Here is a 55,272-nt window from a genome sequence, read left to right on the forward strand (position 1 = left end):
CTACCTTAATTACCAACAGGACATTAGTATTAATGAAGTCTGAACCAGAGCGCGTTCTCTAGCTAAACTGGCAGCAGGTTCTCTAGCGGGGTTTCTATGGCACGGTCACCAAAGACGTCAACGTCTCCAGTTATCGGCACCGTTAAAGGACCGGGGGAAAACGGCAATCAGTACGTGTTTATTACCGCCAATAACAACCAGGTCAAAATCGGCGAATTTGTGTACTACACCGTTGATTTGACCGATATTCCCAACGCCCAAATTTTAGGCAAGATTTCTGACCGCCGCCTGATTGACCACCTGCCGGATCGCATTTTTGCCGACCCCGACATCGACCCGGAGGCGATCGCAGCCCTAGTCGGCTTCGCCCACCCCAACCCCGAAATTTATGAAGTCACCGTCGATGTGGTGGGCCACTTTCACCCCGCTTTGGGGTTTATGAACCCCCGCATTGCCCCCAACCCCGGCGCTAAGGTGACCCTGGCTGACGACGACAGCCTGCGCCAAATTATCAACAAAAAGCAGCAGGAAGAAGTTGGCTCGGCTCATATCGGTTCGCTGCTGCTGCGCCCCGGCAATCGAGTGCCCGTGACGCTGGATGTGAAAGAACTGGTCAGCACCCACATGGCAATTTTGGCGGGCACTGGCTCCGGTAAAAGCTACACGGCGGGGGTATTGATTGAGGAACTGCTTCGCCCTTACAACCGGGCGGCGGTGCTGATCTTTGACCCTCACGGTGAGTACGGTACCCTCACGGACATGCTCGGACATCCCAGCTTTGCCGCTGATGATGGTTACAGTCCAGAAGTGAAAATCTTGACCCCGGATCAAATCCGCATTCGCATGTCGTCGCTGGACTACTACGACATACTGACGTTGCTGCCCGATATGAGCGATCGCCAGCAGGCCATTCTCAACAAGGCTTTTAGTCTTTTAGGAAAACATAAATTTAGTAATCAGCGTTGGGACGCACAGGATCTCATTGCGGCCTGTTATGAGTCAGACCGTACTACCGACGACGAAGGCAACGAAAAAACTGGATCCTCTGCTCCAGCTCTAGAGTGGAAACTGAGCAAGCTGGAGCGCTCAGAGTATTTCCATCGTATGGAACACCTGGCTCCTAAAGATCTTTTTGCGCCTGGTAGGGTGACAGTTCTCCAAATGAACGAAATTAGCCAGGAGGAGCAGCAGGTAATCTGTGCAGCCGTGCTGCGCCAGAGCTACCAGGCCCGCATGAACACCGCTAAAGACAAGATTACCGCCGAAGACGAAAACTACCTGCCCTACCCGGTGTTCATTGTAATCGAGGAGGCTCACCGCTTTGCACCTGCCAACGACCCAGCTCGCTGCAAGCAAATTTTGCGCACGATTCTCAGCGAGGGCCGCAAGTTTGGCATGGGGGTCGGCCTAATTACTCAGCGCCCCGGCAAGCTCGACTCCGACGTGCTCAGCCAGTGTATGAGCCAGTTTCTCATGCGCATTGTCAACCCTGTTGACCAGGACAGCCTCAAGTACGGCGTTGAAGCCGCCGGGCGTGACCTCCTCAAAGAGTTGCCCTCCCTAACCAAAGGCCAGGTGATTGTGTCGGGGGCCTGCGTCAACACTCCGGTGCTGTGCCAGGTGCGCAAGCGACTGACCAAGCACGGCGGCGAAACCATGAATGCCCCAGAAGCGTGGCTCAGCCATTTTCAGCAACACCGCCAGCAGGCCCGACAGCTCGAAAAAGCGGCTCCAGCCCGCATCGGGAAAAAAGCTGAAACCTTCGGTGGCGTGAGTATTGAATAACACCCGCTGGCCCAGGTCATTCCTCGTCTTTTCCCAGATGGCAAGCCGTAAAAACCTGTTTAATCCCGTCCACTCAGAGCCCGTGCGGTTTCGCGACCTTCCTGCTTGCGCTTGAGGCTTTCGCGCTTATCGTGGAGTTTTTTGCCCTTGGCTAGAGCAATGGTGGCCTTGACCCAGCCCCGCTGTAGATAGAGTTTGAGCGGCACCAGGGTCAGTCCTTTTTGCTCAACTTTGCCGATCAGCTTGCGAATTTCATCGCGGTGCAGCAGGAGCTTGCGCGTGCGCTTAGCATCGTGGTTGTAGGCCTTGTTGGTCATGGTGTAGGGAGAAATGTGCACGTTGTGCAGCCATAGCTCTCCATCTTTAATCGAGGCGTAGCCGTCGCGCAGGTTGACCTTGCCCTGGCGAATCGATTTGACTTCCGACCCCATCAACTCTAGGCCAGCTTCGTAGGTTTCTAGAATTTCGTACTCGTGGCGAGCCTGGCGGTTGTCGCTAACTATCTTGTACCCGTCGCTAGAATCGGCCACAGCTTTATCCTCCTACTCCACCACCACCCGCCATTCATGCAGCTCATACTCGACGCAGTGGTTTTTAATCAGCGGGTCGGCGGCTACGATGGCGCGGGCTTCGTCTAATGAACTGGCCCGAAACAACAGCATACCACCCCCAAATTCTGCCCAGTAGCCACTTTTAGCAGCGTGGCCCTGGGCAATCAGGTCTTTGACATAGGCCACGTGGGCGGGCACAAACTGGTCAAAGGTAGCTTTGTTAACAACGCCTTTCTCAATTTTAACGAACCAGGGCATAGCGTGCGATCGCAGAATACTCCTGAAAAAACTAGCTTAGGACAGATCAGCTTGAATATCGTCTTCACTGCCCAAGTGAGTGGTTTTGACCCAGCGCAGCCGCTTGGGCCGCACCGATAACCGCATCGTCATCGTAGCAATCACCAGCAGCCAGTGCAGCATGTAAAGATTGCCCCATAGGGTTTGCAGGCCGCTCACCCATACCGACTGCTGCCGAGTGCGCCGCAGCCCGCAAAACATCCCTACCATCGACAGCGTCAGCGCCAGGCTGGAGACCGGCAAAAACAGCGGCAGCCGGTGCCGCAGTAGCGCCATCACAAAGTCAGGCAAAGCCACCGTAGGCAACCCGTACTGAATCATCCAGAAGGCGGCCATATCGAAGGTTTTGGCCGGAGCCAGTCGGTGCTGAGCAATCAGCCGCCAGTAGTCGAGGTAGCGCTGGTAGCCCCCCTCGGCCCAGCGGTTGCGCTGGTGCCACAGACCTAAGGGCTGCTCGACCCCTTCTTCGCCCACCGCAGGGTGCAGCAAAAACTGAATCTCCCAGCCGCCAAAGTGTAAGCGCAGAGTTAAGTCGAGGTCGTCGGTAATGGTTTCTTCGTTCCAGCCACCGCACTGGGCCAGGGCGGCTCGCCGCACAAACTGGCCGTTGCCCCGCAGTTCACCAATGCCGCCCAGGCTAATCCGCTGCTGCTGAAAGTAGCTGTCGAGCGCCATCTCGGCCTGCTGCCCCCGCGTCCAGAGGTTTTTGGCTCGGTTGACGACGGCCTTTTGCATCTGCACCGCCCCTACAGCAGGCTGATCAAACATCGGCACAATGTGGCGCAGCAGATCTCTAGGGACTCGGGCATCGGCGTCAAAAACACCAATGATGTCACCTTTGGTGTCGGGCCACACCTGATTGAGCGCCCCTGACTTGCCGCCGCTAGCCCCGGCACTGCGGCGCAGCACCCGCAGTTGGGGATAGCGATCGCGGAGGGTCTGCAGGCGGCGGGCCGTGCCATCGGTACTGTTGTCGTCAATAATCCACACCTCATAGCGGCAGGCGGGATAGTCAAGCTGGCACAGGGCAGCGACCAGCGGTTCAATGACGGCTTCCTCGTTTTTGGCGGCCACCAGCAACGATACGTAGGGCCAAGCCTGCCAGGCATCGATCTCAGCGGTGGGGTGAGCGCTGGAGTAATCGACTGGGGGCAGTGGGGCTGGCGACAGCACGGGCCGAGTGAGCAAAATGCGTAGGGCATGGGTGCTCAAAATCGCCGTCAACCCTAGCACCAGCCAGGTGCCCCAGGACACCAGGTGCAGCACAATGGTGGCCCCCCACAACAGACTTAGAGTTAGGGCAGCCTTCGATCGACGACCAGAAAAGCCTGGAAAATCTTCGATCTCTAACTCGTCAAGGGGCGTAAAAAAGCGTCCGGCGGCAAAGCGTTCAGGAATATCAGCCATGAACTCAGGTAGTGAAGCACAACAAAACGGCAACGGCCAGGTTGCCGTGCCCGGAGAGAATACCCTACTCTAAGCGTGCCCCTGGCCCAGGTCTATCATCCCCGATTTTGCAGGAAAATATTGGTGATACACCCAGCACCATCCTAGGGAATGCTAGCTGTGTGTAAAGAATCATCGGTTAACCAGGCAGAGTGGGTATCTAGTATCCTAAGCAGCTAAACCCGATGAACGCCGGCATGATCGTTGGTTAGAACTCGACCTAAGGCCAGACCCATGAGTATGACGTTTGAGGCAATTCAGCCCGCAGGTAAACAAGATATCAGCGTTTACATGCCCTACTACCAGGGCAGCAAACGCAATGCGCTGCCCTACGCCATTTCTCTCTATAAGCAGGGCAACCTGGAGGGGGAGCGCCAGATTGAGGGGGGCAACAGCATCGCCTTTGTCGCCACCTGGAATGTCTCGGTGCTGCCCGCCGATTTGACCCGCTGTCGTATGCAGTTTGATGGTGATAGCGATCTGAGCTACGAAATCACCATGGCAACCTTTGAATTTGTTGACTTTCTGTTTGACGTTATTGTGGCTCTGCGGCAAAAGCGCTCAGCCGATTTTTCCCAGGGATTTTACCGAAAACTGCTTCGGCTCGACGATTAGGCTGCCCATTTCTATCTGGGCTAAAGGGTTTTGCCGAGGCCTAACGCTGACATCCGCTAAAGTGGCAGAATGAGTGTGGTACTGTGCCTACTGGCGTCACATCGTTGGATTAATGTGGCGCTGGGCTGCTGTACGGCAACAACGCCCGGCAGTCAGAGAGCAGTGCATTGCCCCCACGGAGGAGTTGCAGCGTGCCCAGTTTAGCAAAGCCCAGTTCAGCAAAACGTTTAGTGATTGGTTCAACCGAGGCCTACAGCGGCAAGTCGGCGGTGTTACTGGGCGTTGGGCTTCAACTTCAGGCTGCGGGCCTCGATATTGGCTTTGGCAAACCCATGGGCAGCTCTATCGGCGGCAATGAAGCCGACCCCGATCTGGACTTTATTGTTGAAACCCTGCAGCTGTCAGCAGCGCGGTTTTATCCACCCTCCATTTCGCTGACCGAGGCGGCGGTCGCCGATCGCCTAGCGCTCGATCGCCAAGCCCCAACCCACTACAGCCTGCAGGGCTACACCGAACATCGAGGCGAAGACCTGCTGCTGCTAGAAGGGCCTGGCAACCTGACCGAAGGCACACTGCTAAGCCTGTCTGTGGCCCACATTGCAGCGGATATTGATGCGGCGGTGCTGCTGATTACCCGCTACGACTCGCTGCTGCTGGTCGATCGCCTGCTGGCGGCCAAAGCCCAACTGGGGGCACGCCTGATTGGGGTAATTGTCAATGACATTCCTACCGATGCCGCCGAGGCCTGTGCCGAGTTGGCCCGTCCCTTTTTAGAAAGCCAGGGCATTCCGGTGCTGGCGCTGCTGCCGCGATCGCCGATTATGCGCAGCGTTACGGTGCGCGAGATTGTGGCTCGCCTCAATGCTGAGGTGCTCTGCTGCCCTAACCGCCTCGACTTGATGGTCGAAACCCTGACCATTGGGGCGATGAACGTCAATTCGGCGCTGCGGTATTTCCGCAAAGCGACCAATATGGCGGTGGTAACCGGGGGCGATCGCACCGACATTCAGTTTGCCGCCCTAGAAACCTCTACCCAGTGCCTGGTGCTAACGGGTCAAATTCCCCCGACCCCAGAGATTTTGGAGCGCGCCTCCGACCTGGAGGTGCCCATCGTCTCAGTCGACTCTGACACCCTCTCTACGGTAGAGCGCATTGATGAACTGTTTGGCCAGGTGCGGCTGCACGAGCCCGTTAAGGTGCGGTGCATTCAAGACCTGATCGCCACTCACTTCGATATGGAACGGCTGCTGCAGCTGCTCGATCTGAAGCTGCCCGTGTCCGCTAGCTAAGCCAGACTGGCTGCCTCTGTAGCCTTACCCTCGCCTTCTGATACAATTAGCGCGTTATTCTCGCATTCGGTGCAGCCTTTGAGTCAGTCCATTGAAGCGTCGTCGGTCGATTCCGCTAAAGTCGACACGTTTTTGCAGGAACTCGCGGCTATTCAACAGTCGGGGTCTAAGCGGGTGGCCATTTTGGGGTCGCGCCATGTGCCTATCACTCACCAGCAGCTGATTGAGCTGATGACCTACGCCCTGGCCCTAGGGGGCAACCGCATCATTACCTCCGGGGCCACCGGCACCAACGCCGCCGCCATTAAAGGGGCGATGCAGGCAGACCCCAATCTGCTCACGGTAATTTTGCCCCAGAGCCTGGCCCGCCAGCCCCGCGAGTCGCGCGACCAGCTAGAGCAGGTCATGCACCTGGTTGAGAACCCGGCCAACGACGCTATGTCTCTCGCCGATGCTAGCTCCCTGTGTAACCAGGAAATTATTTCTCGCTGCCAGCAGCTGGTCTGCTTTGCCTTTCACGACAGCCACACGCTGCTCAAAACCTGTCAGGATGCTGAAGATCAGCGCAAGATTGTAACGCTGTTCTACTTCGACTAGACGTAGTCCGTTTAGAAAAACGTCCTGACCATGGACGCGAATCCAGCCTTTTGGGTCGATCGCAGCGAACCCTCAGACAGGTTTAGCTGGAATACCTTAAAGCGCATCTCGCACCATAACGTGTTGTTAGAATAGGGTTCTCATGGCATTTCTTTTTACTATGCCGGGCTTTTTGCTGGTCAGCATTGGGCTAGCGGCGCTGCTGGTGTATCTACCTTTTTTGGTGGTGGGCTACGGTCGCTTTCAGGTGGGCTATGACCAGGCGGCACCGCGGGCCATGTTGCCCAAGCTGCCCCCCTACGCCCAGCGCGCTACCTGGGCCCATGAGAATGCCTTCGAGTCGATCATTCTGTATGCTCCGGCGGCGCTGATGGCCTACGTTACCCAGCAGCAGTCGGACTTGGCCTTAGGGGCCGCGATCGCCTACCTGATCGCCCGTACCCTGTACCCAGCGGCCTACATTTTCAACCTGCCGATCGGGCGATCGCTGATGTTTGCCGTCGCCAATCTGAGCACCTTTACCCTCTACTTCTTGAGCTGTCGGTCGGCCTTGATGTAGTCTGTTGGTGCGCAGGTATCCAACATTGTCCTATGGCTTCTAGCTATTCCTTTGATATCGTCAGCGATTTCGATCGCCAGGAGTTGGTTAACGCCCTCGACCAAACCCGACGAGACGTGACCGGCCGCTACGACCTCAAGGACACCAAGACCACCCTTGAGCTGAGCGACAGCACCATCACCATTGAGACCGCCAGCGACATGACCCTGGACGCGGTGAAAGATTTACTGCACCAAAAGGCAGCTAAGCGCAATCTCTCTCTGAAAATTTTTGAGTACGGCGAGGTGGAAGCCGCCAGCGGCACTCGCGTTCGCCAGGTCGTGACCCTCAAGAAGGGCATTGAGCAGGAGATGGCTAAGCAGGTTACCAAGCTGATTCGCGACAACCTCAAGAAGGTGACCGCCGCCATCCAGGGCGATGCGGTGCGGGTGACGGGTAAGTCTAAGGACGATCTTCAGCAGGCGATGCAGTTGGTTAAGCAGGAAGACTGGCCGGTGGCGGTGCAGTTTACCAACTACCGTTAACTTTGATTTGAGCGTTTCATAGCTCGAGGGTCATAGGCGATCGCCCCCGTTTGGGCAGGCTAAGGGTAGCCACCTGCCGGAGCTATCCATGACCGCCGAACTGAGCAAAACCGAACTGGGCACCCTGGGTGAAACTTTGGTGGCTAACTGGCTGCAAACCCAAGGCTGGCGACAGTGCGATCGCCAATGGCACTGCCGCTGGGGCGAACTCGATTTGATTGTGGCCAAAGGTCCTGCCAGTCGCGACGGCCAGCTGGCCTTTGTGGAAGTCAAAACTCGCAGCCAGGGCAACTGGGACGCCTACGGCCTGATGGCGATTACCCGCAGCAAGCAGGCCAAGTTGTGGAAGGCCGCCCAGCTTTACCTGCTCCAGCATCCCCAGTGGGCCGAGGCTGCCTGCCGCTTTGACGTGGCCCTGGTAGCCTGTCGGCATCAGGCAGGCGGGACACCGTTAACCTCAGCCAATTCGGCTCGCCAGATGAGGTTAGACGATCGCCGCTACCTGGTGCTGCAAGACTACATTGACAACGCTTTCGACGGGCACAGCCGGTAGAGTGGAGCCCTCTACGGCCAACTTTTAAGTAAACAATAACGCTCTATTAACAGCATCTAGCCAGTTATAGCCTAAGCTGCTATGTAGAGGTACAGTCGTTGGCCTGCCTCTATCCCTAGCGTCTGCACATACCCAGTGGGCTAGAGCAGGCTCAATACCATACTTCCTAGCCCGTTGTTTCTCTGGGAATGCCATGACCAAGTTTGCTATTTACGTCTGCCCGACCGGGACCCTGGCCGAGCAGATCAAGCGGTTTCTGGACCAGAGTGGTGATGCCTCCGGAGGCAAGGGCGCTAGCGGCTCTGAGCCTGGCTTTACGCTAATTGAAGGATTTGAAGAGCAGGGCAGCGCAGCCCCCGTCTACACCCAAAGTCTCGATCGCGCCTTTAACCGGGGGCTAAAATCGCGCCCTTCCCCGGTGGTAACGATGGACGGAGTCGTGACCAAGCCCGACGGCTGCGGTATGGCGATTACGGCTCCCTGGCTGAAGCAGGTGATGGTTAACTTTGCCTGCACGGTTAAGTCGCCCACCCGCAAAATGCCCCTCCGCATTCAACATGAGTTGGGTATGGCGCTGGCCAGCGGCGTTGACCAAAAGCAAATTGATGCCATTGTGGCCCAGGCCGAAGCCGCCATCGACTGCCAGACGCCCACCCAGTGGGAAATGCGGTTTTACCAGCGATCGCCTAATCAAGACTGGGTTTGCCACCGCAGCTGGGATCTCGGCGACAGCCAGCCCCTAGTAGACCATCAGCAAACTAGAGAAATTCTCCCCGACCTGTAGCGTACCTGTAGCCTTGGCGATCGCCCCCGAGTCTAACCCCGCCATCCCCCACACGACCCTGGTGCTGGCCATGAGCTTGGACGGCAAAATTGCCGATGTTCAGCGGGGGGCGGCAAGGTTTTCATCCGCCGCCGATTTGACCCACCTAGAAGCACAGGTGGCGGCGGCGGATGGTGTGCTGTTTGGCGGCGGCACCCTGCGGGCCTACGGCACCACCCTCAGCGTGCGCAACGCCGAGCTTTTGGCCCAGCGACGGCAGCGAGGACAGCCCGAGCAGCCGGTTCAGATTGTCTGGTCGCCCTCGGGAAACCTCAACCCTGAGATGCGTTTCTTTCGACAGGCGGTGCCCAGGGGCTTAGTCACGACAGCGGCGGGAGCCCAAGGCTGGGAGGTAAATCAGTTTCAGCACATTTGGACAATCCCCGCAGACAAGACTCATCCCTGGGACTGGAAATGGGTCTTAGCCCAGTTCAAGCAGGCTGGAATCAGCTCCCTGGCGCTACTGGGGGGCGGGGGGCTGGCTGCAGACCTGCTGCGCTGCCATTGCATACACGATATTTGGATCACCGTTTGTCCCCTGATTTTGGGCGGCACAACGGCTCCGACGCCGGTGGAGGGGGCCGGTTTTTTGGCGGATCTCGCCCCCCGACTCAGGCTGGTTTCGCACCGTACCGTGGGCGATGAGGTGTTTTTGCACTACCGGGTGCTGCCCCTGCATAGAACCGCAAATTCCTTTACCCTGGAGAATAACCAACCGTCTCCTACCGGCTAACCACCCATGGGCTACCCCGCTGTGCCGTCGCTGACCGCCACCTGGCTGCGTTCTATTGAAGAGGTGCCCGAAGCGGTGTGGGATGAGCTGGCTCTGCCCCTGGCCACACCCTTTTTGGAGTGGAGCTGGCTGCACAACATGGAGCGATCGCACAGCGTGGGGGCCAATGCGGGCTGGCTGCCCTGTCACCTCGTTCTCTGGCAGGGCAAGACTCTCGTGGGGGCTGCCCCCATGTACCTGAAGGGGCACAGCCGGGGCGAGTTTGTGTTTGACCACCAGTGGGCCGATCTGGCCGAGCGGCTGGGGGTAGAGTATTACCCAAAACTGTTGGGCATGTCGCCCTTTACCCCCGCCGAGGGCTACCGATTTTTAATTGCCCCCGATGCCGATGAAGCGATGATCACCCGAGCCATGGTCGAGGTGATTGACGACTTTTGCGATCGCAACAGTATCTCTGGCTGCCACTTTCTCTACGTCGACCCCCAGTGGCGGGCTACCATGACCCAGCTGGGTTTCTCAGAATGGCTGCACCACAGCTATGTGTGGCAGAACCAGGGTTTTCAAGACTTTGACGACTATCTGAGCATTTTTAACGCCAACCAGCGCCGCAACATCAAGCGCGAACGCAAGTCAATGGAGACAGCGGGCCTGCGCTTAGAAGCCATTGCGGGTGACGCCATTAGCAAGCCGTTGTGCAATCAGATGTACGACTTTTACGCCGACACCTGCGACAAGTTTGGCTGGTGGGGCAGTAAGTATTTGAGCCGCAAGTTCTTTGCGCTGCTGCACCACGACTACCGCCACCGCATGGTGTTTTTTGCGGCCTACGGCGAAGACGACAGCGACCCCGTTGGTATGTCGTTTTGCCTCACCAAGGGCGATCGCCTCTACGGTCGCTACTGGGGGTCCACCATGGATTTCAACAATCTGCACTTTAACGCCTGCTACTACGCGCCGATCGAGTGGGCGATCAACCACGGCATTACCTCGTTTGATCCGGGGGCTGGGGGTCGCCACAAAAAACGGCGCGGGTTTCCGGCCCTGGGCAACTACAGCCTGCATCGGTTCTACGACGCGCGGTTGGCAAAGCTGCTAAATCGCTACATTACTGAGGTCAACGAGCTAGAGCAGCAAGACATTGACGCTATAAATGCCGAACTACCCCTCAAGCTGCCCTAGCCAGCGCAATAGCCGTTGGCGTTACCGCCCCAGCGGGGCTAGATTGGCCCAGTAGGGCCATCGCCCTCTAACTGTGGGAACCCTAAACGCAGCGACGGCAGGGCAAGGAACGGACAGGGGCAGTGGCAGAACTGGAAAGCGCAGAACTAAAAAGCATCGAGCGCAGCCTGCGAGAGCTGGCACCCGCTGATCTCTACGCAGCGCTGTGGGTTGACCCTTCGGCCCAGACCCTAGGCAAGGTATTTGACCACCTGCGCACGCTGCAGCACGTGCTGATTGACTACGTGCCGCGCGATGTATCCCAGCGGCCCCCTACCCGATCGCAGGTGCACCACCGCTGGTGTCAGGGCAGCCTGTTGTTCACCGATTTAGCTGGGTTTACTCCCCTGTTTGCGGCCAATGCCGCCGCCGGGCAAGCAGGGGCCGAGGCGCTATTGACCATCATCAACAACTACTTTGCCCAGATGGTAGAGCTGGTCAGTAAGGCTGGCGGCAATCTGCTGGAGTTTACCGGCGATGCCATGCTGGTGCAGTTTCGCCACGAGGCGTACCAGTCTGATGGCGATGCAGAAATGACCCAGGCTATCTACGCTGGGCTGCGGATGCAGCGAGCCATGGCCCAGTTTGACAACCTTGAGACCGCCCAAGGCTCGCTGTCGCTGCAAATGCGGCTGGGCATTCACCCAGGGCCGTTTGTAGCGGCCAATATTGGCACCCCCATGCGCCGCGCCCACGTGCTGCTGGGTCAAACGGTGCTGGCGGCTAAGCAAACCGAAGCAGCCGGGGTAGTGGGCCGGGTCTGCCTGAGTCAGGCAGGGTGCGATCGCCTGCGGGTCAACTCACTCCTGCATCTGGAGCCTAACCTAGCTGGCGGCAGCCTGGTGGTAGACGACCTCAGCACTAAAACCCTGGGCGAATACGACCTGACCCTAAACCGTCGTCGGGCGGCTAGCTCGGTGTTGTTTGACCGCAGCGTGCCCGGCCTAATACAGGAAATTGAGGCCAGCCTGCAAACCCTTGAGCCACTGGCCAGCTACCTGCCGCGATCGGTACTGCAGCTGCTGGTCAACACTGCTGCCGCCCGCCGCATTCCGCCCGCGTTTCCGACGGCGGCGGTAGCCTTTGTCAACCTGATTGGTCTGCCCGAGGCGGTAGACGCCGACTACCCCGACGATACCGACGGCATTGTTAGCTGCTTTTCCCACGCCTTTGCCCTGATCAACGGGGCCGTCGAACGGCGGCGCGGCATTTTGCAAAAGGTGACCTACCACTCCATCGGCGCAGACATGCTGATTCATTTTGGCGTGCTCAGCCCTGAGACCGACGCCCCCCAGCGGGCGGCCGAAACCCTGCTGGCGATTCGCGATCTGGTGGATAGGTTGTGCCTCCCCACTCGCCAAGGCCAGGCTTTGCCAATTACCTGTCGCATGGGGCTGACCTACGGCCAGGTGTTTGCCGCTGAAATTGGTGAACCCCGTGGACGGCGGGAGTTTAACGTGCTGGGCGATACGGTTAACACCGCCGCCCGCCTGATGAGCCGCGCCACCCACAACCAGATTCTGCTAGATGTAGCGACCTATCAAGCCCTTGCTGCTGAGTCAACCTACGACTGCCGGTTTTTGGGATCGTTGGCACTCAAGGGTAAGGCTGTTCCCCAAGCGGTCTACAGTTTGACCAGCCGCCTCTGAGCCTAGTCGCGTGCCGGGAAAGCGTTGGCCAGATAGCCCAACGCGCTACCATAGAGAGTCTTGACCCTGTACAGGCCGCGATCGCTGCGCCATCCCGCGATGACTCTACCCTCTAGCACTCAGCCCATTGATAAAGCCCAGCGCCAGGCTCTTGATGACCAGCTCTCGAAGCGCTACATCGAGCTGGACCCCGGCGGCTACTTTTTAATTTATTTGGATGTAGAGCAGGGGCTGATCTGCGCCAAACACTTTGCCAACATCATTAACGACAAAGGGCTGGCCTGCGATCCAGTTACGGGTAAGCCTCTACCCGTACGAGGCACCGTAGAACGGGTACCCACCCACACCTACAGCGGTCGCACCGCCAAAGAACTCTGCATTGCCATTTTTGAAGACCCTGCCCTGCCCTGCCCCATTACCTATCTAGACCATGCGGCCTACTTGGGACGCGAGTTTGTACGGGCCGAAGCAGCCCTGTCAGCAGGTGAGCCTTATATTCAAGATTAAAGGACAAGCCCATAGGCCGGGCCCCTCGTGCGCCATCAGCGCGGACCAAACGTTTACTACCTAAAAACGTGTCGGTTCAGAGGTTAACCCAGAGCCAGATTTATTGTGACAAAAACACTGACAAGCGCTGTGAGTAGCCGGGCTTTAACCGTAGCGGCCGCCAGCGATAGAGCAATCAGCCCTGGTGCAGCTCTTGCACCAGCTTCATTCACGGAGCTACTGCGTCAGCTTAATGGACCCGAGTGGCCAACAGCTGTTCTTCTAAAGCCGCAATCCGATTGTAGGCTGCGGTGAGCTGTGCAGTCAGCCGCTGAATCTGAACGTCTTGGGAAAAGGTAGTCTCTGTATTCTGGCGGTCTAGGTCTAAATAGCTGCTGTCTAGCAAAACGTCTTTGTGTTCGCAAACGCTGTCTAGCAGGCCAGGATTGTGTCGAGAAGACTTGCCGTAGGCAAAACGCCCAGACCCAGCATCGTCGGGTGTAATGGCACAGGCCTGGGTGGCAATTAGCGCAGAAACCTGATCGTTAACCTGATCAATCATGTGATGCAGGGCGTCAATCTTGTTTGTCAAAAGAATGACTTGGGTTTGGATAGAGTCCATGTGACGCCTGGTTTTTTAATTTCCCCATCATCCTAGACTCCAGCCTATGGATCACGGCGGGTCTCCTGAATCATTTAACCTTTATTAGCAAGGGTTGATACAAGATCTAAAACCTCTGCAGAGACTAACTCTCAGCTTAAAAAGTAGTGAAGAGAAGCTTTGCTTTGTAAACTTAACCTCCAGGGTTGTTACATGCTGACATCAACCAACCAGAGTCAATTTAGCAGTTTATTCTGCTCAAAGAAAATTAGATTTTGGTTCGATTCTAGATAATTCGATGGAGTTGAGCGATGTCATCCCTTGACCTTGCAGAGGCTAAATCAGCCTAGAGAATGCTGGGGTTGCTATCAACTAGCCACTGATGGCTCAGGAGCTGATCGTTACGGCCCCCAACCCGGTTTTTGGGCTCAGGCGTGGTAGCGCTGGTGTCTTGAGAATATTGGCCAGAGTCGATGATATGCCTAGGCCTGAGCTACCTTCACTCTGCCGCTTAGGAAACTAAAGGGCTGATCAAAATGCCGATAAAGGCGATCGCCCCTAGCCCCGTAAGAATATAGGCCACGACCAGGGCTGGAGAACGCCGCGATCGATAGACCAAATCGTTGCGCTGAATGCGCTGTAGCTGATAGTTGTGGTCGAGAGCGGCACTCAACAGGGCAAACGTACCCAAAGCCACAAACGACAGCCCCAAAATGCGAGACAGGCGCAAAGGATTAACGGTATCTCCCAGGGTTTGGTGAATAGCGGCAACAATACGCTCAATACCAAACCCAAACCCAATTAGCGCCAGGGAGGTACGAATCCAGGCCATCAGAGTGCGCTCTTCGGCGGCACGATTGCGCTCTTTAGCCAGCTCTGTCGCCGGGTTTGGACCTGGGTTAGACGCACTCATAGCAGCACCAGCCTGAATAAATACGCAAAAACTTAATTGAAGTACCCTCAGGGTAGCTAAATCTTGTCTCTAGGCAGCGCTCCGATGCCAAGTCCGAGTTCAAAAACCCCAGTTTAAAACAGGTATTCCGTAGGGACAAACGGTCGTTTGCTCTTGGCCAAGCGGAGGTAGGCAACCAGCATCCAGTACTATGCTGCAGTTTCTCGCTAACCGTTCGCCTACAAAGCCAAAGCCCCAAATTGATACCAGATCTATGAGTGACGCACCCCTGCCCGAACAGGTGACTATCACCAACGAACTCGCCCGAGAACGCACCCGCGCCGCCGCCGAACGCACCCTCAACGCCTGGATTGGAACCTGCCTGAGCCTGATTGGCTTTGGGGTTACCTTCGAGCAGATTAGCCGCCGGCTGAGGCAGCAGGCGACTCTCGAGCTGGCACCAACCAATCCAGCTGTGGTGAGTATCGGCTTTGTTGGGCTGGGGGTAGTGCTGCTGGGGTTGGCGCTGGTTCAACACCGGCTGGCTTTACGGGCTATTGAGCAACAAAACTACGTGCTGCTGCCCATTCAAACGTTGAATCGCTGGGCTGTAGTCACCATTGTGCTGGCGGGATTGGCGGGGTTGGGGGTAACGCTGCTGTGGCCGTAGCCGTCGATGGTTATATCGCTGGTTCAGTGCGCTGAGAACGTGAATAATTGTCGCTGGCAAAGCTTGGGGCGGCGCACTGCGTAAAGCTATGCCCAAGCGCAGCGTGAAAATATTCTGCCAATTCTAGCGATCGCATACCTACGGCAGCAGTTCTAAACTTAACCAACCCAAGGCCACCGCACCAGTGACTAAGACCGCCAGTCCGGTGGCCTCAGCGATCGACCACCGGGGCCGGTAACAGTAGGTGGGCGATCGCAGCCGCCTTTGCTCAGCCTGGTAATCGGCTAGGGCAACAACCAAACTCAGCACCCCCAGCCCCACGTAGACCAGGCTCAGGCTATAGACCCAGGTATCGATCGCGCGATCGCCCGCCGCAAGTGCCGTCAGAATCTGCTCAAGCCCAACGCCAAGGCTGATGAGGGTCAGACTGCTGCGCACGAAGGACAGCAGCGAGCGATCGGCGGCTAGGCGGTTGCGATCGCGAGCCAGCTCAGCCTGAACATTGGGCAGGGAAGGGCTTGGCATAGGGCAGGCTAGGCCAGAGGGCTACTGGGGCGCAGCATCGAGGGTTTGGCTGGCGCGCTCAGCCCAGTCTTGCCCCACCCGAATGGTCAGGTCAGAGCCAAGGTCGCCGGTTGACTCCGACAGCGCTCGGCCCGTCCCCAACAGCGACTGAACCACACGAGCGCTCTCGACATCGCCCTGCTGAGCCAACACTTCAGTGCGGGCTATGGTGCCAGACCAGTCATCGATTATATAGACGTTGCTAAACCCATTCTCGCGCAGGTAGCGGGCCATTGAGGCCGCCTGCTCAGGCTGACCAGAGGCATTTTGAACCGCGATCGCCAAGTCGGCCACGTAGCGCCCCTGGGAATTATCGGCGTAGACGCCCACTTCTTCCGCCGCAAAGAAGTTTTGCATCACCGTGGCCGAAGCTTCCCAGTTGGGTAGCCAGTAGCTAGCGTTAAACTCGGCCGGGGTGCTAAATCGACCGGGCAGCATGACCATTTGCAGCTGATCAGACTCGATTTCGAGGCCAAAGTTGGCGATCGCCAGCATTTCTTCCAGAGTCAAATTGGTATCGACGTAGCGCTGCAGCACCCGAATGGCCTGAGGCAATTTAGGAATAACCGTGGGGTTGGTCAGCCGCTCCCGCAGGGCTTTGAGCAGCATTTGCTGACGCTGCACGCGGCCAATGTCGCCGCTGTCTTTGCGGTAGCGGGCAAACTGCTCGGCCTGGTCGCCATTCAGGGTTTGCCAGCCCGGGTAGAGATCGATGTAGAGGCCCTGGGTGCGATCGGTGTACTCCATGCGGGTGGGCACGTTCACCTCAATCCCCCCAACCAAGTCAACCATCTCCCGAAAGGCGGCGGTGTTGATGCGCACGAAGCGGTCAATTTGAATGTTGCCCAGGTTGTAGCCCAGGGTCTGGGCGACCAGTTCTGGCCCCCCCAACACGTTAGCCTGATTGATTTTGTCCAGGCCAAAGCCTGGTATCTGCACTCGGGTATCGCGGGGAATTGACATCACATTGAGAGTACCGGCCTCGGCATCGACCCGTACCAGCAGCAGCGTGTCGGTGCGGCCCGCAAACACCTCATCTGAGGTGGGTTGGGCGTCAGGAACTTCATCGATTCCCATGACCAGAATGTTGACCGGTCGCGTCACCTGGTAGCGAAAGCCCGCCTGCCACAGATCGCCAAAGCTGGCAGCGCCGTTGGTATCGCCCCCTAAAAAACCTGGCAGCGGCACCGTGAGCGCGATCGCAGCCCCCAGCACCGCTGCCGCCGTAGCTGTACCGGCAAACACGCCTCCCCAGAGCAGCGAGGTGAGCAGACGCCGGGCCGAGCTAGGCGGAGAAGTAAGATTGACCGTAGTCGCCCCCGTTTGGGTAGGATAGCTAACTGAAACAACAGGCTCGGCCTGTTCAACGGTTGGTTCAGGACCGGCGGATGAATCGGGGTCAACGGGGCTATCTTGCTTAGACTCGACGTTCTGCAAAGGGGTTGTCATGGATACCTACTTAACCTGCTGCGACGCCCTACCAACATAGCCCCTGTTACGACGTGCCACTGTAGCCCCAGCATAGGTTTAAAGCTAAAAAGGCAGACAGGGTGGGCTAAACCATCCTGACAAGCAGGCCTGGATTTACCCCTAAAACCCTGCTAAATCTTCGCAGCAGGTTGATGTGTTAATCAATATTAAGCGAATTTTGCCCTGAATTCTCCCCCTAGGGGATAGGATCAAGCCACTTGTGCCGGTGAATTACAGGCCGATGGGCGCTCAGCGGCGACTCTAAACCCACCTGAGACCAGCCGCTTAAGCTGCTTCAAAATCACCGCTGCACCGCTATAGCCACGTAATCTTTAAACTTTAGAGACAGAAATATTATGGCTGCACTTATTCCTATCATTTTGGCCGGGGGCAAAGGCGAACGGTTTTGGCCCGTCAGCCGACTGGCGCGCCCCAAACAATTTTTGTGCCTAGACGGCAGCGATCGCAGCCTGCTACAGGCCACCGCCGATCGCCTGCTGCCCTTAGCCGAGGGCTGGGAGAATATGTGGGTGATTACCGCCGCCCACCTGGCGGATCGCGTGCGCGAGCAGTTGCCCGAGCTGCCCGAGGCCAACCTGCTAATCGAGCCGGTGGGGCGCGACACCGCCCCGGCGGTTGCCTGGGGCACCCTAGAAGTGGCCCAGCGCTACGGCGACGATGCCCTGGTGGGCTTCTTCCCCGCCGACCACTGGATTGCCGATGAAAACGCCTTTTGCCAAACCCTGTGGGCAGCGGCAGAACTGGCGGGCCAGGGGGCGATCGCAACCCTGGGCATTTCGCCCACCTACCCGGCCACGGGCTATGGCTATATCGAGCAGGGCGAGGCCACCGGCACCTACGACTCGCTCAGCGCCTACACCGTCAGCCGCTTCACCGAAAAACCCGACGCCCCCACCGCCCAAACTTTTATCGACAGCGGCCGCTTCAGCTGGAATAGCGGCATGTTCGTCTTCCCGGCTGGCGTCATGATCGACGAGCTTAAAACCCACGCCCCCGACTTGATGCAGGCGCTGATGGCCAAAGGGGTAGACGCCTACCCCAGCCTCGACAAGCTCAGCATCGACTATGCCGTCATGGAGCACACCGAACGCGCCCAGGTGATGCCCGTCACCTTCGGTTGGGACGATCTGGGCGACTGGAACGCCGTCGAGCGCCTGCTGAAGCAGCCCGGCGATCAAAATGTGGATCTGGCCACCCACGTGGCCTTAGATACCGCTGGCAGTATTGTCTACTCGGCCGACCCCGACGAAGTAGTGGTCACCATTGGCCTAGAAGACGTGGTGATTGTGCGCGACGGCAACGCCACCCTGATTGTGCGCAAAGACCGCACCCAGGATATCAAAGCCGCCGTCAAGCAACTCGGCGCTGAAGACCGCTTTCAGCACCTGCTGTAGCCGGGCCGCAGATCACTGCTGAGCTCCATTCAAACACCGCCGTAGGAGTGGAGCTCAGCTTCGGGATCCTCAGCCTTTTCCTGAGAACGTTCCAGGTGGGGCAACGGTTGATATAATTTCGGGATCAGTCGTTTATACCTGCGCTATGCTGCGGAACTCTGTGGCGTGCGGCAGCTTTGAGCCATGCATCCAACCATCGACGACATCGACTTCCAGGCCCGCCAGGGAAGTGTAGCTGCCATTATTCAAATTTTGAATGAGCACTTTGCGGAGGAAGGCATTCGCACCCGCGCCATTCAAGACAGCGGCATTCTCCAGCTGTTGGTCGAAGCGCCCAGCGCCGATGCCCTACCCCGAGAAGCCGTGGTCGATCAGGTCCGCCACGTACTAGAAACGATTAGCCCTCGGGGCATTAGCCGCGTCAATATCAACAGCCGCATTGTGCAGGAGCAGCAGCTGCTGTGGCTCGACGAAATTAAGCGCGATCCCGAAAACAGCCTGCTGTGGTCAGAGCCGATCGTGCTCAAGCGCCCTAACCCGGCAGCTCGCCTGTGGCGCGACCTGCGTGCCCCTCGCCAGCGCAACCCTTTCTTAGACGACGTATATAAGAAGAAGCCGACGTCTAGCCGCAGCGCCTTCTGGCGCGGAATTATTGGCGGCGCTAGTCTGGCGCTGCTGCTGCTGCTGGTGGGATGGGCCACCAAAGACTGGCTAGGGGTCGATCTGAGGCTGAACGCACAAGACGACAGTTCCAGCGCCGCTGATCCGGCCCCGGCCCCTGCTGCCCCAGTGGGGCAAGACCCCTTTGTGCTGGCGGTACGCATTGCCCAGCAGTCGGTGGAAGATGGCAAGTCGGCTACCACTGCCGCCGAATGGCTAGACCTAGCCGTGCGCTGGCAGCGGGCAGCGGATTTGATGGGTGAAGTGCCGCCCGAGGATGAGCGCTATGCGATCGCCCAAGACCGGGTGCAGACCTACTCTGCCAATAAAGCCATGGCCCTAATGGAAGCCGAGAAATTTTAGGTTTTTGGTTTTTGGGGTAAACCTGGGGCAATCGTCGTGCCCTATGCAAGACCTAACCAAGTTCATGCAAAGGGCGCATAATGCCGTAGCTGGTGACTGGGGAGATTTGTTATATCAAAGCTATAGAAGCTTTATATATTGCCATGTCTACCTTAAAATCTTCGCAGCCCACCTCGACCCCCGCTCGCAACGCCCTCGAAAACCGCGAAGACTTCAGCCTCTGGGCCGAAGCTGTCAAGCAGCAAATGCTGGAAGCCCTGCAAAAGCGGCAGCGCAGCTAGGGCATTGTCAAACACCAAGCCGCAAGATAAATGGCGTTGCTGAGTTGAGGCATGAACTTGGGTAGAGGCAAACAGCCGTTTGCCCATCTAAGCAACGCTTAAGTTTTGATTTTTGCCTGAGGTCAGCAACCCCAAACTAATCATTCCCAGAGTTAAAGGGCTGCCAACCCTGGCCTCGGTAGCCATAGCCAGCCCTCTCTGGGTAAAAAATTTCCGCCAAAATCTCTAAAGAATCGACCAGGCGAGGGCCAGGACGGTTGAAGTACTGGTTGCCATCGGTCAGGTAAACCCGACCCGTTTGTGCTGCTTTGAGCTGCGACCACTGAGGATGCGCCATCAGTGCCGCACTCTCGCGACGGGTGACGGCCAGGTCGTAGCCGCAGGGCATGATCACAATGACGTCTGGGTTAGCGGCGACCAACTCATCCCAACTCAACCAGGGGGAGTGCTGGCCGACTTGGCCAAAGAGCGATTTGCCCCCAGCTAACACCACCAGTTCGGGCACCCAGTTGCCGGCGGCCATCAGCGGCTCTGTCCATTCAATGCAGGCGACGGTGGGGGAGGGGATGTCGGTGGTGCGATCGCGACAGGTTTGCACCCGCTGCTTGAGCCCAGCTAAGACAGACTCCGCCTGTGCCTGCCCTGCCTCCCCTAGCAGAGCTATCCCGGTTCTATAAATGTCGTCCCAAACATCGGCTAGGCGGTTGGGGGAAAGCGAAATTAGCTGCGGCTGGCTCTGGGTGAGTTCGGCCACAGCGGCTTCTACATCCCCTAAGCTGACGGCACAGACTTCGCACTGAGCCTGAGTGATGATGTGGGTAGGTTGCAGCACCTCTAGCCTTTCAACATCAACCCGGTAGACACTGAGGGCCGAGGTGAGTAGGTCACTCACCCGCTGGTGAATTTCGCCGCTGCTGCCCTCGGGGTTAAACTTGGGCGCAGTGCAGACGGGCAGCGCTTTGACGGCGGGCGGAAAGTCGCACTCGTGGCTGCGGCCCACCAGGAATTTCTCTAGCCCCAGGCTACAGACAATCTCGGTAGCGCTGGGAATGAGAGAGATGATTCGGAGGGGCGGTTGGGTCATGGAAGATGCCAATTGAATTTCAGACTCATCCCTAACTTAATTGTCTCCACGCCCCAGTGCAGGAACATGCCCGTGCACGCTCCAAACAGTTGTGCCAGTTGCGTTTAGAGACCGGGTGCCTGCTGTCTCGACCCAAGCCGTTGCTAGCAGCAGAAGGCACCCGGTCTCTTTGGGAACAGCTACTCAATGAGAACCGTTCTGGTGAGAATGACCATCCACGTCTCGACTCCGCTCGACGACCCGGCGGCTGTTGCTCTATCGACGCTGGGGGGCGCGGGGATGGGGTCGCTCCAGTCGTTGGGGTCGGCGTAGCCGAGGGCGTGGAGGATTTTGATGGTGCGATCGATGCCTGCCAGGCTGCCAAAGAGCATGTGGCGCACCTTTTCGGGATTGATGCCTTTGTTAATGGCTCCAGACCTGGGCGGGAGCGGCAGGGAATTGGTCTCTTGGTTGTTGCTGGCTTCTGGTTCGAGATATTCAAACATCGGTTCTGTTTCCTTTAGTGATGGGAAGAAAACAGAACGCGAAAACCCCAGCCACCCGCAGCGCAAGTGCAAACTGAGGGGGCTAGGGTACCATGGGCCTAGCCTCGCAATCTGCTGGTTAGATTTGCGGGGTTAGCTGTCTGTTGGTGCCGCAAACACCTTCAGACAGCGCTAAGATTTTCGAGTTCTGCAAGACAACCGCTCTGCTCGAACGGCTTAACGTAAAAGAGTAATGGTACAAGTGCTCCCCGTCAACCGTAGAGGATGGCACGATGCTCTGGCAGATGTTTTTAGTTAGACAGAATAGTTCTGCCTCTTTACCCTTGGTAGGGCTACTATGCAGATTATCTGCTGTATATCTACTCCCCAGGGGAATTAGATTGCGAATAAACTGTATATCTATCCTGTAGTAGGGAATTAGGCAGATAGGAGCGATCCAAAAAAAGTTATACAGCTTTAGTCGGTGAGTTAGGGGGAAAGTTCTTTAGGATATTGGAAGATTCTAAAACTGTGCATTTTAGTGCCATGTTCGATCGTAGTGGATTGAGGCGAGATGGAAATTATTAGGCGCATTATTTCAGACATACGTAAAGGTGAAAACATTGATCTTTACCTCTTCGCGCTCGCAGCACTCGCATTAGCAATCCTTAATGGATTAGGTTTGGCTTCCAAAACTCTTATTGAATCGGTTACGCTAGCTTTATTGGGATTACTAGCAGCTTATAGTCTCGGAATTCGAGATCGATTGAATGGCATAAATGATAAGTTCACAGGAACAAGTAATCTTCTCTACGAAGAGCTTCCATCTAATTTGCGAGATGCTACTATATCCAACTCGAAAGAGTTATTTATCATTGGCATATCCCTCAATCGCACCATAGCAACGTTTTACTCTCAACTAGAGCAGAAATTAAAAGACGGTCAGAAGATCAAAATTCTTGTTGTCGATCCCAATGGTGAAGCGGTTAAGTTGATACCACAAAGAATATACCGACCTATATCTAATCAGCGGCTGAGTGACAAAATATCAGACACTTTATTGCTCACTTGTAGTTTGCATTCAAAGGCATCGGATCAAATTGAAATAAGAACGATTGACTTTCCAATTTCCTTTGGTTGCTTTGCATCCAATATAGAGATGAGCGATGGTTCTATCTACATCGAGTACTACTCTTATAAAACCACTAGAGATTTACCGTGTGTTGTGGTTTCCTCTCGAAAAAACCCATATTGGTATAGTGTGTACAAAATTGAGGTTCTAAACCTTTGGAATGCTGGTAAAGAGTGGCATTGCAAGTCTTAGTTTATTTGCTGTATAACAATTGAGATGGAGCAGACAGAACAAACCTCTTCATTCTAAACTCAAGGCTACTGTTGCCGATCATCTCAATCGTTATACAACTTGATAAAATTATTATAAGGCGAAATAAGGCAAAAATACTATGTTAATTAACATATGGAGGTTTAATAGAACTTGTGGGCGAAGAACTCCGGCGGCTTAGCAAACGTCGAAAAGCACTCCATCAGCTACGTGAAATTGGAGAACGTCAAGATAACACGCTTGTCATTCACTACTCATGTGAAAGTTTTTATGACAGATTAGATGGTTCAACACCAAGAATCACTTCAATCGCTGTTCGCAATTTTGCATCGGGTCAAACTGAATCATTTTCAATTCATAAGATTGCTGAATTATCTCATCTCCTACCGGCACAAATTGTTAATCATTACGATGATCTTGAGCATCAGATGCTTGACGAGTTTTTTCGTTTTTTAACGAGGAATGAGCGGTGTATTTGGGTTCACTGGAATATGAGGGATATCAATTATGGTTTTCAAGCCATTGAACATAGATATCGGGTTCTCGGTGGTAAGCCAGTACGTTTGCCTGAGGAAAGGAAATTTGATCTAGCTCGTGCTCTCGGAGATGTTTATGGACGCGATTATATAGGTCATCCTAGGCTTGAAAGTCTCACTAAAAAGAATAAAATTTCTGACATTGGATATCTTAGTGGTAAAGATGAAGCGGCAGCATTTGAAACCAGGGAGTTTGTGAAACTTCATCAATCAACATTACGTAAAGTTAATGTTCTCGCAAGTATCTTTGAGCGCACACTGCAAGGAAGTCTTCAGACAAATGCTAAATGGTATCAAATTTACGGCTTTCACCCAAAAGCTTTGTTGGAAATTGTCACTGAACATTGGATCTGGAGCTTGATCGTTGTGATTGCAACAGTTCTCAGCATCGTAGTTGTATTCTTGTAAACCGTCTAATAATTCGATCGGAGAGCGATCGCAGATCTCCTGTAGGTTGGGTTGACGAAGGAAACCCAACAAGCCCAAAAGGTCTTTACTCCCAAACCATCGTGTCTTAAAGGGTAATCTCTATCAGTTCCCCAATCGTTTTGACTGAATGGTTGCGTCGTTTTTCTAAGTGTTGGGTTTTGCCAGCTCAACCCGACCTGCTTACTGTTCAACGTTAGCACCGAGGCGAATACTCTAAAAAAACGGCACAAGACCGAGGAGAGCTATAATCTTAGGCAAGTGATTTTCTATCCAGAGTCATGACTACAGTAGCCATTCTGCCTATCTCCGGTGCTAACGGCGAAAAAACCTATCGAGCGATCGCAGGGGATAAACATTCTGTGGGGAAAACTGCTGGTCAAGCTTTAGATGCTTTAACGGCCCAGCTTGACGAAATGGAATTTAGTGCGCTACTAGTCATTCAAAGTTTCCAACCTGATTCTTTTTTTAATGCAGAACAGCAGGAACGACTATCGGAATTGATGGAGTCTTGGCGATCAGCCCGAGATCAAGGTTTGGCACTACCACCAGAACAACAAGTAGAACTAGACAGCCTTGTTGAACTTGAGTTGCGAGCAGCAACAGCCCGTACTGCGGCTTTCATGCAACAGGGCAATTCATGAATCCTTATTACACGGAGGTTGCTCAGAGAGCGAGCCATCGTTGTGAATATTGCAAGGCTCCTGAAGTGGTTTTCAATTTTCCATTTGAAGTAGAGCACATTGTTCCCCTGTCTCGACAAGGTTCAAATGATGAAGCCAATCTAGCCCTTGCTTGTCGTTCCTGTAATCTTCGTAAGGGCAATCGTATCAGTGGAGAATCTTCCCGCGCTAATGCACAAGTTCGTTTCTTTCACCCACGAGAGGATCTATGGAGTGAGCATTTCCAGGTAATTCCTGAATCGGGTGAAATTTTAGGGATAACTCCGATTGGCGAGGTTACTGTGGAGTATTTGGCAATGAATAGTTTTGCTCAAGTGGCAGCACGACAGTTATGGATTCGCTTAGGGATGTTTCCATAGCCGCACAATACAACAACTGTGGTACAGCGGATTTCAGAACCGCATGGATGAAAAACAAAGACTCTGGCAGCGGCTGACTATAACCGCTAGAACAAAACACAATGTTGACGATCGAAGCACCAGGGAGTCAGTGATGACAGACAGTAAACCTCACAAAACGGGCCAGTGTAGATGTGGGCAGGTTCAGTTTGAAGTCAGCTCAGAACCGCTAATGACGATGGCGTGTCACTGCACCGGCTGCCAGCAAATGACCGCAAGCGCCTTTAGTTTGAGCACACTTTACCCCAGCAGCGGGTTCAAAGTAACGCTGGGTGAACCTGCGATCGGTGGACTGCACGGCGCAACACGGCATTATTTTTGTGCCCACTGCATGAGCTGGCTATTCACGCACCCCGAGGGTATGGATGACTTCGTCAACGTGCGATCGACGATGATGGAAGATGCCCAATCTTACAGCCCATTTATCGAGACCTACACTGACGAAAAGCTGCCCTGGGCAACAACACCCGCCGTCCACAGCTTTGCAAAATTTCCACAGCCAGAAGATTTTCCGGCGTTGCTGGCTGAGTTTGCCAAACGACTTGATTAGATGGCAGTTAGACCCCAGAGTTTTTGCAAAAGCTCTAGGGTCTGTTGAGAGAGACACTATTCAGCGGGTGTGGTTAGCGATCGCCCCCTGTACTGGCCAAGATCCGCTCGGTCAGCTTCTCGGGCACCGGGTCGAGGTGGTCGTAGGTCCACTTAAAAAAGCCCACGCCCATCGTCAGCGACCTGAGTTCCAGAATCATGGTCTGCATTTCCGCCTGGGGCAGGTGCCCGGTCACTACATCCCAGCCGGGCCAGTCGGCCTTGCCCTCGTAGCCCAAAATCTGGCCGCGACGGCCTGTGATCAGCTTTAACACATTAGAGGTGTAGAGGCTGGGCACCGAAATTTCGACCTGGGCGATGGGCTCGAGCAGGGTGGGGGTGCAGGCCGCTAGCCCTTCCTGCATGGCGATGCGGGCCGCCTGCTTGAAGGCGTTGTCGGAGCTATCGACGTTGTGATACGAGCCATTGGTGAGCGTCACCGCCACATCCACCACCGGGAACCCCAATGGCCCGTGGTCGAGGTACTCGCGCACCCCGGTTTCGACGCTGGGGATGTACTGCTTGGGCACCACGCCGCCCACGATGGTGTCGCTAAAGGCAAAGCCGTCGCCGCGCGGCAGCGGCTGAATGGAGAGATACACGTCGCCAAACTGGCCGTGGCCACCGCTCTGGTGCTTGTAGCGGCCATGCACCGACTCTTTGGCCTGGCGGATAGTTTCTTTGTAGGGCACCTGGGGCAGGTGGGTGGCCATGGGCAGGTTGTACTTGCGGCTGAGGCGATCGATCGCCAGCTTCAGGTGCACATCGCCCTGGCCCCAGAGAATGACCTCGTGGGTGTCGCCGTGCTGCTCCCAAAAGAGCGAGGGGTCTTCCTCCAGCAGCTTGGTCAGGGCGGCGCTGAGCTTAACCTCGTCGCTGCGCTTGGCGGGGGCAATGGCCAGGGCGTAGACCGGGTCGATCACCGGGGCCTTTGGCAACAGGGTGTCGGGGGTGCCCTGGAGCGTGAGGGTGTCGCCGGTCTGGGCACCCTCCAGGCGGGCTACGGCGACAATGCGGCCGGCCTCGGCCCGGCTGAGGCTGTTCTGCTGGGTGCCCATTAGGTCGTAGAGGCCGCCCATGCGATCGCCATTCAGACTGTCGCCATCCTTCAGCTCGCCGCACCAGACCCGCACCAGCGATAGCTTGCCGCCCTGCGGGGTGTAGTAGGTCTTGAGCACCTGGGCCAGGGTAGCGTCGTCGCAGGCAATGCCTCTGCGATCGCAGGTAATGCTGGGTTCAGGCGCTTCTTTGACCAGGGCATCGAGCAGGGGCCGCACGCCGTAGTCGGCCTGGGCCACGCCAATAAACACGGGTACGATCAGGTCGGCCCCCAGCTCCATTTTTAGGTCGCGGACAATTTCGTCTTCGGGGGGAGTAATATCTTCCAGCAGTTCTTCGAGCAGGTGGTCGTCGTAATCGGCCAGGGTTTCGAGCATTTCGGCGCGGGCGGCCTGTTCTTCTGCCTGAAGCGAGGGTGGCAGAGGCACAGGGTCGGCGGGGGCACCGGGGTGGTAGTGAAAGGCCTGCTCAGTCACCAGGTCGATAAAGCCTACTAAATCCTGGTTTTGGCGAATTGGGTACTGCTGCGGAATCACCGGGCGCGAGGAAACCTGACGCAGGGCAGCCAGCACGTCGGCAAAGGTACCGTTGGCGCGATCGAGCTTGTTGATCCAGATCAGGTGCGGAATTTCCCAGGTATCGAGAAATTGCAGCAGGGGCGAGAGGGTGAGCACCTTATTGGGGTCGGCTTCGCAGACTACGATCGCCGCATCGACCCCCATCAGGGCGTGGTTGGTTTCCTGCTGTAGCTCAACCGAGCCGGGGCAGTCTACGAACGTAAAAGAAATGCCGCCGTACTGAGTACTGGCGGCATTTAGTTCAACGGTCATGTGTCGGGCGCGGGCCTCCGGGCAGCTATCGCCGAGGGTGTTGCCCTCATCGACGCTGCCCTTGCGGGTAGTGGCCCCAGTGACCGAGAGAATGCTTTCTAACAATGTTGTCTTACCGCTAGAGTAAGCACCCACCAGCGCCACATTGCGCCGGCCTGAAAGGACGTTTTGGGTCATTATAAACTCCTTGCCATGTAGCGATGGCATGTAGGGAAAGGCCCACAAAATGCAGGCTGGACGAGCTTGATGTGAAGCGACTCAGCTGTGTCTAGCTTCAGATTAACCCGACCTTAAACCCTTGCTTAACCAGGTTCTAGAAAGTTCACCTGTTGAAGTTTTGTGGTGAACTTTATCGTGGGTTTTGTCGGTGTGTAACGGTAATTTAGAGTAACCGCCCCCTTGAGCGGAGTCGTTGGCAAAGCCGCCCCAGAGGGGCTAGGGGATATCTCGGGTAGGTTTTGGCTTTCTCCCTTCGGGAGACGCTCCACGAACGACTTCGCTCAGCCAGCATAGTTCTAGGGACGATCACCATTTAGAGCGGCACCTCGGCAATGTCGGCGATCGCAGGCAAAACCGTTCCTCCCATTTCGCCAAAGCGCTCCGCCCAGCGCTGACAGCGCACCGCATAGGAGCACTCGGCGCAGTGGCCCGACTCCGGATCAACCTTGGGCAGATCGTCGCCGGGGGCCATTAGATCCGTGAGGCGATCGGTCAGCCGCCGCAGATCGGCCTCGGTGCGGCGGTGCTGGGCCTCGCTGTAGGCGATCGCAATACTGCTGGGCGGCTCAGCCCGGTCTTCTGATCGGGCTTCCGCACCGGGAGGGGCGACAAACCAGTAGGTCATCGAGACCTGCTCTGGGGCCAGATCGCTGGTTTCAACCAACAAATAGAGGTACAGACGAGTCTGCCAATGTTTGGCCAACTGCGCCTGCTTGGGCGGATGCTGGTAGGTCTTCCAGTCAATAATTTGGCCCCGGTTCGGCTCCAGCAGCAGCAGGTCGTAAATAGCGGTCAGCAGGTAGCCGTTGAAAGCTAGGGTGCGACGGTGCTCGCTCTGCCGAAAGCGATCGGCCTGAGGTGTAAACAGTTCCGGCGCAGCGGCCAGCAACCCCTGCACCGCCACATCCAGCGCCGCATCTTCTTCAAGAAAACCCTCAATAGGTAGGTCCAGCTCACGCTGCTGCATCACCAGGTGAAACTGGGTGCCCCACCGCTGCCGCTCCAGCATCTCTGGGTCGGTAGGCACCGGCACCTGCTCCAGATAGCCGTACTGGTAGCGCCGGGGGCAAATTTCTAGCTGACGCAGGTGGCTCTGGGTGAGGGTAAGCATAGCCAATGGCCATAAGGTAGGGGCGCAACATGCTGCGCCCCTACACAGGATGACACGGGGGATTAAACCGTTGCCAGCAGTTTATCGATGTTCTTAGCGGTTTCGAAGAAGTAGGCGGCGTTTTCTTCGGGGGTGCCGGGCAAAATGCCGTGGCCCAGGTTGAGAATGTGGCCCCGATTGCCCGCTTTTTGAATGGTGTCGAGAATGCGATCGCGGATCAGCGCCTGAGAACCAAACAAAATCGCCGGGTCAATGTTGCCCTGCACACCAAGGCTTGGCCCCAGGCGACGGCGGGCCTCCGCCATATCCACCGTCCAGTCGACGCTGACGATATCGACGCCCGACTCGCCCATCAGGTCAAAAATACCGGCGCTGCCGCTGATGTAGAGAATGAGCGGGGTATCGGGGTGGGTCTGCTTCACCTGCTGCACCACCCGCTGCTGGTAGGGCAGGGCAAAGGTGCGGTAGTCCATAGGGCTGAGCTGCCCGGCCCAGGAGTCAAACAGCTGCACCACCTGGGCACCGCAGTCGATCTGGTAGCGCACGTACTGGGCAATGTTGTCGGCCAGCTTGCCCAGCAGGGTGTGCAGCATGGCGGGCTCCGAGAACGCCATACCCTTGATGTTGGTGTAGCTCTTCGAGGTCTTGCCCTCCACGGCGTAGGCGGCTAGGGTCCAGGGCGAGCCGACAAAGCCCAGCACCGCCGCATCGTTGCCCACTTCCTGTCGCAGGGTTTGCAGAATGGTGCGAATGTAGGGCAGCGCTGTCTCGGGGTCCAGCTCGTGTACCGCGTCGATTTGGGCCTGGGTGCGAATGGGCGGGTCGATGATCGGACCCTTGCTCTCAACGATGTCGAAGGGAATGCCCATGCCCGGCAGCGGCGTCAAAATGTCGGAGAACATGATCACTCCGTCGGGGCGAAAGGCGCGCCAGGGCTGCAGCGAGATCTCGATCGCCAGATCGGCATTTTCGGAGCGATCGCGAAAGGACGGGTACTTATCGCGCAGGTCGCGGTACACCTTCATGTAGCGCCCTGCCTGGCGCATCATCCACACGGGGGGACGCTCTAGCACCTCGTGGCGGGCGGCGCGGAGCAACAAAGGTACCTGGTTCACTGCGGTCATGTGAGGCGTCACCAATTTACAAGAACAGCGTTATGAAAGCGCCCGTTCAAAAACGAGCCTGAGCGTAACCGTTAGCGTATCACTCTGTGATGTTCTCTAATTCTTACGGGAAAAGGGGTTCAGCACTTTTCATATCGCAACATTTGTACACAATTAGCCAGCTCCTAAAGGGCATTGTTTTAGCGCCAATCAGCCCTATCCTCAGGCTAGAAAAGGTGCGCTTCGCTTTAGAATTAAAGACTGTGACTCGTTGGCAAAACGCAGATTATCCCCATGGACATTGTGAACTTTTTTGAAACCCTGGCCGGCAAGTGGTTTTCCCAGCGCACGACCCACAATTTGGCTGGGCAGAGTTCTCAAGCAGGGCAGTCCAATCTGGTCATTGAGTTTTTGCCTGCCACCGATAGCGATCTGGCGGCGGCCTGTGCGCCTCTGAGCCATGACCCCGGCCAAATTGCCTGCGGCCTGCGCGTTCACCAGGACAGCCAGATCGACGGGCAACCGCAAAAAACGCAAAGCACTGCCCTCATGGTCATTTTCTCCCCCACTGCAGCAGGGGAGGGGGTACTGGTGCAGGCGGCCGGGTTGTCTGTCCTTGAGGGGCGCTACCGAGTCGAAGATGAGGTACTCACTATTACCACCCCTACCAAGAACGGACAGGTGGAAGAACGCCTGTGGTTCGTGAACCCTAACCTGCGTATGCGCACCAGCGTAGTCAAAGTCGGCGATACCGAACAAATAGCGTCGTTTTGCTCCGAAATTCGGATGGGGGTCAGCAAACCCGCTACCTGACCACTGCAGTCACAATCGTCGTAATGGTAGCTGTCGCCAGCAGGCCAAAGGCCAGCTTTACCACCCACTGCGAGGCCTGCTGATAGGCCGCAAAGCGAATATTGAGTTCCTTGGTTTCCTCGGTCAGCTTTTGAATAGCTTCGCTGTTGTGCTGGATGGCTTCGCTGTTGTGCTGAATAGCTTCGCTATTGCGCTCTACCAGAGCTTCAATGCGATCGAGGCGGTCTGTACTGGCGGCCATGGACTGCTCTCCCTTACCTATTGCAATTATTGCCCAAAACCCAAAGAAAAGTCCCCCGGTTGTAAGCGGGGGACTTGGGGTGCTGACTCTGGTTTGCTGGGTTAAGACTGCCCAATTCGATGGAGTGACGGCGGTCTGCTAATCGGTGTGAGTCCTCCGTCAGCGGCTGCACCTGTGTAGGTTTGTTATGGCGTGGGCAGCTGATCTGGATGACTGGGCTGCGGGCTCGGGAGGGGTCTGATCATCAGTTCGTTGCCTTTGCGGCCCAGCACGGCCACCAGGTCACCGGGCTGAAAGTCAACCCCTGGCTCGACCGGAATGGCGGTCCAGTAGGTGGCCTCATACTTAACCTGATAGCGCGATCCGGGTCGCAGTACGTCGGCCACCTCAGCGGTGTAGTCGGACCAGGTGCCTTCGAAAACCTGTACCTGGTCGTCGTCTTGTCCCCAGGGCACGTGCTCGACGGGGCCTGGCTCTAGGGGAAATTCATCGGGCTCGGGTTGAGCTGGGGAGAAGTTTGTCATGGCGATCGCACCTCAGTGCTAAAAAGATATGGGCTAAAAGAGTATGGGCAAGAAACCGGGGATGATCGATGGCTCATGATCGATGGCTCATGCCCTGATGTCTCCCCAACGTTTGCCGGTCGCGCAGTAGAATGCCACCAGCAATCATCACCATTTATGATGAACCAATTGCGACGGCTGTGACACTGTCGTGGAGTATGAGGCGTGGAATGTGAGGATAGTGGTTGGCTATGGCAGGGTCTCAAATTGAACAGTGGCAGGAGCCAGAACTCCAGGTCGATGCGGCAGTCCAAGAGGCCGCGACGGCGGCGGCAATTACGCTAGCGCCTGCGCCCGCGCCGCTGCCCCGACCCCGCTGGCAACGGCGGCTAGCGATCGCCGCTGGCATCGGTGCCCTGGGCGGGCTAGGAGCTTTATTGTGGTGGTTCTTTGGGCGTACACCGCCCCACCCCTATGTAATCGACCTGTCGCCATCCCAGAGCCAGTATGCAACCGCCGAGGCCGAGTCACCCCGGCTGAGCTGGCAGGTCAGCCATCCCCGCCAGGTTCAAACTATGCTTTTGCGCGGCTACGCCCCCGATGGCACTCTGATCTATGGGCCTGAAACCTACGACCTATCCCAGGGGTTGCCCGTCAGCCTGCTGCCCTACTGCAGCCAAACCAGACGGCTGCTGACCTGTCGCGAAGTGCCTTTGGAGCTGCGTGAGCCGGGTCAGTACCGCTTTGAGCTCACCCTGCTGCCCGACATAGCGCTCAACCTGCCCCCGGTGGTGGCCGAGAGCAGCCTGGTCACGGTGGCTGACCTGCCCCAACCCACTGTGGTCGAACTCGCCCCCGACCAGGTCATTTACTCTGAGGCAGGCACTCAGGTTTCGGCCAGCACCGCCGGTATGGCCCCTGCCGTCACCGAGGCCGGCATCAGCGTTAGCTGGATTGTCACTAACCCCGAAACCCTGCAAGATTTGCTGCTAGTGGTCAAACGGCCCGATGGCGCAACGTTAGGAGGCCGCCGCTTTAGCCTGCGTGACCCAGAAAACCCATCCCAGGTGGCGCTGCCCGACGCGCTACAGCCCTTCTGCCAGCTGCAGGATCGCCTGATCTGTCAGGGCGTGCCCACCGGCATGCTTGAGGTGGGTCAGTACCAGTTTGAGCTCACCCCGGTGCCGGTCAACCTGGGCGATCGCGAGCTGCCCGCCGCTAAGCAGAGCGAGGTCGTCACGATCGAACCCCGTCCGGTTCGCATTGCCTCGTTCACCATCAACGGGCGCGACGCCCAGCCCAAGTACCTGGTTCCGGTCGAGCTAGGCCAGCAGATCCCCGGCTTTCAGGTGGCCTGGCAGGTGGAAGGCGGCTCTACCGCTAAAGTCGAGCTGCTGCCCTCGCCTGGCACCGTTGGCCTGCAGGGGGCGCTGTCGATGCCCCTGAGCCCAGCGGGCACCACCACCGTCACCCTACGAGTGACCGATGGCCAAAACCCTCCCCTGGTGCGGGCCGTTACCTTTGAAACCTTCAACCCTCGGCCCAATCAGCCCGTGATTATCAATCAAGGTGGCGGCGGTGCTCCCGGCAGTGAAGGCGCTCCGGCTCCCCAGCCTGCGGCCCCGGCCCAACCCCGCGATCCGCTGGGCGAAAGTCTGCGCGATCGCGATGCAGCCTCCGATCAACCCCTGTCCGACTTACAGACCCGTCCTCCCGAAGATCTGGATTTGAAATTTTAGGACGACATTCGGCCGGAGGGGGTTATGGCTACAACAGACGTTGACGCGGTGGACTACAGCCCGGTACTGCGATCGCTGATGGCCCAGGCTAGCCTGACCAGCTACCGATCGCTCAGCCGTGCCAGCGATGTCCCTCGATCGGCTATTGATACCCTGCGCCGGGGCCAGGTTGGTCGGCTGCAGGTGTCTACGCTGCAGCGCCTCAGTCAGGCGCTAGGGATGCCCTTGGAGGCGCTGGTAGCTAAATTTAGTGCCCCACTGCCCCGAGATGTAACACCTCAAGCACCAGCCAGCGATGGGCTTGAGGTGATCAGCCAAATTAAAGCCCTGCGACAGGAGTGCGATCGCCTCCAAACCCAGCTCGCCACCCAGGCCGAGACGGTACGCCAGCAGGTGCAGCAGCAGGCGATCGCCCAGCTAGAGCCCTGGCTGGTGCAGTGGCCCACTGCCGTCTACGCCGCCCAGCAAAAGGCCGATCTGCCTGCCCAAAAGCTGGTGCCGCTGGTGCGGCCTGTAGAAGCCCTGGTCCGGCAGTGGGGCCTAACCCCAATCGACTTGGTAGGCGCTGAGGTGCCCTTCGACCCACAGATTCACCAGCCCAAAGCAGGCAACCCTGTGCCGGGACAGCCGGTGCGAGTTAGCCATGTGGGCTACCGGCAGGGCGATCGCCTGCTGTACCGCGCCAAAGTTAGCCCAATCCAGCCATAGACGCGGAGTTTTTCAGTTGGTGCCTGCCTGGGGCATTTTTCATCCCCGCTTTAAAGTTTCCATAAAGTTTTAGATTTGACCTTCGATTTCCTACGGAATTTGGGCTTGATCATGGGAATCTTATGCGTGGGTGAGTCAAACCGGGCAAGCCCAGCTTACGTTGCTATACAGAACTCCACTTTCTAGCCGAACTACTTATATCTGAAAAGCTCCTGGCCCAAGGGCTGGGAGCTTTTCGTTAGGGGCAGAGCAACAGCCATGCCGCTAGCGCCGCACCCCATCGGTAAAAAAGCCATAGCCGTCCCTTCGACTCCGCTCAGGGAACGGCGATTTTGAATTGTCTCCAACGTCCCCTCTACTCGTCGCGCTCCGGCTTCAGCAGCGGAAAGGCAATCACATCGCGAATGCTGGGGCTATCGGTCAGCAGCATGACCAGGCGATCGATGCCAATGCCCTCACCGCAGGTAGGCGGCATGCCGTGCTCCAGGGCAATCAAAAAGTCTTCGTCAACTCCGGTAGCCTCCAGGTCGCCTGCCGCCTTCCGGGCCGCCTGCAGCTCAAACCGCTGGCGCTGGTCAATGGGGTCGGTTAACTCCGAGAAGCCGTTGGCGGTCTCGCGGCCCGCTACAAATAGCTCAAACCGTTCTACGACCCCAGGCTTGCTGCGGTGGGGCTTCGAGAGCGGCGAAATCTCTACCGGATGGTCAATCAGGAAGGTGGGTTGAATCAGCGTCGCCTCCACCTTTTCCTCAAACACCTCGTTCAGCAACTTGCCTACCGAGTCGCAATTGTCTAGGCCAGGCAGGTTCAGCTCTTTAACCGCCGCCTTGGCTTCTTCTAAAGTAGCGAACTGATGAAAATCTAGCCCGGTGTGCTCCTGCACCAGGTCGTGCATCGAGACCCGCCGCCAGGGTGGGGTGAGGTCAATATCGACCCCCTGATAGGTAATTTTGAGCGTGCCCAGAATGTCTTTGGCCAAGGTCGCCACCAAATCTTCGGTGAGATCCATAAAGTCGTGGTAGTCGGCGTAGGCCTGGTAAAACTCTACGCTGGTAAACTCGGGGTTGTGGCGGGTCGATACCCCCTCGTTGCGGAAAATGCGGCCAATTTCAAACACCTTCTCAAAGCCGCCCACTACCAGCCGCTTCAGGTGCAGCTCGGTGGCAATGCGCAGGTACAGGTCCATTTCCAGGGTGTTGTGGTAAGTCACGAAGGGGCGCGCCTCGGCCCCTCCGGCCTCGCTTTGCAGCACTGGGGTCTCAATTTCTAAAAAGCCCCTATCTTCCAGGTAGCGGCGAATGCCCGTGGTAATCAGCGCTCGTTTGCGAAAGGTGTCGCGCACGGTGGGGTTAACGATCAGATCGACGTAGCGCTGGCGGTAGCGCTTGGCCACGTCGGTCAGCCCGTGCCACTTGTCGGGCAGGGGCAGCAGTGCCTTGGTCAGCAGGTTGTAGTTCTGCACCTTGACCGAGAGTTCGCCCTTCTCGGTGCGCTTGATGGTGCCGCGCACGCCGAGAATATCGCCCACATCGGTGAGCTGCTTCAGGTGCTCAAAGGCATCGGCATCCACTGCCCCCATTGCGGTCTGGATGGTGGCTTTCTCCAGGTAGAGCTGAATAATGCCCGTTTCGTCTTGCAGGCTAAAGAACGCCAGCTTGCCAAACACACGGCGGGCCAAAATTCTCCCAGCCAGAGAAACTTCGACATCCACCTCTTCCCCTGCCTCTAGGTCGGCATACTTGGCCTGTAGCTCGGCGGTGTTAGCGGTGATGTCCCACCGGTAGGCAAACGGGTTTTGACCCAGCTGCTTGAGATCTTCGACCTTTTGCAGCCGTGCCGCACGAATGTCTTCAAGGCTAGAGGCGCTTTGGCCAGAACGATTAGAGTCAGACGACATAGCTAGGGGCAGATGAATGGCGTAAGGTCACAAGCCCCCATTATAGGGAACCCTGGCCCCCGCACTGCTAAGCCGTTTTATCTTGTAGTTGGCGCACTTAAAAGCACAATCAGCCTGGCCGCTGGCCCCTTACATTAGGGGTCTGAGCAGCCAGGCTGAAGCAAAGTCCGTAAACGGACGGTTAGAGGAGGGGCGGTTAGAAGTAGGCGTAGGACGAGGCGGTAGCGGCTGCGATCGCAACCAACCCCTGTCGCACAAAGGACAGCAGCAGAAAAGCCAGAATGGGAGACAGGTCAATACCACCTAAGGGAGGAATAATCGACCGAAATAGGTTGAGGTAAGGATCCGTCAGCTGACTGAGCACCGAGAAAGGAGGGCTAAACCAATCCACATTGGGAAACCAGCTCAATAAAATACGAACGATCAGCAAGATCGTATAAATCGATAGAAAAGTCGTGAGGGTTTGTACCAATATGTCCATCTGAGAACCTCGGCAGTAGTCGTTACCAACAATACACGGAACGTCTTTAGTCTGTCAGTTAGTGTAACGGTTTGCTTCGCCCGGAACGTCGCCAACCCGGTAGATTTGCTTAAGAGTTTGCTTAGTCAACGCGGGAGGGGTTTTCCCAGGGGCGCTCGGAGTGGCCGTTAATACCGCCGAGCTGCTGCCTGACATCGTCAATGGCGTCGTTGAGCTGAGCGATTTTGGTCTCTAGGCCCAGACGGGCGGCCTCAATACTGTCTTCGTCGGTATCATCAAACTCGCCAAAGGCCAGATTGCTGTTGTCCTTAGGCAACGAGGGCTTAGCCTTGCCGCCCCCAGCCTGAATGCGCGAGGCAGCTAGGGCACCAACAATGCCCCCTAGCGCTCCGCCCACGACGGTACCGAGCAAAAATCCGCCGACAAAATTGTCTTGCTGACTCATAGATTGCTATCCACCTAACCCAAAGAACCGATGCCTAGAATACTCTATTGTGCCAAAGCCTAGGTCTGACTGCAGATTGCGCCCCGCTTTTCTATTGTGACAATTTTTGGGCGCGAGTAGGGCCAACCATGGGCCAGTAGGTCGCCTACAGCACCTGTTCACTGGCAGCGTTTCCAGTGCTAAGTGCCAAAGGTGCGATCGCCCGCATCGCCCAGCCCCGGCACAATAAACCCGTGTTCGTTGACCGTTTCATCGATCATAGCCGTATAAATGGTCACGGTAGGGTAGGCAGCGGCCAGCTTTTGCAGGGCCGGAGGTGCCGCCACAATTGAGATGATCCGCACCACGGCGGGGTCAATGCCTCGCTGGGTCAGCTCATTCATCATGGCCATAATGGTGCCGCCAGTCGCGAGCATGGGTTCGCTAATGATCACCCGCGTCGCCGGGTCGAGCTGGGCGGGCAGCTTGTTGAGGTAGCAGCTGGCCTCTAGGGTTTCTTCATTGCGCACAAAGCCCACGTGGTACACCGAAGCCAGGGGCAACAGCGCCTGAATACCGGGCATCAGCGCCAGACCCGCCCGCAAAATTGGCACAATCATCGTCGGCACTTCGGGGTTAATAAAGGTGGCTGGAGCCGGGCCGAGGGGCGTGTTAACGGTCGTCTCCACAGTTGGCAGCCAGTCGCGCACCGCCTCGTAGGTAAGCCAGCGGCCCAGTTCTTCCATTGCCGAACGAAACAGCGGCCCCGGCGTTTCGGCATCACGGGCTACTCCTAGCCAGTGCTTCACCAGAGGATGCGGCGGAACATAAATGCGCAGTTGAAAAGACGACATAGCCCGACTACCACAAAAAAATCTGCCACATCATAACCTGGAAGCCCTATTAAGCGGCGATATATGGCCGCCTAATAGGGCTTTACGGCTTCCGCTATACGGTCGATTCGGTGTAAAAACACCGCTTTTACAGAGGTAAGCCACACCTGTATTTAGGCTTTGGTTTTGTCAAGATAGTTGTGTTGGAGAAAGGAGATAGCAATGGCAAAGCGATTTTTTGGTAAGCCTTTTATGAACTGGTACCGTCAGCTACTGCGGAACTCGAAATATCGTTGGGTGGTGTTATTTGGCACCCTGGTTTACCTGGTCAGCCCCATTGATATTTCTCCTGATGTATTCCCCGTTTTGGGTTGGATTGACGATGGCTTAGTCGCCACGATCGCTATTACCGAAATCACCCAAATTCTGCTCGATCGCAAGCGCAACCTGCGCCAAGTCGACGAAGCAATCAGGATGACGGAAGCCGTAGACACTAACGAACAGGTCATTGATGTCGATTCTGTTGCGGTGATGTAGCAATTGTCAGTGTGAGCTGTAGGTATTTTTTGTCCACAGGCTACAGCTCACTTTTGAAAGCTTTTAACAGCCTTAAACCTCATTTTTTGATTAGGAGAAGCCCCCATGACTAACACTGTGCAAGACCGCGTTAAGACCGAGTGGGAAAAAGCCCAAAAAGAGGGTGGTCAGCGCCTGGAGCGGATTCGTGACATCGTCAAGGAAGCCGCGATTGAAGCCCTGGCTGAGCTTAGAGAAGGCTCTGGCGAAATTGAAACTCAGGGCCGCAAAACCCTGGCTGAAATGATTGAGCAACTGAAAGCCAATGAAGCTGCCGACGAGGCTGCCGACGAAGCGGTCGCCGAGGCCGTTGCTGAGGCGGTTCAAGCTGAAGCAGCCTACGGAGCGACCTATACCGGGGCGACCGACGAGGCCACTGCCCCCACCTGGGCGCAAATCTTCGCCGACCTGCGCTACCTAGCCGACGAGCGCAAAGTGGGTTGGGCCCAGCAGCTGCTCTCGAGCCTGCAAACCCACATCGATCGCTTTGATGCCGAAATGGTGACCGAGTATGGCGATCGCTATAGCCCATTTCGCACGCTAGTGCGCGGGGTACGTGCCCTGATCGCTCTGGCTTATAGCAAAGTTAGCCAGGCTGCTGCGCCTACCGCTCACACCCCCGTCCAGATTGAGGTGATCGAGGTGGTGGATGATGCGGAGCACCGTGGCGACACCCAAGCCTAGGTTTGAAGTTGGTTGTGTGATTAACCCTTAGACAGGGCCAAAGCGCTGCGATCGCAGCGCTTTTTTGTTGTTTTTGCGCTCGGCGTAGCCAAATCCTGAGAACAGTAACAAACCTGCAGCATTAATATTGCGCTCTGCGAACCTGTGCAACGTTTCCTGGCAACGGGTTAACGATCCGCTAAGCGGCTTGGTAGAACAATGAAACTAAGGTTGGGTGGCTAGCTCTAGCCACTGGCAATAGTCAACGATCGGCCCCAAAACGATCGCAATATCCCCACACTTTGGCGAGTGTTTACCTATGGTTAGCTCTCCTCTCGCCCCGTCATCTCAGCGCCAGCAGGTGAGCCGACCAGCCGCACCTGACCCCCAGCTGGCCCTGGCCGTAGCCGACGACAGCTTTTTGCGATCGCTCCTGACCGACAGCCTGCCCGCGATCGCCCATCCCCACGAGATTGGCTCAGTCACCGTCGAGGTTGGCGTACCCCTGCCCAACTCGGCCCTAGGTCGTATGGATGCTGTGCTCACCTTCGAGCACATCAACTGCGTGCTGGCCGGGTCGTACCCCGATGCGCCGCCGCTGCCCGACCTCCACAACCACCGCGAATACCAGGCCATCACCCCCTGCCACTCCGACCTGTCCACCCTGGCGCAAAATGTGTCGCTCACCGAAGCAGAGGCCCTGCTGGCGCGATCGGGCTTTAACTCCGACGAGGTGCAGCACATTCTCAACCTGCCTTCCCAGGGATGGCACAAGTCGTGGTGGTACAGCCTCACCGCCGAGGGGTTTCTCACCGTCCCCTTTCAGCGCCACATTCGCAGCCGCTGCTACGCCGACGGCACCTGCACCCTACAGTTCAAAGACCACTACGCCCAGCAGCGCCCCGAAGGCTTTCGCAGCCAGCCCCAAAAGCTGCCGGTGGTGGTGCACTCTCCCCACGTCAGCTTTTGCGACAACCTGGCCCACGTCAACCTCAGCCGCCAATCTTTAAGCACCCCACAGGCTATTTTGATTGCCGACGACCTCACCGAGCTTGAGGTAGAGGGCTACATTCGCCAAAACGTTAGCCTCTACCGACAGCGCAGCCTAGAGTACTTGCTCAACGCCAACTGTCGCTCCTGCAGCCAGGTCAAATGCCCGCTTCAGGGGGTAGACTCGTCGCCCGTGCTGGCCTGTAGGTCGTTTCGGCCGGTGGATGTAGGAATGTAGACCTGTCCCGGCGGGTTCAGCATGGCCGGCATTTTGCTCGATGTAGCGTGGCGCTGAATTTGCCCCCAGCTTAGCGTTACAGCTCCGCCCGCCAGCAGCAGCCCAAACAGGGCCAAGGAGACCTTGTCTTCTGTCGCCCCCATTAGGCCATCCACAGCGCCTACGGTGAGCGCTGTAGCCAGCCAAGGTTGTTTTCTAAAAAGCACCTTAATGGGTCTGTCTCCTGGATGCAGTAAGTTTAATGACGGTGGAGTTCCTCTGGGAGATTCCCCTTCCCCCTAAGAAAGGGAGGCACCTGAGGCAATTGTTCCAGCAGAAATGTGGGGGAATCGAATCTCGTCAGTAGAGCTATTCGCCCTCATCGAGCCGGATCGTTGCGCTACCGCAGCCCCAGCCAGGTCACGATCGCCTGCCCGGTAGCCATCTCAAACAGCACCAGCCCTACAAAACCGAGCATAGCCGCCCGCCCGTTTAGCCGTTCGGCGTAGTCGTTAAAGCCCGCCTTGGAGCGTTCAATCGTAGGGACAACGGTAGGTTCGAGGTTGGCCATGGGTTTGGGAAATGTCATGTGTTTCCTTAGACTACCCTATGGCTTGTTCATTGTGGCACCGGGTGTGACGGCTTCTTTGCGTTGTATAGAGGAGCCGTTGGGGAGGAGCCGTTGGGTGCGATCAACGAGGTTGCGGTTGAACAGCATTGACTGTGCCAATGTCCTGACGCCGACACAGCCCCTCACATGCTTCAGCATCTCCAAAGCTCGACAGGCATGTGGCCAGAGTTGTGCCCAGGCAGAGCACAGAAACGACGGGGGGCCTGTTTCTCCCACTTCCCGTTTCGTGCAGCCTCGCTGCCGTGGACTTCGGCTTCGCCCCTTACAATAGAAACTCAATCCTCGACCCCCAGAAACCGCTGTGGCAGCCACCCCCTCCCAGGCCGACAAACCCACCCTCATGTTGGTAGACGGCCATTCCCTGGCCTTTCGCTCGTACTTCGCCTTCGCCAAAAACGCCGACGGCGGTTTGCGCACCTCCACCGGCATTCCCACCAGCGTGTGCTACGGCTTCTTAAAGTCGCTGCTCGACATGATGGAGGTCGAAAAGCCCCAGTATGCCGCCGTCGCCTTTGACCTCGACCAGCCCACCTTTCGCCACACGGCAGACAGCACCTACAAGGATGGCCGCCCCGAGGCTCCCGAGGGCTTTGGCGAAGATGTGCGCAACCTCAAGAAACTGCTGAGCGACTTTGGTCTCAATATCTACGTAGCCCCCGGCTTTGAGGCCGACGACGTGATTGGCACGCTAGCTACTAAAGCGCTGGCTGAAGGGTTTTGCGTCAAAATTCTCAGCGGCGATCAGGATCTGTTTCAGCTCATCGACCCCGACGAGTGCATTACCGTGCTGCACCTGGGCAGCGCCTTTGCCAAGGGACCAAAAACGGGGATGGCCCAGGAGTTTAAGATCGAGGAGGTCAAGGCCAAGCTCGATATTTTTCCTCACCAGGTGGTGGATTACAAAGCCCTGTGCGGTGACTCGTCGGACAATATCCCCGGCGTGAAGGGCATCGGGGCCAAAACCGCCGCCAAGCTGCTGGCGGAGTATGGCGATTTAGATGCCATCTATGCCGACATCGACAATATTAAGGGGGCAACTCAGAAGAAGCTGATCGAGGGCAAAGAGTCGGCCTACCACTCGCGCTACATGGCCAAAATTATTACCGATATTCCCGATGGGGAGTTGCCCATCGACTTAGCCACCTGCAAGCTGGATGGATTTGACCCTGACGTGGTGATACCGGCGCTTAAGAAGCTGGAGTTCCAAAACTTTGTCAACCGATTGGGCAAGCTGCAGGTGGCCTTTGGTGGAGCTGCGGCCGAAGAGACCGCTGCCAAGGCCGCCCAAGCTTTGGGTCAGTCAGCTAATACGAATAACGATCAAGCATCCACGAAGCCCCGCTTTTACGATACTGGCGGTGCCGATGTGGCCTTCTTTACGGCAGAGGAAACCGACAATGCTCAGGGGGTGGATGAGGTGGCCATTCAGCCCCAAATCATCGCTACCGAAGCTCAGCTCTACGAGCTGCTCGACATTCTCTCGGCCCAAAAAGACCCCGCTACCCCCGTCGCTTGGGATACCGAGACCACGTCGCTGGAACCGCGAGACGCTACTCTGGTGGGCATCGGCTGCTGCTGGGGCACTGGACGGGATCAGATGGCCTATATTCCGGTCGGTCATGCCGAAGGCCAGAATCTTCCTTTAGAAATAGTGCTCGACAACCTCCGTCAAATACTGGAGAGCGACGAGTTTCCGAAGGCGCTGCAAAATGCGAAATACGATCGCCTAGTGCTGCGTCATCAGGGCGTGCAGCTAGCGGGGGTAGTTTTTGACACTATGCTGGCCAGCTATGTGCTGAATCCCGAAGGCAGCCACAACCTGACCGACCTCAGCCTGCGCTACCTCAACCTAGTGGCCCAGAGCTACGAAGATCTGGTGCCCAAGGGCAAAACCATTGCTGATATGGCGATCGCCGCTGTCGCCCACTACTGCGGGGCCGATGTTCACACCACCTACTTGCTGGTGCCCAGGCTGCAGGCTGAGTTAGACCAGGTGCCCGATCTCAAAACCCTGTTTACTGATGTCGAGGTTCCCCTGGAGCCGGTACTGGCCGAGATGGAGTGCACTGGCATTCGCGTTGACCCCGACTATCTGGCCACCTTCTCGAAACAGCTCGAAACCGACCTGGCTCGCATTGAGCAGGAGGCCTATGAGCACGCGGGAGAAACCTTTAACCTGGGCTCACCCAAGCAGCTCGCTGAGCTGCTGTTTGAAAAGCTGGGCCTCGACAAGCGCAAGTCGCGCAAAAACAAGTCGGGAGGCTACTCCACCGATGCCGCCACCCTCGAAAAGCTCCAGGGCGACCATGCCGTAGTGGATTTGGTGGTCGAACACCGCACCCTCTCAAAGCTGAAATCGACTTATGTAGATGCCCTGCCCACGCTGATTCGCCCCGAAACCCACCGGGTACACACCGACTTTAACCAGGCGGTGACGGCTACGGGGCGACTGTCATCCTCGAACCCAAACCTGCAAAATATTCCCATTCGCACCGCCTTCAGCCGCAAAATTCGAGCGGCGTTTATTCCAGAACCAGGCTGGCAGCTGGTGGCCGCCGACTACTCACAGATCGAGTTGCGTATTCTCGCCCACCTCAGCGGCGAGTCGGTGCTGGTGGAAGCCTACAGCACGGGCGACGACGTTCACGCCCTGACCGCCAAACTGCTGTTTGAGAAAGACGAGATTACCGCTGAAGAGCGGCGGGCGGGCAAGGTCATTAACTTTGGCATTATTTACGGCATGGGGGCTTCGCGCTTTGCCCGCGAGGCTGGGGTAAACCGGGCCGATGCGAAGACGTTTATCGATCGCTACTACGATCGCTACCCCAAGGTGTTTGAATACCTGCAGCAGATGCAGCGAGAGGCGATCGCCCAGGGCTACGTGCAAACTATTTTTGGCCGGCGGCGGTACTTTAACTTTACCGACGGCAAGCTGCGATCGCTGCGCGGTAGTGACCCCGCTTCTATTGATCTAGACAACATCCGCCCCGGCGGCTTCGATGCCGGATCGCTGCGGGCCGCCGCCAACGCCCCGATCCAGGGCAGCAGCGCCGACATCATCAAAATCGCCATGATTCGCTTGCACGAGTTGCTGAAAGACTACCAGGCCAATTTGCTCTTGCAGGTGCACGACGAACTGGTGTTTGAGGTGCCCCCCGCCGAGTGGGACGAGCTACAGCCCAAAATTATCGCCACTATGGAATCGGCGGTGACGCTAAAGGTGCCTCTCAAGGTCGAGGCCCACGCTGGCCCCAACTGGATGGAGGCGAAGTAAAACCGCGCCAGCTACCTCAATGTCATCGCTGCTCAAGCTGGGCCGCAATCCAGGTTTCCTCCTCTTTTGAGAAAGCGGGCGGGGGAGGCAGTTCGCCATAGTTCAGTGAAAGATCGTAGGCGGCTTCGTCGTAGATTTCGATGAGGGCAGCCTGTAACTCTAGCGGCACATCTTCATCGGGTGGCTGTAGCGGAATGGGTACCACCGGCAGCGGTGATGTCAGCGGCACGGGCCAAATTTCAGTCTTTTTCGCACTGGCCCGAGTCAGGGCGATGCAGTAGGGCACCGAGGGCAACCGGCTCTGGGCAAAGGGGCGCGTTCCTCGACGTAGCAAATCTATTTCTAAGAGGTGAACGTTGGCGGCATAGAGCCGTCTTCGCTTTTGGCGGTAGGCCGCTAATCCTGGTTCTCGCTTGTTGACTGGAGACAAAATTTCAAGACTGGTCACCAGCCGATTTTTAGCAACGTCTCGAATTTCAACCGCGGTGATGCGAACGTCAACAGTTTCAGGGAACGGCAGGGTCAGGCTCGGTGGGGTAATAATGGCTGTATCGGTGCTGCTGTTTTGGCGAATCTGTTGTTGACCTAGGGCTTCTAGCACTTCGACATCGGGGTATAAGATGCCGATTTCGCCTTCCGGGAAGGGATCTTCTGCCAAGTAGATCTCTAAACGAGCGATGTACCTGGGGCGCAGCAGCGGGGCGAGCTTCTGGCGAATTTTGCTCGCCAGAGCGCTGTGGACATCGGGCCACAGATACCCTTCAAGGTAAGGATCCATACCAGGAAAGGGAGAAGGCATGGTTCAACCATGGATGACGCTTTCCAAATCCTAAGCGATGCAGAGGATAACCGTTGTCGAAGGTCCTCAATCGGCCAACAGCAAAGGGGGATGGCTAACTAAAATCAGCCATCCCCCTGAGGTGTTTTGAGCGTAAGCGTCCCTGCAATGATGCTGGCTGAGCGAAGTCGTTCGCTCTGCGTCTCCCGAAGGGAGAAAGCCAAAACCTACCCGAGATGTCCCCTTCGACTTCGCTCAGGAAACGGTTACTTTTGAGCCAAGTGGTGTTTTAGGCGGCCATGTCATCGCTGGCTTTGGCGCGGCGACGGCCTAGGGCTTTGAAGCGTTCGCCTAGCTGGTCGGCGACGCTCTTGAGGCCGGGGGAGTGGCGGGCGGCGGTTTTGGCGTAGTCGTAGACGAGCAGGCTGCTGCTCATCGATTCGCTGCCGACGGCGAGTAGGGTGTCGTCAACGGTTTCGGTGAGCTGCTCTAGCAGGCCCAGCACTTCGCTGAGGGCGACGGTGAGTTGGTAGTCGCGGTTAAACTCGGCAATGTCAAAGTTGCTGGGCACAATGCTGGGATTGTTTTGGGTGGCGGTGACACTGTTGCGAACGAAGGCGAGGCTTTTGTCACCCATTTTGAAGCGCTTGCGGCGTTCGGCGGGGGTGAGGTTGATGAGAAAGGGGAGATTTTTGTGGATGGCGGCGATCGCCGCTTTGATCTCGCCCATGGCCTGGTCTGACACGGCGGCGCTGATGTTTTCGTAGGGCATACCCTGATGTCTCCTTGTTTTTAGATGCGAGTAAGGTTGGCTTGAGCGGGCAAAACGCTGGAATGGTTTGCTCGCTCATAGGTGAAACATGCCCTGCGATCGGTGGGAGAGATCGAGATATGCCCTCACTCCGAGGTGATTCAGCCATTAGGCTGAGGGTAAGCTCATCATCACATCACTACTAGATTCTCTAGTCCACCTGTAGAGGTCATGCTCAAGGCAACAAGTTTTGTTCAAAATATGTAGCCTTCTAAGATCTTTGGCTAAGGTTTGAGGGAAGGAAAACAGCCCACTCTTACGTTGAGTTGCTTTCTGTTTTACTCCTAGCTTTACAAGCTGCGTAGTGTCGATTCAACTGGTATCCCTGCAAAAAACAATGAGCGGAATTACCCCTAAAAAGCCCACATCGATCTGGAAGCGCCCCCTACAAGTCAAGTTTGGTGATTTAGCTACGGCTTTGGGCAAGGTCGCCATCACTGGATCTTTTGGCCTTTGGCCAGAAACAGCCAGCGGCGGGGTAGATATCTTAGCTGCTCTGGGTATCCAGGGAGATGAAGTAGGGGCTATAGCCTGGATGCTGGTGCAACGATCCCTGTTACAGGCCATGTCAGAATTAACTGGCGAGTGTAAAACCGACCTTATCGATAAGTCGCCCAACTTCAAACTACTGTGTGAACAGCTTGATCATGCTCTGGAAAACAGTGAACTTTCCCTAGATCCAAAGTTCTTCAACCGTCCCAAGCAATTGCCCGTTGTAGAAGAAGTGAAGGCCCCGTTTAGACAGTGGTTACAGACTTACGGCCTATCGCCACAACAAGCTCAGTCTTTGGCTGATCGCTTGCCCCGCTATTTTGTCTTTGCCCTCAATGAACAGTGGCGTGCCAATCCGACTGATTATGTCTTACTACAACAGTCCCTTGGTGGTCCCTTCGAGGCAGCCAATGAACGGGAACTAGCGTGGATGCGCTACGCCGCATGGCTACAGCGACGAGTGGATGAACCCATGTTTGCTGAAGCCTTTGGCCTACGGCAAGTGTATATTCCCCTGCGGGCTTATTATGAATGCAAGATTGAGCCTTCAAAGTCCGACGACCTGTACTACAGCGCCACCAGGCAAGATGAAACTACTCTACGGTTTGTGGTCGATTTACAGACTGCTGTTCTTGATTGGCTAGACAAGGCTGAAAAAGATGATGCCATCCGCATTATTTGCGGCGGACCAGGCTGCGGCAAGTCCTCGTTTGGGCGTATGCTGGCAGCCTACCTGACAGAAACCGAGAAGCTACCAGTATTATTTATACCGTTGCACCAATTTGATCCATCCGGAGATCTAGTTGATGCTCTCAACAACTTTTTACGAACAGATCTGGATAGCATTCTACCTCCCAATCCATTGAAAAAAGGGAACTCAGAACAACAGCTACTTCTAATTTTTGACGGGCTGGATGAGTTGGCCATGCAAGGTAAAGTGGCGGCACAAGTTGCTCAAGACTTTGTACGGGAGGTACAAAAGAAATTATTAGCCTTTAATCGTACTGAAGCCCGTGTTTTTGCCTTAATCAGTGGACGGGATCCGGCAATACAAACTATTAAAACGGAGTTTCGAAAAGTAGGGCAAGTTCTTCACGTTTTGCCCTACTTCCAAACCGAGGAAGAAAGGAGAAAACATAATTACAGTAAAAAAGAAGAAGAAGAGCAAAAACTTCTTCAGCAAGACCAGCGGCAAACCTGGTGGCAAACCTATGGACAGCTAAAGGGCAAAGACTATGCCAAGATGCCGGAAGAATTGAACCAGGGCAAGCTGATCGAAATTACCGCTCAGCCCCTACTGAACTATCTTGTTGCCCTCAGCTACGACCGCAACGAAATCAACTTTTCCGCAGAAAGCAACCTCAATATTATCTACAATGACCTGTTAACTCAGGTATATCAACGAGATTGGGAAGGCTATAAACACCCTGCCCTGGGAAACATTGAAAAAAAAGACTTTATTCGCATTCTCGAAGAAATTGCTGTTGCCTGTTGGCATGGTAACGGGCGTACTGCAACTATTAGGCGCATTGCTGACCGTTGTGCCAGCGGCACCCTAAAACGAGTACTGGAAATTTTCGAAGGAGGGGCTAACGAAGGTGTCACTCGTTTACTCACTGCCTTTTATTTTCGACAAAGTGACATTCAAGGCAGCGAAGCAACCTTTGAATTTACTCACAAAAGCTTTGCCGAATATCTTATTGCCCGCCGTATTGTTTTGGAATTGAATCTAATTCAAGAGGAATTTTCTCGGCACTGCGAAAATATTGATGTAGGCTGGGATGAAAAAGAATGCCTCAAAAGATGGATCACTCTATGCGGCATCATAGAACTGGATAAGTATATTTTGATTTTTTTAAGAGCCGAAGTAGCCTGTCAAGACATTTCCAAGATTTTATCGTGGCAAAAGGTTTTGTGTGAGATTTTCGCTTTTGGTTTACGCTATGGAATGCCTATGGAATATTTAAAGGATCGTCCTGGCTTATTAATTGAAATTCAAATGTCACAAAACTCAGAATTTGCCCTTTTGGCATGCATAAATGCCTGTTCCAGAGTAAGCAAAGTAGCCTTGAAGATTGATTGGCCTTCTTCACATTGCTTCTCCAAGTGGATAAGAATTATTCAAGCCCAGAGCAGCAAATACAATCCCAAAAGCATAATCAGGGATTGCCTCAATTATTTAGATTTTCATGGATGCAATTTAAGCGGATTAAACTTAACTTCATTCAATCTAGAAGGTTCGATTTTTGAGATGGCTCAATTCAATAACTCAAATCTTGAAGGAGTCAACTTAACTCATGCCAACTTAGCAAAGGCTAGTTTCTGCGAGGCCAATCTTTCTAACTCTATTCTCCGGAATGCAAAGATGAATGGGGTTGACTTAAGTGAAGCCATTTTAAGATCAGCCGATTTTGGTCTTTCAAACTTAGAAAATTCAATTCTTTGCGGCTCTGATATTTCCTATGCCAGGATGAATCATACTAATTTGACCAATGTAGATTTTGGTGCGTCTAATGCCAGCGGCACGGATTTTTTGCATGCAGATTTAACTAACGCTACCTTTACAGGCTCTAAACTTAGTTATTCTAATTTCAGTTTTTGCAAGCTTGATGGAGTTTCTTTCGCTCAAGCAAACTTACAAGAAGCCATATTTTTTAATGTTGATCTAAGCAAGACGGATGGACTTACTCTTGGAGAAATGATTAACGAGGATTCTCCTTACATTTGCAAGTCCAAAATGCCTATAAATTTGCAATCGTCCTTCGATGAAAATTTAATGGTAGAAAGATTTTTGCGGCTAATGGTAGATCATAAAGTCTTTTATAATCAAGAGGAGGCAAAAAACTTCTTGCTTGATTAAAGTTATTTTGTCATAAGCCCGCTAGCCAGCTCTACGATCTCCACAAACAGCCGTATTCACGCCGAGCATGGGCACAAGTGAAGCCTCACTACCAACCCTTACCACTTCAGGCGTTAGGGTTAATAATAAAATAAGAGCAACTACCATGCTGCAAGGTGTTATGGCCCAAATCATCCTTCACCTCTCCGATGACCTGGCAGAACGCCTAGCCCCTTTCCGGGATAGGCTGCCAGAACTGCTTGAGCGTGGGTTGCAGGACATGTTGGAAGAACCTGCTCCAGACAACCCCGCTCCAGAATCAGAGTTAAGCCCTTCTCCACAACACATAGAGTTATTCAGGCTTCTTCGCCAACTCCGCACCAATATTCAAGCCAAGCACGGAACCTACCAAGGCGAGCTGCTAGCCGAGACTCGTTCAGATCGGGAAAGATGACTCAAGCCGCATAACGGCGAATTTCAACCTCTGCACCGCTGGCAATGGCTTCTTCTGCCCGTTCTAGCAATTTCCCTGTCACCTCATCACCGAGGTAATATTCACCGCAGTTTTCGCAGACCTCAGCAGGCACCCGCTTAAATACGACGATCGCACCCTCCCGTTCTAAGGTAACCGTCACCAGCCCCGCTTTAGTTTGTCCTTGTTTGCAAATGACACAGTTCATGGTTGCTTCCGAGTTTTAAAGTCAGGTTGCCACAGGTCTAAATCTGGCTCATAAGCAGTAATGACATAGACCGTCAGGGTTTCGGCATCCCTTGCCGCGACCACATGAATGGGGCGCTGATTCACTACCCCTAGCATAAGGTAGCTAGGATAAGGGCGATCATCAGGATATTCAGCGATCGCTTCCCCACTAGCAAGCACTGTCTTCACATCGTCTCGGCTGATACTGCGCTGAAACATCTGCTTAACAGCATGACCTGAGAAAACAATTGTCTGATAATCCACCTTGGCCAATAGTCCTAGAAGGAACTTAATCCATCATTACCGAAAAGATCCCTGGATTCTCGGAGAATCCAGGGATCTAATTCACCACTAACCTAACTGGCGATCGCGCAGCAGCAAGCTAAATACCTCCCCTTGTTCTGGGGTAATCAGTATCCCCGACTCGGGTATCGTGAACTGGCGGCTCCACTCTAGCCGCTCGGCGTATTGCAGCAGATGCAGGTGGTTGATCGCCCCCTGCACCCCCTCCGGCGAGCCAATCGCCAGATGGCGCAATCGCTCGCGCCCCGGCTGAGCCTTAGGATTCGCTAGCAGCAGCGGCGGACGGGTCGCCGCACCCCCACGGGCCGACGACGCCAAAAATGGCAAACACAACATAATCGGGTTCCTTTCCGATGAAACGACGGGTAAGAAACCCAAAAACTTGGCCGCCCCAGACATGTACAGTTCAGGGCGGCCAGGTAAGATCAACCTTAGCCTCCGAGACTGGGTAAGACAGTCGACGGGGTTAGCCGCTGGTTGGTGTTGACGCACCTTCCAGCGGCGCTTGACCAAATTTTTGGGAAGACAAGCTGCACGCACACAGCTATAGCTCAGTAAGATATCCTATTCAGACCACACAGACAAGTTAACTTTGTTACGACTTGAGCATCAGAATCAAGGGCGGCAAATTGTCCTCGGGCAGCAACACCCGCAGAGATCCCCCCTTGATCCCTCCTAAAGAAAGGGGTGAGGGCAACCCCGCCTAAATCTCTAGCTCAGCAACGAAAAAACTTCCCCCTTTTTAAGGGAGTGACGAATAGCACTAAGACCACAAAAAACCGGGGGATCTCTCAACCTGGCTGAGTAGCCTCCGAACCTAGTCGAGTAGCTGCTGAGCTTAGCGGAGTAGTTCCCCAGCTTGGTCGAGTAGCCTCTGAGCTTAGTCGGGCAGTCTCTAAGCTTAGATGATTAGTCTTTGAGCTTAGTCGAGTAATCTCCGAACCTAGTCGAGTAGTCTTTGAGCTTAGACGAGTAGTCTTCGAGCTTAGACGAGTAGTCTTCGAGCTTAGACGAGTAGTCTCTGAACCTAGTCGAGTAATCTCCGAGCCTAGCTAAGTAGTCTCTGAGCCTAGTCAAGCAAGCTCCGAATCGAGAATATCCGAAAGAAACTTTGGGTAAAGCTTTATTTGTGCTGACTGGCCTTCTACTGCACCACCTGGCGCATGTAGTTGCCCCACACCGCCGCCGCCTGGCCGCTGCTGCCTCGGGTTGGGGTATTGTCATCGTTGCCCAGCCAAACGCCTGTGGTTAAATTTCGCCCTGGCACAAAGCCAATAAACCAGAGGTCGCGGTTGTCGTCGGTGGTGCCGGTTTTGCCCGCCTCACCCAGGCCCAAAAAGGCGCTGCGCCCGGTGCCGCCCTGCACAACCCCTTGCAGCAGCCCGGTGAGGGTACTAGCGATCGCAGGATCGATGGCCTGACGGTTTGAGTCGCCCGCCTGCCCAAACTCGTAGATCACCCGGCAGGTGCTGATGTCGTTGGGGTCGGCGCAGTCGCTGCTGTCGAGCACTCGCTCAATGCCGTGGGGGCGATTCCACACGCCATTGTTGGCCACCGCCGCAAAGGAGCCGGTAATTTCTAGCGGAGTGACTTCGCTTTCGCCCAGGGTAAGACCGGGGGAAGCCACGAGCTTAGACTCAATGCCCAGACGCTCAGCCATATCAATAACGTTGCGCAAGCCCGCCTCTTGAGCAATTCGCAGGGCCACGACGTTTTCAGAGCGGGCCATACCCGCATACATGTCGAGCGCCCCCGACCCCGAGCGACAGCCCGCAAACCGCTGCCCGCTCCAGTTCATCGGTGTGCAGGAAAACGATTGACCTGGGGAAATACCCTGCTCTAGAGCCGCCCCATAGGCAAACAGCTTAAAGGTTGAACCAGGCTGGCGCAGGGCTTGAGAGGCCCGGTTAAACTGGCTTTCGCCAAAGTCAACGCCGCCAACCAGGGCGCGAATGGCCCCATTGCTACTGTCGAGGGTAACGACTGCCCCCTGAGAATAGGCGAGAGCCGCACCTTGGGTAGCGACATCCTGGCTGAGGGCACTTTCAGCGGCGGCTTGCAGGTTGAGGTCAACGCTGGTTTGCACATAAAAATTGCCCTCGCGAGCCAGCGATGTGCCCAGCACGGCATCAAGCTCCTCAAAGACGTAGCTGTAGAAGTAGGGCGCACGAGTGTTCTGAAGCTGGCGGGTAGCATCGGGGCTGATTTCAATGCGCGATCGCCGCGCCCGCCGCGCTTCCTCCTGGCTGACCATGCCCAGGCCTACCATGCGATCGAGCACGCGATCGCGGTAATACACGGCAGCATCGTAGTTTTGCACTGGGTTAAAGGCATTGGGGCCAGGCAAGATGCCCACCAGAGTCGCCGCCTCCGAGAGGGTCAGGTCGCGGGCGGGTTTGTCAAAGTAAAACTGCGAGGCATCCTCAAATCCGTAGAGACTGTCGCCCAGGTAAACCCGGTTCAGGTAGGTCAGCAGCAAATAATTTTTGCTGTAGAAGGTCTCTAGCTTGAGGGCCGTCACCGCCTCGCGCAGCTTGCGCCCAGCCGAGTCTTCGGTGCCCACGTACTCGCGGTAAACACTGCGGGCCAGCTGCTGGGTAATTGTGCTGCCCCCCTGGAGCAGGCCGCCACCGCGCGTATTCACCACCACCGCCCGCAAAATGCCGAGGGGGTCTATCCCCAAGTGCCAGTAGTAGCGAGCATCTTCAGAGGCAATCAGAGCCTGGGGCAAGTAAGGCGAAAAGTCGCCTATGCGCCGCAGCTCTTGGTGAGACTGGGTCAGCTGCTCCCGCAGGGGCACAGTCGCTCCATCGTCTTCACCCAGTACCACCACCGGTCCCTGTACCGAGTCGGGCAGGGGCCGCATCGGAATTTTGGGCCACTCAACGCCTACAATCCAGGCCCCCACCGCCAGCGATAGCCCCGTAAACCCGTAGAGGGTATAGCGGGCAGTTTTGACGTACCAGGGGGGCGGTTCGCTAAACCGCAGCGTGACGGCGTCTTCAAGCTCTGGAGGGCCAAGGGTGTAGACATCGCCGTGGTTCATTACCGCCTGGGTCAGCCGCTTTTTGCCCCGATAGATGCCGTTGGTGGAGTTGCGATCCTTCATTACGAAGGGCTGGCTGGGGCGGTTGGTATCGCGGGTGAGGGTAGCGTGTACCTGGCTGACGATGGGGCTGGGGGCCACAATGTCGCACTGGGAGCTGCTGCGTCCCATAATGTAGTGCTCACCCAGCAGGGGATAGCTGGTGGGCTTGCCGTTAACCGTGACCTCTAGCTCGGCAGCGCGGGCACCAGGTTTGACGGCCAGTTTGCCAAAGTCAACCTTGGCTTGCACGGCCTGAAACGCCTGGGTAACAGTTTTGAGCAGAGTTCGGGGCTGAGGAGGATTTGGGGGCGACATGGCAAGTGGCAGTAAGCCCAACCTAAATACAGCCCCATTGTAATCATAAGCTCCATAATTGCTCTGGCAGATAGACCACTTTTAAAGGATGGTTAGCCAGGGAAATGACTACACAATTGGACGACGAACGCGACAGTACTGCACCAGAGCAACAAAAATAGCCGTCCCTGCTGCGTACTTTAGTCCATTGGGAATCCAGGTCTGGGGCGAGAAAAACCCTTCAATCAGCCCGGCAATCACCAGCATGGGGATGACGCCGTAGAGCAGCTGGGCCGCCTGTAGCCCGTAGAGCTTGAGGGCATCGACGCGGCGATAGGGACCGGGCAGCAAAATGCCCCGAGCCAGCAACAGGCCAGCCCCGCCAGCGATAAAGATGGCCGGTAGCTCTAGCGCCCCGTGGGGAAAGACAAACGCCCACAGGTCGTAGGCCAGATTGGCCTGGGCGACCAGCACGCCCACACAGCCAATCATCACGCCATTGAACACCAGCAGAAAAACCGTGAAGGTTCCCGGTGGCGTAATCATGGGCACCTGGGGTAGAAACATGGTGACGCCGCCCAAGAGCGCCTTCAGCGAAACGCCGATGTTGTTGATCATGATGCCGCTGGAGGCAACAGGTTCAACCCCCATAATCGACACTGTCCAGAGTTCCTGGCTGGTTTTCACCTCTTCGACAAATTCCTGACCCAGCACCAGGGTGAGAAAAGCCGGGTCTTGCCGGGCAAACCACCAGCCCATCAGCCCACCGATCGCAAACAGAGCCGTTGCGATCGCAATATAGCCCCAGCTCTGCTGCACCACCGCCGGAAAGCCGTAGCGGCAAAACTCCCACAGCGCCTGCCACTCCTGGCGGCGAGACCCTTGATAAATTTGGCTGTAGCTGCGGCTGGTGAGCCGCTGCAGGTCTTTGATCACGGCTTGGCCCACGCCGTTGCCCTTCGCCCGCGCCAAATCGGCTGACACCGACCGATAGAGGCTGGCCATGTGCCGTACTTGGCTTCCTGAGAGAGACCTGAGCCCAGTTTTTTCGGCCTGGGTTAGCAATGTTTCGAGCTGCCGCCAGCTCGCTTCTCGTCGAGCCATCCAACGCTGAACATTCATGAAGCAAAGCAGGATAAACGGGCATTCTAAACAGAAGTGTAGGCTAATCTCGAAATGAGCACCCACCAGATTACATCCCGTTTCATAAACCTCAGGAGTCGCTGATGAACCCATCTGCACAGCAGGGTAGCCAGCTCGGCCCCCTCAACCCTGGCGATGTCGTGAGCGCAGCCCTGCGACTTTACAAAGATCGCTTCAAGACCTTCTTTCAGCTGGCGGTGCTAGCGACGCTATGGCTGGTGGCTGGGATAGTCGGCCTGGGGCTAGCGATCGCGATTCTGGCAGGCATCGGCGCTGGGGTGGGCGGCGATGTTGGGGCCATTATCGGTGGCCTGTTGGGGTTGCTGGTCGGGTTTGCGCCCCTGCTTTACGGCTCAGCCAAGTACTACGCCCTCTCTAGCGTCATTGGTCGCCTGTCGTTTCAAGATTTAATCAACCAGCCCGAGACCTCCCTCGATGCCCAGCGTCAGGTCGCCCCCCGACTGGGCCAGTTTTTGCTGCTGGGCTTTTTGCTGCTGCTGGCCTATATGGCTTCATACCTGGTAGGTACCCTGGTAGCGTTCATCGCTGGCGGCAGCGTCGGTTTTTTGACGGCGGGCATTTTAACAGCGCTGATTAACCAAACGGTGGGCAGCATCATGGGCGTCTTTTTGGGCTTCCTGCTGGGCCTAGGAATTTTGCTAATCGCGCTGATCTGGGTGGCTTCGCGCCTGTTTATTGCTGAAGTAGTGCTCGCCATCGAGCCCCAGCAAGACGCTGGCGGCAGCATGACCCGCAGTTGGGAGCTAACCCAAACGGCGATCGTGCGCATTCAGATAGTATTTCTAGCCACGTTTTTAATTCAGCTGCCCCTGCTCTCAGTCACCAACTACATCCCCAGCATTTTGCTGGAGCTGCTGCCCGCCGACGGCGTTGTCTACGGCATTACCTTCGCCCTCAGCCTGATACTCAGCTTGTTCGGCAGTATGGTA

The 55,272-nt window shown here is 56.0% G+C and carries 57 protein-coding genes (1 of these 57 cut by a window edge); 30 read left to right on the forward strand and 27 right to left on the reverse strand.

Features of this window, described 5'->3' with window-relative positions; all coding sequences use genetic code 11:
* Positions 1–96: 96 nt before the first annotated feature.
* Positions 97–1,785: an ATP-binding protein gene (locus tag IQ265_RS08055; RefSeq protein ID WP_194052269.1), complete on the forward strand. Its 1,689-nt coding sequence runs from the start codon at positions 97–99 to the stop codon at positions 1,783–1,785.
* Between the two features lie 59 nt (positions 1,786–1,844).
* Here the strand turns inward: IQ265_RS08055 and smpB are convergent, their stop codons facing one another.
* Genes smpB through IQ265_RS08070 form a run of 3 tightly spaced genes read right to left on the reverse strand, consistent with a single transcriptional unit; the run spans position 1,845 to position 4,040 of the window.
* Entirely contained in the window at positions 1,845–2,315 is a 471-nt protein-coding gene (smpB, locus tag IQ265_RS08060) for an SsrA-binding protein SmpB (RefSeq protein ID WP_194052270.1), read from the reverse strand.
* Between the two features lie 12 nt (positions 2,316–2,327).
* Complete coding sequence (locus IQ265_RS08065; RefSeq protein ID WP_194052271.1) at positions 2,328–2,594, reverse strand: YciI family protein; 267 nt, start codon at positions 2,592–2,594, stop codon at positions 2,328–2,330.
* 36 nt (positions 2,595–2,630) lie between these two features.
* Positions 2,631–4,040: a glycosyltransferase family 2 protein gene (locus tag IQ265_RS08070; protein WP_194052272.1), complete on the reverse strand. Its 1,410-nt coding sequence runs from the start codon at positions 4,038–4,040 to the stop codon at positions 2,631–2,633.
* 279 nt (positions 4,041–4,319) lie between these two features.
* Between IQ265_RS08070 and ebsA the strand changes: the two genes are divergently transcribed.
* The 11 genes from ebsA (at position 4,320) to IQ265_RS08125 (ending at position 13,146) form a co-directional block, all read left to right on the forward strand.
* Entirely contained in the window at positions 4,320–4,694 is a 375-nt protein-coding gene (ebsA, locus tag IQ265_RS08075) for a type IV pilus biogenesis protein EbsA (protein ID WP_194052629.1), read from the forward strand.
* A gap of 191 nt (positions 4,695–4,885) precedes the next feature.
* Positions 4,886–5,983 carry a phosphotransacetylase family protein gene (locus IQ265_RS08080; RefSeq protein ID WP_347404929.1) on the forward strand — a complete coding sequence of 366 codons (1,098 nt, stop codon included), beginning with the start codon at positions 4,886–4,888 and terminating at the stop codon, positions 5,981–5,983.
* A gap of 69 nt (positions 5,984–6,052) precedes the next feature.
* Positions 6,053–6,580 (forward strand): DNA recombination-mediator protein A, encoded by a 528-nt coding sequence (locus IQ265_RS08085; protein WP_194052273.1) that lies wholly within the window; start codon positions 6,053–6,055, stop codon positions 6,578–6,580.
* Positions 6,581–6,722: 142 nt separating this feature from the next.
* A complete protein-coding gene (locus IQ265_RS08090; RefSeq protein ID WP_228037702.1) occupies positions 6,723–7,139 on the forward strand; it encodes an MAPEG family protein in 417 nt (138 codons plus the stop codon).
* A gap of 32 nt (positions 7,140–7,171) precedes the next feature.
* Complete coding sequence (locus IQ265_RS08095) at positions 7,172–7,663, forward strand: YajQ family cyclic di-GMP-binding protein (protein ID WP_194052274.1); 492 nt, start codon at positions 7,172–7,174, stop codon at positions 7,661–7,663.
* Positions 7,664–7,751: 88 nt separating this feature from the next.
* Positions 7,752–8,216 (forward strand): YraN family protein, encoded by a 465-nt coding sequence (locus IQ265_RS08100; RefSeq protein ID WP_194052275.1) that lies wholly within the window; start codon positions 7,752–7,754, stop codon positions 8,214–8,216.
* Positions 8,217–8,409: 193 nt separating this feature from the next.
* A complete protein-coding gene (locus tag IQ265_RS08105; protein ID WP_194052277.1) occupies positions 8,410–9,000 on the forward strand; it encodes a hypothetical protein in 591 nt (196 codons plus the stop codon).
* Between the two features lie 13 nt (positions 9,001–9,013).
* Positions 9,014–9,772, forward strand: coding sequence for a RibD family protein (locus tag IQ265_RS08110; protein WP_228037703.1), 759 nt, complete (start codon positions 9,014–9,016; stop codon positions 9,770–9,772).
* A gap of 6 nt (positions 9,773–9,778) precedes the next feature.
* On the forward strand, positions 9,779–10,951 hold the full coding sequence (locus IQ265_RS08115) for a GNAT family N-acetyltransferase (protein WP_194052279.1): 1,173 nt from the start codon (positions 9,779–9,781) through the stop codon (positions 10,949–10,951).
* A 122-nt stretch (positions 10,952–11,073) separates the two neighbouring features.
* Positions 11,074–12,639 carry an adenylate/guanylate cyclase domain-containing protein gene (locus IQ265_RS08120; RefSeq protein ID WP_347404930.1) on the forward strand — a complete coding sequence of 522 codons (1,566 nt, stop codon included), beginning with the start codon at positions 11,074–11,076 and terminating at the stop codon, positions 12,637–12,639.
* Positions 12,640–12,738: 99 nt separating this feature from the next.
* Entirely contained in the window at positions 12,739–13,146 is a 408-nt protein-coding gene (locus IQ265_RS08125) for a DUF4346 domain-containing protein (protein WP_194052636.1), read from the forward strand.
* Positions 13,147–13,375: 229 nt separating this feature from the next.
* Here IQ265_RS08125 and IQ265_RS08130 read toward each other — a convergent pair whose 3' ends face one another.
* On the reverse strand, positions 13,376–13,747 hold the full coding sequence (locus tag IQ265_RS08130) for a hypothetical protein (RefSeq protein ID WP_194052280.1): 372 nt from the start codon (positions 13,745–13,747) through the stop codon (positions 13,376–13,378).
* Positions 13,748–14,237: 490 nt separating this feature from the next.
* The gene (locus IQ265_RS08135; RefSeq protein WP_194052282.1) at positions 14,238–14,639 is read right to left on the reverse strand and encodes a DUF202 domain-containing protein; all 402 of its coding nucleotides are present in this window, start codon (positions 14,637–14,639) and stop codon (positions 14,238–14,240) included.
* A 253-nt stretch (positions 14,640–14,892) separates the two neighbouring features.
* Between IQ265_RS08135 and IQ265_RS08140 the strand changes: the two genes are divergently transcribed.
* A complete protein-coding gene (locus IQ265_RS08140) occupies positions 14,893–15,288 on the forward strand; it encodes a DUF202 domain-containing protein (protein WP_194052284.1) in 396 nt (131 codons plus the stop codon).
* A gap of 138 nt (positions 15,289–15,426) precedes the next feature.
* Here IQ265_RS08140 and IQ265_RS08145 read toward each other — a convergent pair whose 3' ends face one another.
* Both IQ265_RS08145 and IQ265_RS08150 read right to left on the reverse strand, forming a co-directional pair.
* On the reverse strand, positions 15,427–15,813 hold the full coding sequence (locus IQ265_RS08145; protein WP_194052285.1) for a DUF202 domain-containing protein: 387 nt from the start codon (positions 15,811–15,813) through the stop codon (positions 15,427–15,429).
* Positions 15,814–15,834: 21 nt separating this feature from the next.
* Positions 15,835–17,301 (reverse strand): LCP family protein, encoded by a 1,467-nt coding sequence (locus tag IQ265_RS08150; protein WP_194052287.1) that lies wholly within the window; start codon positions 17,299–17,301, stop codon positions 15,835–15,837.
* A gap of 377 nt (positions 17,302–17,678) precedes the next feature.
* On the opposite strand from IQ265_RS08150, the gene IQ265_RS08155 reads away from it, so the two are divergent.
* From IQ265_RS08155 to IQ265_RS08165, 3 genes are all read left to right on the forward strand, one after another.
* Positions 17,679–18,737, forward strand: a complete 1,059-nt coding sequence (locus tag IQ265_RS08155; protein WP_194052289.1) for a mannose-1-phosphate guanylyltransferase — start codon at positions 17,679–17,681, stop codon at positions 18,735–18,737.
* Positions 18,738–18,920: 183 nt separating this feature from the next.
* The gene (locus IQ265_RS08160; RefSeq protein ID WP_194052291.1) at positions 18,921–19,760 is read left to right on the forward strand and encodes a hypothetical protein; all 840 of its coding nucleotides are present in this window, start codon (positions 18,921–18,923) and stop codon (positions 19,758–19,760) included.
* Positions 19,761–19,903: 143 nt separating this feature from the next.
* Positions 19,904–20,041 (forward strand): hypothetical protein, encoded by a 138-nt coding sequence (locus tag IQ265_RS08165; RefSeq protein ID WP_194052293.1) that lies wholly within the window; start codon positions 19,904–19,906, stop codon positions 20,039–20,041.
* A gap of 136 nt (positions 20,042–20,177) precedes the next feature.
* Here the strand turns inward: IQ265_RS08165 and IQ265_RS08170 are convergent, their stop codons facing one another.
* Together IQ265_RS08170 and IQ265_RS08175 are read right to left on the reverse strand one after the other, a co-directional pair.
* Entirely contained in the window at positions 20,178–21,125 is a 948-nt protein-coding gene (locus IQ265_RS08170) for a cobalamin-binding protein (protein ID WP_194052295.1), read from the reverse strand.
* Positions 21,126–21,304: 179 nt separating this feature from the next.
* Positions 21,305–21,610, reverse strand: coding sequence for a hypothetical protein (locus IQ265_RS08175; RefSeq protein ID WP_194052297.1), 306 nt, complete (start codon positions 21,608–21,610; stop codon positions 21,305–21,307).
* 553 nt (positions 21,611–22,163) lie between these two features.
* Here IQ265_RS08175 and IQ265_RS08180 point away from each other — a divergent pair.
* The 5 genes from IQ265_RS08180 to IQ265_RS08200 all read left to right on the forward strand — a co-directional run bounded on the left by IQ265_RS08180 (position 22,164) and on the right by IQ265_RS08200 (position 25,524).
* Positions 22,164–22,913: a hypothetical protein gene (locus IQ265_RS08180; protein ID WP_194052299.1), complete on the forward strand. Its 750-nt coding sequence runs from the start codon at positions 22,164–22,166 to the stop codon at positions 22,911–22,913.
* 173 nt (positions 22,914–23,086) lie between these two features.
* Positions 23,087–23,875 (forward strand): hypothetical protein, encoded by a 789-nt coding sequence (locus IQ265_RS08185; protein WP_194052301.1) that lies wholly within the window; start codon positions 23,087–23,089, stop codon positions 23,873–23,875.
* A gap of 299 nt (positions 23,876–24,174) precedes the next feature.
* Positions 24,175–24,537 (forward strand): hypothetical protein, encoded by a 363-nt coding sequence (locus IQ265_RS08190; protein ID WP_194052303.1) that lies wholly within the window; start codon positions 24,175–24,177, stop codon positions 24,535–24,537.
* Positions 24,534–24,935 carry an HNH endonuclease signature motif containing protein gene (locus tag IQ265_RS08195; protein WP_194052305.1) on the forward strand — a complete coding sequence of 134 codons (402 nt, stop codon included), beginning with the start codon at positions 24,534–24,536 and terminating at the stop codon, positions 24,933–24,935. The genes IQ265_RS08190 and IQ265_RS08195 overlap by 4 nt, the downstream gene beginning before the upstream one ends.
* Positions 24,936–25,068: 133 nt before the next feature.
* Complete coding sequence (locus IQ265_RS08200) at positions 25,069–25,524, forward strand: GFA family protein (RefSeq protein WP_194052307.1); 456 nt, start codon at positions 25,069–25,071, stop codon at positions 25,522–25,524.
* A 73-nt stretch (positions 25,525–25,597) separates the two neighbouring features.
* On the opposite strand, the gene IQ265_RS08205 is transcribed toward IQ265_RS08200, so the two are convergent.
* From IQ265_RS08205 to hemE, 3 genes are all read right to left on the reverse strand, one after another.
* Entirely contained in the window at positions 25,598–27,628 is a 2,031-nt protein-coding gene (locus IQ265_RS08205; RefSeq protein ID WP_194052309.1) for an elongation factor G, read from the reverse strand.
* A 355-nt stretch (positions 27,629–27,983) separates the two neighbouring features.
* On the reverse strand, positions 27,984–28,781 hold the full coding sequence (locus IQ265_RS08210) for a PD-(D/E)XK nuclease family protein (RefSeq protein ID WP_194052311.1): 798 nt from the start codon (positions 28,779–28,781) through the stop codon (positions 27,984–27,986).
* A gap of 62 nt (positions 28,782–28,843) precedes the next feature.
* Entirely contained in the window at positions 28,844–29,905 is a 1,062-nt protein-coding gene (gene hemE / locus IQ265_RS08215; protein WP_194052313.1) for a uroporphyrinogen decarboxylase, read from the reverse strand.
* 273 nt (positions 29,906–30,178) lie between these two features.
* On the opposite strand from hemE, the gene IQ265_RS08220 reads away from it, so the two are divergent.
* Positions 30,179–30,697 (forward strand): phycobiliprotein lyase, encoded by a 519-nt coding sequence (locus IQ265_RS08220; protein ID WP_194052315.1) that lies wholly within the window; start codon positions 30,179–30,181, stop codon positions 30,695–30,697.
* Here IQ265_RS08220 and IQ265_RS08225 read toward each other — a convergent pair.
* Positions 30,690–30,938, reverse strand: a complete 249-nt coding sequence (locus IQ265_RS08225) for a hypothetical protein (protein WP_228037705.1) — start codon at positions 30,936–30,938, stop codon at positions 30,690–30,692. The genes IQ265_RS08220 and IQ265_RS08225 overlap by 8 nt on opposite strands.
* 185 nt (positions 30,939–31,123) lie before the next feature.
* Complete coding sequence (locus IQ265_RS08230) at positions 31,124–31,462, reverse strand: hypothetical protein (RefSeq protein WP_194052317.1); 339 nt, start codon at positions 31,460–31,462, stop codon at positions 31,124–31,126.
* 230 nt (positions 31,463–31,692) lie between these two features.
* On the opposite strand from IQ265_RS08230, the gene IQ265_RS08235 reads away from it, so the two are divergent.
* On the forward strand, positions 31,693–33,180 hold the full coding sequence (locus IQ265_RS08235; RefSeq protein ID WP_194052319.1) for a hypothetical protein: 1,488 nt from the start codon (positions 31,693–31,695) through the stop codon (positions 33,178–33,180).
* A 24-nt stretch (positions 33,181–33,204) separates the two neighbouring features.
* On the forward strand, positions 33,205–33,888 hold the full coding sequence (locus tag IQ265_RS08240; protein WP_194052321.1) for a helix-turn-helix domain-containing protein: 684 nt from the start codon (positions 33,205–33,207) through the stop codon (positions 33,886–33,888).
* A gap of 355 nt (positions 33,889–34,243) precedes the next feature.
* On the opposite strand, the gene lysS is transcribed toward IQ265_RS08240, so the two are convergent.
* The 4 genes from lysS to upp form a co-directional block, all read right to left on the reverse strand.
* Positions 34,244–35,785: a lysine--tRNA ligase gene (gene lysS, locus IQ265_RS08245; protein WP_194052323.1), complete on the reverse strand. Its 1,542-nt coding sequence runs from the start codon at positions 35,783–35,785 to the stop codon at positions 34,244–34,246.
* Between the two features lie 196 nt (positions 35,786–35,981).
* The gene (locus tag IQ265_RS08250; RefSeq protein ID WP_035985781.1) at positions 35,982–36,266 is read right to left on the reverse strand and encodes a YggT family protein; all 285 of its coding nucleotides are present in this window, start codon (positions 36,264–36,266) and stop codon (positions 35,982–35,984) included.
* A 121-nt stretch (positions 36,267–36,387) separates the two neighbouring features.
* The gene (locus IQ265_RS08255; RefSeq protein WP_194052325.1) at positions 36,388–36,711 is read right to left on the reverse strand and encodes a hypothetical protein; all 324 of its coding nucleotides are present in this window, start codon (positions 36,709–36,711) and stop codon (positions 36,388–36,390) included.
* Positions 36,712–36,890: 179 nt separating this feature from the next.
* Entirely contained in the window at positions 36,891–37,544 is a 654-nt protein-coding gene (gene upp, locus IQ265_RS08260) for a uracil phosphoribosyltransferase (protein WP_194052327.1), read from the reverse strand.
* A gap of 201 nt (positions 37,545–37,745) precedes the next feature.
* On the opposite strand from upp, the gene IQ265_RS08265 reads away from it, so the two are divergent.
* The 3 genes from IQ265_RS08265 to IQ265_RS08275 all read left to right on the forward strand — a co-directional run bounded on the left by IQ265_RS08265 (position 37,746) and on the right by IQ265_RS08275 (position 39,990).
* The gene (locus tag IQ265_RS08265; RefSeq protein ID WP_194052329.1) at positions 37,746–38,060 is read left to right on the forward strand and encodes a YkvA family protein; all 315 of its coding nucleotides are present in this window, start codon (positions 37,746–37,748) and stop codon (positions 38,058–38,060) included.
* Positions 38,061–38,165: 105 nt separating this feature from the next.
* Positions 38,166–38,783: a hypothetical protein gene (locus IQ265_RS08270; RefSeq protein ID WP_194052331.1), complete on the forward strand. Its 618-nt coding sequence runs from the start codon at positions 38,166–38,168 to the stop codon at positions 38,781–38,783.
* 298 nt (positions 38,784–39,081) lie between these two features.
* The gene (locus IQ265_RS08275) at positions 39,082–39,990 is read left to right on the forward strand and encodes a hypothetical protein (protein ID WP_194052333.1); all 909 of its coding nucleotides are present in this window, start codon (positions 39,082–39,084) and stop codon (positions 39,988–39,990) included.
* On the opposite strand, the gene IQ265_RS08280 is transcribed toward IQ265_RS08275, so the two are convergent.
* Both IQ265_RS08280 and IQ265_RS08285 read right to left on the reverse strand, forming a co-directional pair.
* The gene (locus tag IQ265_RS08280; RefSeq protein ID WP_194052335.1) at positions 39,924–40,196 is read right to left on the reverse strand and encodes a hypothetical protein; all 273 of its coding nucleotides are present in this window, start codon (positions 40,194–40,196) and stop codon (positions 39,924–39,926) included. The genes IQ265_RS08275 and IQ265_RS08280 overlap by 67 nt on opposite strands.
* Positions 40,197–40,369: 173 nt before the next feature.
* On the reverse strand, positions 40,370–40,540 hold the full coding sequence (locus tag IQ265_RS08285) for a chlorophyll a/b-binding protein (RefSeq protein WP_194052640.1): 171 nt from the start codon (positions 40,538–40,540) through the stop codon (positions 40,370–40,372).
* A 400-nt stretch (positions 40,541–40,940) separates the two neighbouring features.
* Here IQ265_RS08285 and polA point away from each other — a divergent pair, with 400 nt between their 5' ends.
* Positions 40,941–43,874 (forward strand): DNA polymerase I, encoded by a 2,934-nt coding sequence (gene polA, locus IQ265_RS08290; RefSeq protein ID WP_194052642.1) that lies wholly within the window; start codon positions 40,941–40,943, stop codon positions 43,872–43,874.
* Positions 43,875–43,896: 22 nt separating this feature from the next.
* On the opposite strand, the gene IQ265_RS08295 is transcribed toward polA, so the two are convergent.
* Positions 43,897–44,673 carry a DUF4058 family protein gene (locus tag IQ265_RS08295; RefSeq protein ID WP_194052336.1) on the reverse strand — a complete coding sequence of 259 codons (777 nt, stop codon included), beginning with the start codon at positions 44,671–44,673 and terminating at the stop codon, positions 43,897–43,899.
* A gap of 268 nt (positions 44,674–44,941) precedes the next feature.
* Positions 44,942–45,424: a hypothetical protein gene (locus IQ265_RS08300; protein ID WP_194052338.1), complete on the reverse strand. Its 483-nt coding sequence runs from the start codon at positions 45,422–45,424 to the stop codon at positions 44,942–44,944.
* Between the two features lie 376 nt (positions 45,425–45,800).
* Here IQ265_RS08300 and IQ265_RS08305 point away from each other — a divergent pair, with 376 nt between their 5' ends.
* Positions 45,801–48,815, forward strand: coding sequence for a pentapeptide repeat-containing protein (locus IQ265_RS08305; protein WP_194052339.1), 3,015 nt, complete (start codon positions 45,801–45,803; stop codon positions 48,813–48,815).
* Between the two features lie 434 nt (positions 48,816–49,249).
* On the opposite strand, the gene IQ265_RS08310 is transcribed toward IQ265_RS08305, so the two are convergent.
* The 5 genes from IQ265_RS08310 to IQ265_RS08330 form a co-directional block, all read right to left on the reverse strand.
* Complete coding sequence (locus IQ265_RS08310; protein ID WP_194052340.1) at positions 49,250–49,474, reverse strand: type II toxin-antitoxin system MqsA family antitoxin; 225 nt, start codon at positions 49,472–49,474, stop codon at positions 49,250–49,252.
* A complete protein-coding gene (locus IQ265_RS08315; protein WP_194052644.1) occupies positions 49,471–49,758 on the reverse strand; it encodes a DUF4258 domain-containing protein in 288 nt (95 codons plus the stop codon). Before IQ265_RS08315 ends, IQ265_RS08310 begins: the two co-directional genes overlap by 4 nt.
* Positions 49,759–49,845: 87 nt before the next feature.
* On the reverse strand, positions 49,846–50,133 hold the full coding sequence (locus IQ265_RS08320) for a hypothetical protein (RefSeq protein WP_194052341.1): 288 nt from the start codon (positions 50,131–50,133) through the stop codon (positions 49,846–49,848).
* Positions 50,134–50,941: 808 nt separating this feature from the next.
* Entirely contained in the window at positions 50,942–53,200 is a 2,259-nt protein-coding gene (locus IQ265_RS08325; RefSeq protein WP_194052342.1) for a transglycosylase domain-containing protein, read from the reverse strand.
* Between the two features lie 108 nt (positions 53,201–53,308).
* Positions 53,309–54,301 carry a stage II sporulation protein M gene (locus tag IQ265_RS08330; RefSeq protein ID WP_194052343.1) on the reverse strand — a complete coding sequence of 331 codons (993 nt, stop codon included), beginning with the start codon at positions 54,299–54,301 and terminating at the stop codon, positions 53,309–53,311.
* Between the two features lie 104 nt (positions 54,302–54,405).
* Between IQ265_RS08330 and IQ265_RS08335 the strand changes: the two genes are divergently transcribed.
* Positions 54,406–55,272: the 5' portion of a hypothetical protein gene (locus tag IQ265_RS08335; RefSeq protein WP_194052344.1), read on the forward strand. It continues 105 nt past the right edge of the window; only the first 867 of its 972 coding nucleotides appear in the window; its start codon is at positions 54,406–54,408; the stop codon falls past the right edge of the window.

Origin of the sequence: Nodosilinea sp. LEGE 06152 (genome assembly GCF_015207525.1) — a bacterium.
In the GTDB taxonomy this organism is placed as follows: domain Bacteria; phylum Cyanobacteriota; class Cyanobacteriia; order Phormidesmidales; family Phormidesmidaceae; genus Nodosilinea.

What these genes read in the sequence shown, in the direction of transcription:
- hemE (WP_194052313.1), bottom strand. Translation starts at nt 29,905, where the DNA reads ATGACCGCAGTGAACCAGGTACCTTTGTTGCTCCGCGCCGCCCGCCAC.
- lysS (WP_194052323.1), bottom strand. Translation starts at nt 35,785, where the DNA reads ATGTCGTCTGACTCTAATCGTTCTGGCCAAAGCGCCTCTAGCCTTGAA.
- IQ265_RS08095 (WP_194052274.1), top strand. Translation starts at nt 7,172, where the DNA reads ATGGCTTCTAGCTATTCCTTTGATATCGTCAGCGATTTCGATCGCCAG.
- IQ265_RS08100 (WP_194052275.1), top strand. Translation starts at nt 7,752, where the DNA reads ATGACCGCCGAACTGAGCAAAACCGAACTGGGCACCCTGGGTGAAACT.
- polA (WP_194052642.1), top strand. Translation starts at nt 40,941, where the DNA reads ATGTTGGTAGACGGCCATTCCCTGGCCTTTCGCTCGTACTTCGCCTTC.
- IQ265_RS08285 (WP_194052640.1), bottom strand. Translation starts at nt 40,540, where the DNA reads ATGGCCAACCTCGAACCTACCGTTGTCCCTACGATTGAACGCTCCAAG.
- IQ265_RS08300 (WP_194052338.1), bottom strand. Translation starts at nt 45,424, where the DNA reads ATGCCCTACGAAAACATCAGCGCCGCCGTGTCAGACCAGGCCATGGGC.
- IQ265_RS08255 (WP_194052325.1), bottom strand. Translation starts at nt 36,711, where the DNA reads ATGAGTCAGCAAGACAATTTTGTCGGCGGATTTTTGCTCGGTACCGTC.
- IQ265_RS08205 (WP_194052309.1), bottom strand. Translation starts at nt 27,628, where the DNA reads ATGACCCAAAACGTCCTTTCAGGCCGGCGCAATGTGGCGCTGGTGGGT.
- IQ265_RS08180 (WP_194052299.1), top strand. Translation starts at nt 22,164, where the DNA reads ATGGAAATTATTAGGCGCATTATTTCAGACATACGTAAAGGTGAAAAC.
- IQ265_RS08115 (WP_194052279.1), top strand. Translation starts at nt 9,779, where the DNA reads ATGGGCTACCCCGCTGTGCCGTCGCTGACCGCCACCTGGCTGCGTTCT.
- IQ265_RS08305 (WP_194052339.1), top strand. Translation starts at nt 45,801, where the DNA reads ATGAGCGGAATTACCCCTAAAAAGCCCACATCGATCTGGAAGCGCCCC.
- IQ265_RS08150 (WP_194052287.1), bottom strand. Translation starts at nt 17,301, where the DNA reads ATGACAACCCCTTTGCAGAACGTCGAGTCTAAGCAAGATAGCCCCGTT.
- IQ265_RS08195 (WP_194052305.1), top strand. Translation starts at nt 24,534, where the DNA reads ATGAATCCTTATTACACGGAGGTTGCTCAGAGAGCGAGCCATCGTTGT.
- IQ265_RS08175 (WP_194052297.1), bottom strand. Translation starts at nt 21,610, where the DNA reads ATGTTTGAATATCTCGAACCAGAAGCCAGCAACAACCAAGAGACCAAT.
- IQ265_RS08225 (WP_228037705.1), bottom strand. Translation starts at nt 30,938, where the DNA reads ATGGCCGCCAGTACAGACCGCCTCGATCGCATTGAAGCTCTGGTAGAG.
- IQ265_RS08275 (WP_194052333.1), top strand. Translation starts at nt 39,082, where the DNA reads ATGGTTAGCTCTCCTCTCGCCCCGTCATCTCAGCGCCAGCAGGTGAGC.
- IQ265_RS08105 (WP_194052277.1), top strand. Translation starts at nt 8,410, where the DNA reads ATGACCAAGTTTGCTATTTACGTCTGCCCGACCGGGACCCTGGCCGAG.
- IQ265_RS08070 (WP_194052272.1), bottom strand. Translation starts at nt 4,040, where the DNA reads ATGGCTGATATTCCTGAACGCTTTGCCGCCGGACGCTTTTTTACGCCC.
- IQ265_RS08310 (WP_194052340.1), bottom strand. Translation starts at nt 49,474, where the DNA reads ATGAACTGTGTCATTTGCAAACAAGGACAAACTAAAGCGGGGCTGGTG.
- IQ265_RS08130 (WP_194052280.1), bottom strand. Translation starts at nt 13,747, where the DNA reads ATGGACTCTATCCAAACCCAAGTCATTCTTTTGACAAACAAGATTGAC.
- ebsA (WP_194052629.1), top strand. Translation starts at nt 4,320, where the DNA reads ATGACGTTTGAGGCAATTCAGCCCGCAGGTAAACAAGATATCAGCGTT.
- IQ265_RS08320 (WP_194052341.1), bottom strand. Translation starts at nt 50,133, where the DNA reads ATGTTGTGTTTGCCATTTTTGGCGTCGTCGGCCCGTGGGGGTGCGGCG.
- IQ265_RS08065 (WP_194052271.1), bottom strand. Translation starts at nt 2,594, where the DNA reads ATGCCCTGGTTCGTTAAAATTGAGAAAGGCGTTGTTAACAAAGCTACC.
- IQ265_RS08210 (WP_194052311.1), bottom strand. Translation starts at nt 28,781, where the DNA reads ATGCTTACCCTCACCCAGAGCCACCTGCGTCAGCTAGAAATTTGCCCC.
- IQ265_RS08295 (WP_194052336.1), bottom strand. Translation starts at nt 44,673, where the DNA reads ATGCCTTCTCCCTTTCCTGGTATGGATCCTTACCTTGAAGGGTATCTG.
- IQ265_RS08165 (WP_194052293.1), top strand. Translation starts at nt 19,904, where the DNA reads ATGTCTACCTTAAAATCTTCGCAGCCCACCTCGACCCCCGCTCGCAAC.
- IQ265_RS08230 (WP_194052317.1), bottom strand. Translation starts at nt 31,462, where the DNA reads ATGACAAACTTCTCCCCAGCTCAACCCGAGCCCGATGAATTTCCCCTA.
- IQ265_RS08190 (WP_194052303.1), top strand. Translation starts at nt 24,175, where the DNA reads ATGACTACAGTAGCCATTCTGCCTATCTCCGGTGCTAACGGCGAAAAA.
- IQ265_RS08090 (WP_228037702.1), top strand. Translation starts at nt 6,723, where the DNA reads ATGGCATTTCTTTTTACTATGCCGGGCTTTTTGCTGGTCAGCATTGGG.
- IQ265_RS08160 (WP_194052291.1), top strand. Translation starts at nt 18,921, where the DNA reads ATGCATCCAACCATCGACGACATCGACTTCCAGGCCCGCCAGGGAAGT.
- IQ265_RS08235 (WP_194052319.1), top strand. Translation starts at nt 31,693, where the DNA reads ATGGCAGGGTCTCAAATTGAACAGTGGCAGGAGCCAGAACTCCAGGTC.
- IQ265_RS08325 (WP_194052342.1), bottom strand. Translation starts at nt 53,200, where the DNA reads ATGTCGCCCCCAAATCCTCCTCAGCCCCGAACTCTGCTCAAAACTGTT.
- IQ265_RS08330 (WP_194052343.1), bottom strand. Translation starts at nt 54,301, where the DNA reads ATGAATGTTCAGCGTTGGATGGCTCGACGAGAAGCGAGCTGGCGGCAG.
- upp (WP_194052327.1), bottom strand. Translation starts at nt 37,544, where the DNA reads ATGTCGTCTTTTCAACTGCGCATTTATGTTCCGCCGCATCCTCTGGTG.
- IQ265_RS08135 (WP_194052282.1), bottom strand. Translation starts at nt 14,639, where the DNA reads ATGAGTGCGTCTAACCCAGGTCCAAACCCGGCGACAGAGCTGGCTAAA.
- IQ265_RS08270 (WP_194052331.1), top strand. Translation starts at nt 38,166, where the DNA reads ATGACTAACACTGTGCAAGACCGCGTTAAGACCGAGTGGGAAAAAGCC.
- IQ265_RS08140 (WP_194052284.1), top strand. Translation starts at nt 14,893, where the DNA reads ATGAGTGACGCACCCCTGCCCGAACAGGTGACTATCACCAACGAACTC.
- IQ265_RS08125 (WP_194052636.1), top strand. Translation starts at nt 12,739, where the DNA reads ATGACTCTACCCTCTAGCACTCAGCCCATTGATAAAGCCCAGCGCCAG.
- IQ265_RS08170 (WP_194052295.1), bottom strand. Translation starts at nt 21,125, where the DNA reads ATGACCCAACCGCCCCTCCGAATCATCTCTCTCATTCCCAGCGCTACC.
- IQ265_RS08155 (WP_194052289.1), top strand. Translation starts at nt 17,679, where the DNA reads ATGGCTGCACTTATTCCTATCATTTTGGCCGGGGGCAAAGGCGAACGG.
- IQ265_RS08240 (WP_194052321.1), top strand. Translation starts at nt 33,205, where the DNA reads ATGGCTACAACAGACGTTGACGCGGTGGACTACAGCCCGGTACTGCGA.
- IQ265_RS08200 (WP_194052307.1), top strand. Translation starts at nt 25,069, where the DNA reads ATGACAGACAGTAAACCTCACAAAACGGGCCAGTGTAGATGTGGGCAG.
- IQ265_RS08265 (WP_194052329.1), top strand. Translation starts at nt 37,746, where the DNA reads ATGGCAAAGCGATTTTTTGGTAAGCCTTTTATGAACTGGTACCGTCAG.
- IQ265_RS08220 (WP_194052315.1), top strand. Translation starts at nt 30,179, where the DNA reads ATGGACATTGTGAACTTTTTTGAAACCCTGGCCGGCAAGTGGTTTTCC.
- IQ265_RS08055 (WP_194052269.1), top strand. Translation starts at nt 97, where the DNA reads ATGGCACGGTCACCAAAGACGTCAACGTCTCCAGTTATCGGCACCGTT.
- IQ265_RS08145 (WP_194052285.1), bottom strand. Translation starts at nt 15,813, where the DNA reads ATGCCAAGCCCTTCCCTGCCCAATGTTCAGGCTGAGCTGGCTCGCGAT.
- IQ265_RS08250 (WP_035985781.1), bottom strand. Translation starts at nt 36,266, where the DNA reads ATGGACATATTGGTACAAACCCTCACGACTTTTCTATCGATTTATACG.